The organism is Kitasatospora sp. NPDC093679, from assembly GCF_040683455.1.
GTDB classification, from domain to species: domain Bacteria; phylum Actinomycetota; class Actinomycetes; order Streptomycetales; family Streptomycetaceae; genus Kitasatospora; species Kitasatospora arboriphila.
The window spans coordinates 1-55,069 of record NZ_JBFBDW010000029.1 but is presented as its reverse complement, the minus strand read 5'-3'; the positions used below and the strand labels follow the sequence as shown (position 1 = coordinate 55,069).

The following is a 55,069-nucleotide window of genomic DNA, read 5'->3' as shown; positions in this document are numbered from 1 at the left end:
GCGTTGCGCCGGGTTCTGGCCGAGGCAGGCGGACCGGAACTGCTGGACCTGCTGGCCGAGGGGCTGACCGGGACGGATCTGACCACACTGCTCCTGGAAGTCTTCCGACGCCGCGCCGATCGGCTCACCCCGGCCGAGGTGATGCGGCGTTACCGCACCGACCGGTTCGTCACTCCGTCGCCCGCAGGGTTCGCGCACATACGACGAGCCGAAGACTTCCTGCTCTCGGCGCTGCCGGACGACTTCCAGATGCTCACCTTGGCTCCGCTCGTCCCCCTGGCAGCGCACACGGCGGTCGCGACCGTCGACCCGCGCAAGGTCGTCGCCACCGTTCGTGGCAGCGAGGTCGCAGCCGACCCGACCAATGCCCTGGCCTTGGAGGCAGCCCAGCGGAGATCCCAGGCCCTGGCCGCCGATCCCCGCTCGGCCCTGCTGGTGAGCGCCCGCCGCTGACCCGGGGCGCCCGGACGGTTGGAACGGCGACGAGCGTCAGCCGTGGTGGTGGAGGACCGTGTCCTTGAGGTTCCGGGCCTCGGGCGGCAGCGGCTTCGTCCGCGACAGCCGCACCGCGATGCCGCGGGCGAGGTCGAACGCCGCCACCGGGTCGGCCCGGTCCGCCCAGGGGGCGCCGCCGCACCAGCGTCCGACCAGCCGGAACTGCTCCAGGGCGGCAGCGTGCAGGCCGGCCTTGGCCAGGTGGTCGGCGAGCAGGTGCCGCAGGGCGGGCAGGCGCGGATCGTCCGCCGGGACGGTCGCGAGGGCCTGCGCCACGGCCTTGAGCCGCCGCCTGGCGGCCCTGGTGCGGGGGAGCGCGCGGAGGCCGCTGCGGGTCTCGAGTTCGGAGAGCGCGTGCACGTAGATGCCGGGCAGCGGGCTGCCCGCAGGCGCCTTGTCCACGGCGCGGCGGGCGAAGGCCATCATCTTGCGGTTGCTGCCGTACCACTTGGCGCACCAGTACTGCATGGCCTGCCAGTGCCCCTCGTAGTGGTGCGGGGCGCGTGCGACCAGGCCGTCCCAGAGCGGCCCGAACCGGTCCGGCGTGTACTGGGCGCCGCGGGCGGCCAGCACCATGACCACCCACGGGCCGGGGTCCTCCGGTGCGAGCAGCGCGGCCCGCTGCGCGGCCTCGATCGCGGCGGGCAGCAGCTCCCGGAACTTCGCCATCCGGTCGGCCGGTACCTGGTGCGCGTAGCCGCTGCCGCGGATCGCCCACGCCCGGTCGACCATGCACCGGGCCTCCAGCGTGGCGGCGGCGCAACCGGCCGGGTCGGCGGCCCGCCAGGCGGTCAGCCAGGCGTCGTCCTGCTCGGCGATGTCGGCGAGCAGTTCCAGCCTGGACCAGCGTTCGTCCCAGTCCCCGCCCGCGGCCTCGACGTACGCGGCGGCGGGCTGCCAGTCGCCGGTCCAGGCGGCCTCGCAGATCGAGCGGACGGCCGCGCTGCGGTCCGGAGGCGCCGGCGGGCCGGGCCGGCGCGGGTCGAGCACGGCGTGCGGCACCAGCCCGTAGGCGGCGGGGTCGAAGACGGTGGCGGCCCACGTGGCGGCCCTGGACGTGCGGTGGGGGCCCCGGAGCCAGATGACGAAGTACGTCCCGGCGACGACGAGCAGCAGGAGACTCACGGCGGAGGATCCTTGCAGGTCGCGAGCGGTGCGGGCAATGGGGATGCGGACACGTTCACGAGGCCTTCGCCGGGTCCCGCGGGACGGCGGCGGCCCGACTGCCGGGGGAGCCGGCACACGGGTGGCGGACGCCCCTGGTGACATGGCGGCACACGGTCGCAACGCCCTTCCCCGGCAAGCAGGATGACGCCGGACCGGACCCTCCGTGACGGAGCGCGACGGGCCACGAGCGGGCCACGAGCGGGCCACCAGCGGCAGACCCGGCGCGGTGCCGGGATTGCGGCGCGGACCGGCTGAGCAGGCTCAGATCAGGCCGGCCGGTCGTAGCCGACGGCCACCCGCCGTGCGGCGTGCCCGAACCGGCGCGTCGCACCCGACCCGGAGGACCCCGGTGCCGCTTCCCTCGCAACCCCTGCGCAGTCTCGGCTTCCTGACCATCGGCCTCTTCGACGAGGGCGACCCGGCGGGCGGGCACGAGTCCACCCTGAAACTCGTCGAACTCGGCGAACGGCTGGGATTCGACAGCGCCTGGCTGCGCCACCGGCACCTCCAGTTCGGCATCTCCTCCCCGGTGGCCGTGCTGGCCGCGGCCACGCAGCGGACGCGGCGCATCGAGCTCGGCACCGCGGTCATCCCGCTCGGCTGGGAGAACCCGCTGCGCCTGGCGGAGGACCTCGCGACCGTGGACGTGCTGTCCGGGGGTCGCCTCAACCCGGGTGTCAGCGTGGGCCCGCCGATGCACTTCGAGCGGGTCCGCGAGGCGCTGTACCCGGACACCGCCGGGTCGGAGGACTTCGGGTTCGCCCGGGTGCGGCGCCTGCTCGACCTCGTCGGCGGCAAGCCCGCCAGTGACTTCCGCGGCACCGAGGGCATCGAGGCGTTCTCGGACCGGGTCCAGCCGTACGCGCCCGGTCTGGCCGACCGCATGTGGTACGGCGCCGGCAGTCTGGGGTCGGCCCGGCAGGCCGCCGAGAACGGGATGAACCTGCTGGTCAGCAGCGTGGTGAAGGCAGAGGAGGGCGAGGACTTCGGTGCCGTCCAGCTCTCGCACGTGCGGGCGTTCCGCGAGCGCCACCCCGACGGCGCCCGGGCCCGGGTCTCGCAGGGGCTGGTGGTGATACCCACCGACAGCGCCACCCCCGCGCAGCGGGCGAAGTACCGGGAGTACGCCCGCGCCCGGCTGCCGCGGACCGCCGCCCCGCAGGGACCGGCCCGTCTGCTCTTCGCCCCCGACCTGGTCGGCAGCGCACAGGAGATCGCGGAGCGGCTCCACGCGCATCCGGCCTTCCGCGAGATCGACGAGGTGGCCTTCGCGCTGCCCTTCACCTTCGGGCACGAGGACTACGTGCAGATCCTGACCGACATCGCCACCGTGCTCGGCCCGGCCCTCGGCTGGCGTCCCGCCACGGACTGAGTCCCGCCGCGGACCGACCCGCACGGGTGGCGGCGGCTCAGCCCGTCGGTAGCCGCACGGGCGCGGACGGCGGGCCCTCGCGCCCGGCCCGGTCGACGCAGGTGACGGCGTACCAGGGGCCGGTCGCGGCGGCCGGCGGCCGGTACCGGCGGACGGTGAGGGCCGGCAGCAGGGCCACCAGTCGCGCCGGATCGGCCGGCGGCCGCGCACCCGGGTCGTCGGCGTACCCGTAGACGGCGAACAGGAAAGGGTGCGGGCGGCCGGTGCGCGGAGCCGGGGTGATCTGCAGGTCCTGCCGGTCGGGCGAGGGGTGCACCGCGGGCGCCGCGGGCGGTGCGCTGCCGGCGAGCCGCGGCAGCAGGGGGACGAGGGCGGGTCGGGGCCAGTGGTCGGCCGCGAGCCGGCGGATCGCGCCGATCCGGTCGGTGCGGGCGGTGCGGGCGCTGAAGAAGACGTCGCCGCCGATCGATCCGACGGCCTCGTTGAGCGCGAGGTGGCGGGAGAGCTCCGCCGGGTCCTGCCAGGGCGCAGGCCGGCCCGGGGCTCCGGGCCGGGACGCGGACTGGCCGATCCACAGCTGGGTGTCGGTGTCCGCCACCTGCGCGGCCCACCAGCGCGCGAGGACGGCGTAGTCGGCGATCTCGAAGCCGATGTGCCAGTACAGCTGGGGCGCGATGTAGTCGACCCAGCCCTTGCGGACCCAGCCGCGCGAGTCGCAGTACTGCGCGTCGTAGGCCTGCAGCGCCGTCGTGGCGGAGCCGGCCGGATCGGTGGACCGGTTGCGCCAGACCCCGAACGGGCTGATCCCGTACACGGCGTCCGGCCGGGCCGCCCGCACCCGGTCGCGCAGCTGCCGGACGGTCAGGTCGATGTTGTCGCGCCGCCAGGCGGCCCGGTCGGTGAAGCCGCGGCTCTCGGCGGCGAAGGACCCGTCGTCGGGGAAGCCGCGGCCGCCGGGCGCGGGGTAGGGGTAGAAGTAGTCGTCGATGTGCACTCCGTCGACCTCGTACCGGGTGACGGCGTCCATGACGGCGTCCAGGACGAACTCCCGGACTTCGGCGAGCCCCGGGTCGTAGTACAGCTCGCCGTCGTAGGCGACCGCCCAGCGGGGGTTGCGGCGGGCCGGATGGTCGGCCACCAGCCGGGCCGGATCGGGGTGGATCGCGATCCGGAACGGGTTGAACCAGGCGTGGAAGGGGAGGCCGCGCTCGTGCGCGGCGCGGATCATGAAGTCCAGCGGGTCCCAGCCCGGATCCTGCCCCTGGGTCCCCGTCAGCCACTGCGACCAGGGCTCGAACCGGGACGGCCAGAGCGCGTCGGCGGTCGGGCGGACCTGGACGAACACCGCGTTGAAGCCCGTCGCCACCGCCGAGTCGAGCAGCGCCGTGAAGTCGGCCCGCATCTGTTCGGCGCCGAGCCGCCGCCGGTCCGGCCAGTCGGTGTGGTTGAGGCAGGCGATCCACAGCCCGCGCATCTGCCGCTTCACCGGGTGCGGCGCGACCGCCCCCGGCGGCGTCCCGGGCGGACCCTCCTCGCGGCGCACCGGTACCGGTACCGGTACCGGCGCCGGGGGAGCGGCGGCACCCGTGCAGACCGCCGCCGCCAGCGCGGCCAGGACCTCACGGCGCCGGGGAGGCCGCGGCCCGGCCGTCATCGGGCGCCGACCGGCGGCAGGGGCCGGCCCGCCGTCGCACGGTCCCCGGAGCTGGACACGGTGACGGGGGCCACCGGCCTCCTTGGTGCGGCGGCCGGGGCGCAGCGGTTGCGGTGCACGGGGCTCCTCCTCGGTCGGGAGGACCGTCCCCCGCGCGGGGCCGCCGGGCCGACGGCCGTCCCGGCCCGTCCCCCGAACGGGAGACCGGATGCCGCCGAATGCCGGGCAGTGAGCCTCCGCCGTGCCTCCGGAAGTCGGCGGGGCGGGACCGGCACACCGGAGACGGACGGCCGGTGACGGCGGGACGACCTGGTGCCGGAGGGCTCGGGCACGGAACGGGTCGGCTCACCGTGTCCGATCCGCACCACTCCCGTACCGCCCGCACTCCCGTACCGCCCGCACCCCCGTACCGCCCGTACCGGCACCGCCCGCACCCGCACCGTCCGCGTACCCGTTCCGGCCTGACGCTTTCCGCCCTGACCCGTCATGTCCGGATCCGGCTGCTCGGCGCCGGGCCGGCGCTGCGTTCGGCACGCGGAAGCGGCGGCACGGTCCAGGACCGTGCCGCCGCACCGGAGTTGCGGGGGTCAGGCGACGCTGACCGCGCTCCAGGCCGCCGCGACCGCGTTGTACTCGGCGCTGCCGGAACCGTACAGGTCCTTGGCCGCGTTCAGGGACGCGGTGCGCGCGCCCTTGTAGTCGGTGGTGGACGTCATGTAGACGGTCAGCGCCCGGTACCAGATCTTGGCGACCTTCTGGTTGCCGATGCCGGTGACGGTGGAGCCGTTGCAGGTCGGGCTGTTGTAGGTGATGCCGTTGATCGTCCGGCTGCCGCTGCCCTCACTGGCGAGGAAGAACCAGTGGTTGCCCACGCCCGAGGAGTTGTGCACGTCCAGCTGGCCGACCTTCCTGCTCCAGCAGTCGGCCGAACGGCCGTCCAGCGAGGGCTTGTCGAAGCGACGCAGCCACGGCGGGGTCGACTGGTCGCTGAACAGGTAGTCGGGGGTGTCGATGCCGTTGTTGGCGTACCACTCGACCATGGTGCCGAAGATGTCGCTGGTCGACTCGTTGAGGCCGCCGGACTCACCGCTGTAGCGGAGGTTGGCGGTCGCGCTGGTGACGCCGTGGGTCATCTCGTGGCCCATGGTGTCGAGGTCGACCTGCTCCGGGTCGGTGGTGCCGTCGCCGTCGCCGGTCATCATGCAGAAGCAGGCGTCGGACCACTGGGCGTTGTCCCACTTGGTGCCGACGTGCACGAAGACGGTGGCGCCCTTGCCGTCGTTCTTGATGCCGTTCCGGCCGAAGGTGTTCTTGTAGTAGTCGTACGTCCAGGCGGTGTTGGCGTGGGCGTCGACGGCGGCGGTGGCCCGGTCGGTGGAGAACTTCCGGCCGTCGCCCCAGATGTTGTCGGCGTCGGTGTAGAGCGTGCCGGAGCCGGCGTTCAGGCTGCTCGCGGAGACGTTGCGGGCGTCCTTGGTGATGGTGCCCCGGGTCGGGTCGATCAGCGCGTACAGGCCGTTGGACTGCAGCGTGGTGTCGATCGTGACGGTGCCGGTGTACTCCGAGCGGCCGGTGCCGGAGGCCTCGTGCTCGGAGTCGAACTGCTCGATCTCGGCGCCGGTGACGGCGTCGGTGACGACGACCCGGCCGGAGGGCTGGCCCTGCTTGCCGAGGCCGCTCACCGTGGTCTGCCAGGCGAGCCGGGCGGTGCCGTCGGCGGCCCAGACGACCAGTCTGGGCTGGGAGGTCGCGGACGAGATGCCGGGTGCGGCGGCCAGCGCCTTCGCGGCGGTGGCCTGTGCGGGGACGCTCGGGACGGTGCTCCGGACGGCGGGGCTGTGGCCCTTGGCCCGGGTCGAGTCCTTGAGCCGGCCGCGGGCGTCCTGGTGCACCACCAGGTCGCCGCCGATCACCGGCAGTCCCTGGTAGGTGCGGTCGAAGCGGACGTGCTGGGTGCCGTCGGGGTCGATCAGGACGTCCTTGACCAGGAGGTCCTGCCCGGCGCCGAAGCCGAACAGCTCGGCGTTGCGGGCGACGTTGGCCCTGGCCTTGGCGATCGCGGTGTCGCGGCCGGGGACGGCGGACGCGGTGGAGACCTGGACGCCTGCGGCGACGAGTGCGGCGGTTGCCGCCAGGGCGCCGGCCGTGAGGGTGCGCCGGCGAGAAGAGGAGGTGGGGCCCACTCTGTACTCCAGTCGGTAGTTGCTGGGTGCCGACTGAGAGCGTGGCCGTGAACAGACAAACACTTCTACGAAACAGTATGGAACTTGACCATTCCGTAGCCGAAGATGTGATGAATTCCGATCGAATCCGATCGAAATGAACAGGTGTCAGGACATGCAGAAGGGGCGCGTGGGATGTCCCACGCGCCCCTGTGTCGGGTGGAGCTAGCTCAGCGTCCGCAGCGCCGCGGCGTCGAAGGGCTTCAGCTCGTCGTGACGGCCCTGAAGGACCTTCAGCGCCCAGTCCGGGTCCTGGAGGAGGGCGCGGCCGACGGCGACCATGTCGAACTCGTCGCGCTCCAGGCGGTCCAGCAGGTCGTCGATGCCCTGCACCGGCGAGCCCTCGCCGGCGAAGCCGCGGATGAAGTCGCCGTCCAGGCCGACCGAGCCGACGGTGATGGTGGGCCGGCCGGTGAGCTTCTTCGTCCAGCCCGCCAGGTTGAGGTCCGAGCCCTCGAACTCCGGCAGCCAGTAGCGGCGGGTGGAGGCGTGGAAGGCGTCGACGCCGGCGGCGGCCAGCGGCGCCAGGATCGCCTCCAGCTCGGCCGGGCTCTCGGCGAGCCGGGCGCTGTACGCCTCCTGCTTCCACTGCGAGTAGCGGAAGATCACCGGGAACTCCGCGGAGACGCGCTCGCGCACCGCGGCCACGATCTCGGCGGCGAACGTCGTCCGGGCCACCGGGTCGCCGCCGTAGGCGTCGGTGCGGCGGTTCGTCCCGGCCCACAGGAACTGGTCGAGCAGGTAGCCGTGGGCGCCGTGCAGTTCGACGCCGTCGAAGCCGATCCGCTCGGCCTCGGCGGCGGCCTCCGCGAAGGCGCCGATGACGTCGTCCAGGTCGGTGCGCGTCATCGCCCGGCCGGTGCCCTCGGTGCCGTCGATGCGCAGGCCCGACGGGCCGACGGCGGGGGCGTCGGCGTAGGGCGGCTCGCCCTGCTTGCGGACCATGCCGATGTGCCACAGCTGGGGCACGATCGTGCCGCCCTCGGCGTGCACGGCCTCGGCGACCTTCGCCCACCCGGCGAGCTGCTCCTCGCCGTGGAAGCGCGGCACGCGGTCGCTCTGCCCGGCGGACTCGTGGCCGACGTAGGTGCCCTCGGTGACGATCAGGCCGACACCGGCGGCGGCCCGCCGGGCGTAGTACGACCGGACGTCCTCACCGGGGACGCCGCCCGGGGAGAACATGCGCGTCATGGGGGCCATGGCGATGCGGTTCGGGACGGTCAGCCCGTTCAGCGCGACGGGACGGGAGAGCAGGTCGGCCGCGCGGGTGGCGGACGATGCGGTGGCGGTCATGGGTGAGTTCCTCGCAGGCACCGGACGACGACGTATGTACGTGCATGTACTGGTGTCTGCCAACCGACGCCACCGCGAGCGCATTCCTCCCGGCCGCCGGGCGCCGGGTGATCCCGGTCACAGGCCCGGCGGTCGTGCCCCGGGGCGGCCGCGCCCGAGCCGCGCTCCGGCCGCGCCCGGGTGGTGCTTCGGATCGCGCCTCAGGCCGCGCAGAGTCCGCGCGGGAGTTCGACGACCTCGGCGCCGGTGCTGTGCAGGAACCCGGCCACCGAGCGGGCCGTGGGCTCGTCCAGGGAGAAGGCCCACGGGCCGGGGACGAGCACGGTGTCCACGTCGCCGGCGGCGGCCAGGGCGAGCAGGCTGCGCAGGCCGTCCCGGGCGAGGCAGGACGAGCCGACCGTGTCGATCAGGACCCGCGGGCAGGCGAGACCGAGCGAGGAGGCGTGGTCCTGGAGGGCGTGCAGCTGGGTGAGCATCTCCCAGCGGTCGTACGGATAGCAGCGCAGGTAGATCGCCGCACGGCTGCGGGCGGGGCTGAGGGTCATCGTCGTCCCTTCGGCAATGGGCTGCCCGCCCTCCGGGCTGCGCGCCGTGTCCCGGGAGGGTCCGGGGGCCGGTGCGGATCCGCGCGGTGGCGGGTGCGGCCGTGTACTGCCGAAGGGGGCGCGGGGGTGGTGCGCGTCGCCCCGCGGGAGGTGGGTCACCGCGGCCGAGATGTCCATCGTGACCCACTGTGTCGGCATTTGTCTAGACCTACTCGGCGGTGTATCCGGGTTCCGGCCCCGCCGCGGGCGCCGGAACCCGTCCAGACCTGCGCGGGTGTCCGCCCGGCGCGGGGCCGGCCCGGCCCGGCGTTCCGGGCCGACGGCGCTACGCAGCGTGTCGCACCGCGGCCTCCTCGCGGCACCGCGCGGCCTCCGGCGGTAGCGTGCCGGGGCGGGCGGCTGCGCCCGCCGGGCCGTACCGACAACGGGGAGACCGGAATGGCGATCCAGCGCATGGACAACGTCCTCGTCGTGGTCGAGGACCTCGACGCCGTGGTGTCGTTCTTCGTCGAACCCGGCATGGAGCTGGAGGGGCGGGGGCCGGTCGAGGGGCGCCGGGTCGAGCGGATCATCGGGCTGGAGGGCGTGCGGCAGGACGTCGCGATGCTGCGGACCCCGGACGGCCACGGCCGGGTGGAGCCGGCGAAGTTCCACGCCCCGGCGGCGGTCCGCGGCGCGGCCGAGGACGCGCCGACGAACACGCTCGGCATCCGCCGCATCATGTTCGCCGTCGACGACGTCGAGGACACCGTGGCCCGTCTGCGCGCCCGGGGCGCCGAACCGGTCGGCGAAGTCGTGCAGTACGAGGACGTCCACCGGCTCTGCTACGTCCGCGGGCCCGAGGGCATCGTGGTCGGACTGGCCGAACAGGTGGGCTGACCCGCCCGCCGCCCCGGTCAGGCGGCGGCCGTCCGGCGCCGGGCCAGCCGGGGGCGCAGGCCGACCAGCAGTGCGGCGACGGCGGCCCAGAGCGCGAGCGTGACCACCGGTCCGGTCAGGTGGGCGCCGCCGAAGTAGCTCAGGTCGCTGATCGCGCGGACGGCGGCGCCCGGCGGCAGCAGTGCCGAGACGGCGCGGGCCGCGGCGGGCAGCAGGTCGGCGCCGATGGTGGCCCCGCTGGTGGCGTTGCCGACGGTGAGCAGCACCAGGGTCGCCACCGGGAGGCCGACCGGGCCGAGGTAGGTGCCGAGCAGCTTGGTGGTGAAGGCCGCCGCCGCGGCCAGCAGGGAGAGCGTGAACACCAGCGGCAGGACGGGGGCGGGCACCGCGCCGAGGACCGGGCCCGCGATGACCGCACCGACCGTGCCGATCGCCGCGGAGGTGCCGAGCAGCAGCCAGTACCGGTGGCGCAGCCGGAGCTGTCCGGCCAGGCCGAGCGCGTTCGAGCCCAGCACGAATCCGGCCAGCGTCACGCCGAAGGCCATGTAGAACCCGGCGACCCCGCGGGCGTCGAAGTGCGCGAGCGGGACGACGTCCACCGTGTCGACCCGGTCGCCCGCACCGTGGGCGTACGCCTCCACGAGTCGCGTCACGGCGGTCGTGGTGGACGCCCCGGCGGCGCCCGCGGTCTGCAGGGCGAGCCGGCCGGGCCCGTCGGCGGAGAGTGCGGCGACCACGTCGCCGTGCTCCACCGCGTGGCGCGCGGCCGCGTCGGCGGCGGCGGGGTGCACCTCGACGCCGTCGCCGAGCGCCCGGCCCACCCGGTCCGGCAGGCCCGGTCCGGAGACGGCGATCGGGACGCGGTGCGGCTGGGGGTCGCGCTGCAGACCGACGTAGGAGGTGATGAAGGCGGCGGCGACGATCAGCGCGATCACGACGGGCTGGAGCCAGGCCCGCAGCGGGGGGCGTCGGGGTGCGGGCGCGGGGGCGGTGTCCATGGCGGGGCTTCCTGGTGGGGCGTCGGTGCGCGGTGCCGGCGGCGGGCCGGGCGGTGCACCATCGATGAATACGAGCATATGCTCCTATTGGGGGAACGGCAAGCGGCCCCGTCGTACGTGCGAGCACATGCTCCTATCCTGGAGGGGAGGCTTGGAGGAGACCATGACACCTGCGCCGGCGAACACCGTCCCCGCGTGCAACAATCTCGCCCTCCGCAAGGCGGCGCGGTACCTCGGGGCCACCTACGACAAGGCCCTCGCCGAGGCCGGCCTGCGGGCCACCCAGTTCAGCATCCTCCAGGTGCTGAACGCGCACGGCGAGACCACGATCACCGGCCTCGCCGAGACCATCGCCATGGACCGGACCACCCTGGCCTCGAACCTCAAACCGCTCGCGCGGGAGGGCCTGGTGACGGTCGAGGCCTCGCCGACCGACCGCCGGGCGCGGATCGCCGCGATCACCGACGACGGCCGGGCCCGGCTCGCCACCGCGGTGCCGCTCTGGCAGGAGGTGCAGGCGAAGTTCGAGGCGGCCTTCGGCGCGGGCGAGGCCGCCGCGCTGCGCACCTCGCTGGACGCCGTCCTCGGCACCGGCTTCGAGCCCTGGGCCGAGTAGCGGACGGCGTCCGCGGGTGTGCGCCCGTGGCGGGGCTTCAGGGCCGGAGAACCGCGCAGGTCGTCGTGCCGTGGGCGTAGACCTTCCCGTCGTGGGTGCCGACCACCCGCGCCTCGGCGGTGGCGGTGGTCCGTCCGACGTGGACGGCGCGCCCCTCGCAGCGCAGCGCCGGGGTGTCGGGCAGCACCGGCCGGACCAGGTGCACGCCCAGCTGGACGGTGGTGTACGCCGTCCCGGCGGGCAGCCGGGTCATCACCGCCGAACCGAGCGCCGAGTCCAGCAGCGTCGCCAGGAAGCCGCCGTGGACCGTCCCCATCGGGTTGAGCAGGTGGTCGCCCGGGTCGCCCTCGAACACGGCGAGGCCCTCGTCGACCTCGGTGAGCCGGAAGCCCAGGGTGCTCATGATCGAGGCGGCCGGCAGCCTGCCGTCGAGGGCGGCCCGGAGGATCTCCAGCCCGGTCATGCCGAGGAGCTCGGGGGTCGCGGCGGGGCGCGGGCGCCAGCTGTGGGTGCGGACGCGGTCGGCCGCGGTGGGTGCGTTGGGTGCGGTGGGCATGTCGTACGTGGTCATGGCTCGACCCTAGGAGCGCCGGAGCCGGCCCGGGAGTGTCGGAACCGGCAGCTCGCGCCCCGAATCCGGCACTCCCTGGCCGCCCCGGCCGGGCCGGTTAGGGTGTCCCGGTGAAAGCAGCCGTGCTCGTCCTGGACGGGGCCTTCGACTCCGGGCTCTCCGGCATCCTCGACGTCCTCCACTCCGCCAACGCCTTGCGCGGACACCTCGACGGGGCACCACCGCCGAGGTTCGACATCCGGACGGTCGGCGTGCGGCGGCGGGTGCGGACCGGGCTCGGCCACCGCGTCGACACCGAGAGCGCCACCGAGGCGGAGGACGCCGACATCCTCGTCGTGCCGGCCCTCATGGAACGCCGGCCGGAGGCGCTCCTCGACCTCGTCGCCTCGCCCGGCCAGCGAGCCGCCCGCCGCGTCCTGGCCGAGGCCAGGGAGCGGCGGACCCCGCTCGCCACCTCCTGCACCGGCACCTTCCTGCTCGCGGAGTCCGGAGTGCTCGACGGCCTGCGGGCGACGACCAGCTGGTGGCTGGCTCCGGTGTTCCGGGAGCGCTACCGCAGGGTGACGGTCGACGAGAGCCGGATGGTCACCACCAGCGACGGAGTCACCACGGCCGGTGCCGCCTTCGGCCACCTCGACCTGGCGCTGGCCGTCGTGCGGACGCACAGCCCCGCACTCGCCGACCTGGTGCGCCGCTACCTCGTGGTCGACGACCGGGCCTCGCAGGCCGTTTACACCATCCCCTCCGAGCTGGCCCGGCACGACCCGCTGGTCTCGGCCTTCGAGCAGTGGGTCCGGGCCCGGATCGGCGAGCCGCTCTCGATCGCCGAAGCCGCCCGCGCCCTGGGCGTCAGCGAACGCACCCTCCAGCGGACGGTGACCCGCACCGTGGGCCGCTCGCCGATCCGGCTGGTGCAGGACCTCCGGGTGGAGCAGGCCGAGCACCTGCTGCGCACCACCTCCCTGCCGCTCGCGGCGGTCGCCCGGCGGGTCGGCTACGAGGGGCCCGGCCCGCTGCGCGCCCTGCTGCGCGACCGCCGCGGCGTCGGAGCCCGGAGCCTGCGGGTCTGACGGGCGCCCACCGCGCCGCCGGCCGTCAGGCGGACTCGGTGGGCAGGCCGGCCGCCACCCAGTCCTGGATGCCCTCGCGGTACTTGCGGACGTCGGTGTAGCCGAGTGCGGTGAGCCGGTCCGCGACCTGCCCGCTGTTCGGGCAGGCCTCGTTGGAGCAGTAGGTGACGACGGCGGCGCCGAGGTCGGGGAGCAGGCCCGGGGCGAGCGCGTCCACCTCGGCGCGCACCAGCGGGACGGCGCCGGGCAGGTGCTGCGCGGCGTAGTACTCGCCGCCGAGCGTGTCGAGGACGGTGACGGTGCCGGCCTCGATCGCGGCCGCCAGTTCGTCCCGGGTGATGAGCGCGGTCATGTCGTACCTCCACGGGGAGTCGGATTCGGACTATAGTCCGGTTATGGCTTCCGACATTAACGGACCGCAGTCCGTTTCTGCAATCCCCCCGCACCCCGGCGACGCGCCCGTCGCCCGCCCGGTGGACCTCGAACTGCTCCGCACCCCGCCGCCGGTCGAGCGCGCCGACGCCGCCCGCAACCGGGCCGCCGTCCTGCAGGCCGCCGCCCGGCTGTTCGCCGAGCACGGCGCGGAAGCCGTCTCCATGGACCAGGTCGCCGCCGCGGCGGGCGTCGGCAAGGGCACGCTCTTCCGCCGCTTCGGCGACCGGTCCGGACTCGCCGCGGCCCTGCTCGACGCCCGCGAGCGCGACCTCCAGGAGGCGATCCTGCGCGGGCCCGCCCCGCTCGGCCCGGGCCCCGGCGACGGCCCCGACCCGGACCCGGCCGACCGGCTCACCGCCTTCACCGACGCCTACCTCGACCACCTGCTGGCCCACCTCGACCTGGTGCGGATGTCCGAGACCGCCGCCCGCGGCGCCCGCTACCGCATCGGCGCCTACCGCTTCTGGCACCGCCACGCCGCGATCCTGCTCGCCGGACGCTCCGAGGACCCGGACCACGACGCCCACGCGCTGCTCGCCCCGCTCGCGGCCGAGCACGTCGCCGCACTGCTGCCCGAACTCGGCGAGCAGCGGATCCGGGCCGGCGCCCGACGGCTCGCCGCCCGGCTGGCCACGCCCCGGCGCGCCTGACCGCCCGGCTGTCGTGGCTTCCCCATGTGGTTGCCCCGGGCTCCCACTGCCGTGGCCGCCGGGGGAGACGACAATGGAACGAGGTCCGGCCGGGCGACCCGGCGCCGTCGTCCGCCGTCGTCACGACCGTCGTCGTCACGACTGGGGGACACCCTCATGGGACAGGCAGCCATCAGCGTCGTCGGCCTCAGCAAGCGGTTCGGTGCGGTGACCGCGCTGGACGGGGTGGACTTCGACGTCCCGGCCGGCAGCATCTTCGGCCTGCTCGGACCGAACGGCGCGGGCAAGACCACCGCCATCCGGATCCTCACCACCATCCTGCGGCCTAGCGGCGGCCGGGCCGTCGTCCTCGGACACGACGTCGTCCGCGAGGCCGCCACCGTCCGCCGGCTGATCGGCCTGGCCGGCCAGTACGCGGCCGTCGACCCCAACCTCACCGGACGCGAGAACCTGCGGCTGATCGGCCGACTCACCCAGCTGCCCCGCGCCCGGGTCCGCCCGCGGGCCGCCGAACTCCTCGACCGGTTCGACCTCGCCGACGTCGGCGACCGCCCCGTGCGCACCTACTCCGGCGGACTGCGCCGCCGCCTCGACATCGCCGCCGCCCTCGTCCCCGAACCGCCCGTGCTCTTCCTCGACGAACCGACCACCGGCCTCGACCCGCACAGCCGCACCGCCCTGTGGGACCTGATCCGCGAACTCGTCCGCGACGGCACCACCGTCCTGCTCACCACCCAGTACCTGGAGGAGGCCGACCGCCTCGCCGGCCGGGTCGTGGTCGTCAACGAGGGCCGGATCATCGCCGACGACACCCCCGCCGCCCTCAAGACCCGACTCGGCAACACCGTCATCGAACTCGGCATGGGCGACGAGACCCGCGCCGCGCAGGCCGCCACCGTCCTCACCGACCGCCTCGGCGAACCGCCCGAACGCGAGGGCGTGCTGCTCCGGCTGGGCTCCCGCGACGGATCCCGGCTGCTGCTCGACGTCCTGCACTCCCTCGACGGCAACCGGCTCGTCCCGCAGACCGTCACCGTCCGCGAGTCCAGCCTCGACGACGTCTTCCTCGCACTGACCGGCCACCGGACCCGGGCCGCCCGGCCCACCGAGGACGGCGCCGACGGCCAGGCGACCACCGGAGGCACCCCGTGACCGCGACCGCCGCCACCACCGCCACCGGCACCGGCCGGCTCGGCACCCGGATCACCGCACCCGTGCGGGACGGCCTCGCGGTGGCCTGGCGCAACCTCGTCGCGCTGCGCCGCGTCCCGCGGCTGCTCGTCTTCTCGACCATCCAGCCGCTGGTCTTCGTCCTGATGTTCCGCTACGTCTTCGGCGGCGTGGTGGCCCCCGCCCTGCCGCCCGGCGTCGGCTACGTCGACTTCCTGATCCCCGGCATCTTCGTGCAGACCGCCGTCTTCGGCTCGATGAACACCGCGATCGGCCTGGCCACCGACATGCAGACCGGCCTCATGGAACGCTTCCGCTCGCTGCCGATGGCCAGATCGGCCGTGCTCTCCGGCCGCACCACGGCCGACCTCGCACGGAACGTGTTCGTGGTGGCGCTGATGACCGCCGTCGGCTTCGCCCTCGGCTTCCGGATCCACGCCGGGGTGGCGGCCTTCCTCGGCGGCGTCCTGCTGGTGCTGGCCTTCGGCTTCGCCATGTCGTGGATCTTCGCGGTGGTCGGCATGGCCGTCGGCGACCCGGAAACCGCGCAGGCCGCCGCCTTCCCGGTGCTCGCACCCCTGGTCTTCGCCTCGTCCGCGTTCGTCCCCGTCAGCACCATGCCCGGCTGGCTGCAGGCCTTCGCCGAGCACCAGCCGGTCTCCAAGACCGCGGAGGCGGTCCGCGTCCTCGTCCTCGGCGGCCCGGCGGGCACCGCCGTCTGGGAGGCCCTCGCCTGGGACGCGGGCATCGTCGCCGTCTTCGCCCCCCTCGGCGTCTGGCTCTACCGGCGGGCCGTCTGACCGGCCGCCGGCCGGGGCCCCGCGAGGGGGGCGGGCGCCCCGGACCGGGTCAGCCCCGCGGCAGCGCGCGCGGCTCGTCGACGACGGCGCGGGCCAGCACGGCCGTCTCGGCGATCACGTCGCCGGCCTTGCCCCGGGGGCCGTTGCGCAGCAGGACCTGGCGCTCGCCGAGGAACTCGCTGGTGCTCCGGTCGAAGATCCACTCCTGCCGGACGCCGTCCGCCGAGGTGAGCCCCACCCCGACGCCGTGCCGGCCGACGGCGTCCACCGAGTCCTGGACCAGCTCCACGCCGGGGATCCTCGCCGCGGCCCGGTAGAGCGCGGCGGTCACCGCGGGCGGGGCGATCTGCTCCCCGAGCAGGTCGCCGATGGTGCCGAAGGGCCGCTGGTCCGTCCACTTCCGGTCGTGCGGCTCGGAGTTGAGCAGCTGGAACATCTCGTCCGGGTCGGTCGGCAGCCCCGCGAGGAACCGGTAGGTCGGCGCATGCAGGTTGGGGGTGGTGTTGGTGTCCAGCGGCAGGGTGCCGTCCGGGTTGGGCCGGCCGGTGTCCGTCGACTTCATGTCGGCCGCGTTGACCAGCGTGCGGTCCAGCAGCAGACCGGGCTTGCGGCCGTCCACCGAGAGCCAGACCTGCCGCTCGTGGAGCGTGCCCGGGACCGGCCCGTCGGGCGTGTAGTCCGGGAACCTGACCAGCGACTTCACGAAGACGAACTGGCCGTCCCTCACCTCCGGGGCCGGCTTGCTCGCCGCCACCGCGGCGATCCGGTCGAGCAACTGGACGCCGGCCGCCGGAGCCGCCGGAGCCGCCGGAGCCGCCGACGCCGGGGCGCCGGAGGACGGGGCGGGCGGGGCGGGCGCCGCCGTGGTCCCCGCCGTGTCGTCGCCGCCGCCGAGCACCAGGGCCAGCGACAGCGACAGCGCGCCCGCCAGGGCGGGCAGGGCGATCCGGGCGAGCCGACGCCGCGGCCGTGCGGGCCCGACGTACTCCGTGCCGATCTCGTTCATCAGATGATTCCTCAACAGCTGGCGGCGGTCGGCGGGAAGCGCCGGTCCGTCGTGCTCCGGGATGCCGTTCATGCGCCCTTCCCCTCCACCGACCGGACCGCAGGGACGCGGTCACCCCGTACCTGTCCGCTGCGCCCGGACGGTTCCGCACCTCTTCGCACCGCCGCCAACTCCTCCTCGGCCAGGCCGCGCAGCCGGGTCCGCGCCCGGGACAGCCGGGACCGGACGGTGCCGACCGGCACCCCGAGCGCCTCGGCCGCCGCCGCGTAGTCGAGGCCCGACCAGACGCAGAGCGCGAACACCTCCCGCTCACCGCGGCGCAGCCCGGCCAGCGCCCGCCGGGTCGCCGCCAGCCGGGCGTCGTCGTCGAGCCGGCCCACCAGCTCGTCGGTGAAGTCCGGCACCGCCTCCCGCTCCGGCAGCCGCGCCATCGCCGCCCGGTGCCGGCGGGCGGCCCGGGCGGTGTTGCGCAGCACGTTGGCGGCGATGCCGAACAGCCACGGCCGTACGCTGCCGCCGTCCTCCAGCAGCTTGCCGCGCAGCCGCCAGGCCTCCAGGAAGGTCAGCGAGACGACGTCCTCGGCGGCGGCCCAGTCCCCGAGCGTCCGCAGGGCGTAGCCGTAGAGGGCGTCGGCATGGTCATCGAAGATCTCCCCGAAGGCGCTCTGGTGCCCGGCGCGCAGCCGGGACCGCAGTGACAGTTCCACACCCCTACCTGTCCGCTTGTCCGGTGCGGTTCCCCGTCGATCTCCGGCCGCCCCGCAAAGCCCTTCCCGACGCCCGGCGTGCCCGGTCGAGCGGCGGCGGTCAGGGCGCGGCCCGCTCCTCCGGCACGACCGCGAAGGCCTCGATCTCGACCAGGAAGTCGGGCCGGGCGAGTGCCGCGACCTGCACCGCGGAACTGGCGGGCGCGTGCTCCGGGTCGAGCACCTCGTCCCAGACCGTGCGGACCGCCGGCAGGTCGGCGATGTCGGCGAGGAAGAACGTCAGCTTGACCACGTCCCGCCAGCCCGCGCCGACGGCGTCGAGGCAGCGCTCCAGGTTGGTGAAGACCTGCCGTACCTGGGCGAGCGGATCGCCCGCGCCGACCAGCTCGCCCTTCTCGTCCAGCGCCACCTGCCCGGCCACCGAGACGAACCGCCCCCGCCCGCTCACCACATGGCTGTACCGGCCGCTCGGCGCGACCCCGGCCGGCTCCATGATCCGGGTGATCTCCGACATGACGTCACTCCCTCCGACGGCCGGGCACCCTGCGCGGCCGTGCACGATCCGTCATCCTCGCGGCCGGGCCCGACCGGCCGACACCGAATATCGCACCGGGTGCGGACCTGCAGCCGGGATCGGGCCGACCCGACGTGCCCGTGTGGGCGGTGAGTCGCCCTACTGCTGGACCTGTCCCCGAGGCCGGGCGCCGGCAGGTGGTGTGGCCGTCGGGGTGGGGCGACGGGTGGTTCCGAGGGCCCGTGCAGCGGTGGTGGCGACCGTGCCGCCGGGGCTCGTCCTGGTGTGGTCGTGGGACGCGAGGCGCTGGAGCACCGGGAGGGCCCGGGCGTCGCCGGTGGCGCCGAGGGCGCGGCAGGCGAGCGCGCGGAGGTCCGGGTCGGGGGCCGTGGCGAGGGTGACGAGGTCGTCCAGTACGGCGGGGCCGAGCGCCGCGACGGCGGAGGCCAGGTGTCCGGCCCTGGGGTCCGGACGTTCCGTCATGGCCCGCCAGAGCACGGCGCGGGCCGGTTCGCCGCCGATCCGGCCGAGCGCCCCGGCGGCGGTGATACGCACCCGCCGCACCTCGTCGTCCAGCCGTGCCGCCAGGCCCGGCACGGCCGCCGGGGCGGCGAGCAGGCCGAGTGCCCGACAGGCGCCCTCGCGGACCGCCCCGTCGGCATGGCCGAGCAGGGCCGTGATCGACGGAACGGCCCGTGCGAGGCCGAGCTCCGCGCAGGCCAGTGCCGACCGCCGCACGCCGCGGTGGCGGGTGTCGGCGACGGCACGCAGCAGGCCCGGTTCGAGGGCCCCGTCGCCGAACAGGGCGATCCGGCCGAGGGCCCTGTCCCAGACCGCGGGGTCGTGCACCCGGTGGTCGGTCGCGACGGCGTGCAGCGCCGCCAGCGCCTGGGCGTCGCCGAGTTCGGCCCACTCCAGCAGGGCGTCGACCGCCCGCAGCCGGGTCGGGCGGTCTCCGCGCAGGTCCGCGGCGTGCGCGGAGACCAGGGAGTCCGGGCCGTCCGGAGGGTGGCCGAGGGCGGTGCGCAGGGTCCCGGCGAGCCGGGGTTCGCGTTCGGCGAGGCACAGGGCCAGCGGGCCTATCCGCTCGCCGGAGTCGGCGTCGTACATGCCGTTCCCGCGCAGATCGGCGGCGACCTTGGCGACCGTCCGGAAGAGCAGGTGGGCGGCGCCGTCGACGGGCAGGGCGTCCAGTTCGCCCGCCATCGCGGCCGTCACGGCGGTGACCGGTAGGCCGGTCGCGCGGAGCACGCCCTCGGCCCAGGCCGCCGGGTCGTCCTGTCGCCGGTACAGCTGACGTCCCCACAGGTTGCGGAGGGCGGCGGCGCGGGAGTCGGTCATCGGGTGATCGTGGCAGAACGGGCCGGTGCCGCCAAGGAGTTTTCGGCGGCCGGAGGGCGGTCGGACGGATCTCTTCCGGTTCGCCTGCAACCTGATGGGTGGTCAGGAGCGTTGTCCATGCAGGGACGGTCGAACGGGTGACCGGTCCGCGGGCGCGGCCGCCGAGGCCGGCCCGCTCGTACCGCAGCCGGCCGCCCCGGCTGCCCCCCGAGGAACGAGGACGAGGATGAGAACCTCACGCGGCCTGGCCGGCCTGCTCGCGGTCGGCGTGGCCGGCGCCGTCACCGTGGCGCTGCTGCCGGGCTCCGACGGCGACCGGGAGTCCGCGGGCGCCGTCCCGGCCGCCGCGGCGGGCAGCGCGACGGCCACGGCGGCGCCGACCCGGACGCCCGTGCCGTCGCCCTCGCCGACCTGGGACGGCGTCGTCCGGTCGATCGGCGACGGCTCCACCTCCGACACCGGGCCGCAGCCGAACCGGCCGCCGGCCGAGAAGCTCAAACCCGGTGAGAAACCGCCGCAGTTCGTGGTCTTCTCCTGGGACGGCGCGCTGGAGAACGAGGACCACCTGTTCTCGCACTTCCGCAAGGTCGCGCAGGAGAACGACGCCCACATGACGTTCTTCCTCAGCGGCATCTACCTGGTGCCCAACTCCAAGCGGTCGCTGTACCACCCGCCGCAGCACGCGGTCGGCAAGGCGGACATCTCCTTCCCCACCGACACCCACCTGCGGGCGACGCTCGAACAGGTGCGGCAGGCCTGGGTCGACGGGAACGAGATCGGCACGCACTTCAACGGCCACTTCTGCGGCCCCAAGGGCGGCGGCGACTGGAGCGTCGCGGAGTGGCAGAGCGAGCTGGACCAGGCCCGCTCCTTCGTCACCGACTGGAAGACCAACACCGGGATGAAGGACGTCCCGGCGCTGCCGTTCGACTACACCCGGGAGCTGGTCGGCGGCCGCGCCCCCTGCCTGGAGGGCCAGAAGAACCTGCTCGCCGCGGAGAAGGCCTCCGGGTTCCGGTACGACGCCAGCTCGCCGGGCGAGTTCCAGGTCTGGCCGGCCAAGAAGGACGGCATCTGGAACTTCCCGCTGCAGATGGTCCCCTACCCGGGCAAGCCCACCCAGGTCCTGTCGATGGACTTCAACTTCCTCGCCAACCAGTCCGGGGAGAGCACCAACGGAGATCCGAAGAAGTACCAGGCCTGGGAGCGGGAGACCCGCGACGGCTACCTCAACGGCTTCGAGCGGGTCTACAACGGCAGCCGCGCACCGCTGTTCATCGGCAACCACTTCGAGACCTGGAACGGCGGCATCTACATGCAGGCCATCGAGGACGTGGTGAAGGGCGTCTGCAAGCGCGAGGGCGTGCGCTGCGTCTCCTTCAAGGAACTCGCCGACTGGCTCGACGCGCAGGACCCGAAGGTGCTGGAGCGGCTGCGCGGCCTCGACCCGGCCCAGCCCGCCGACTGGTCCGCCCTGGTCAAGTAGCCGCCCCTCCGGGACCGGGCGCCGCCCGGTCCCGGAGGGCGGACGGCCTACCGGCCGGTCCGGGCGGTGACCTGTTGCGCGTAGGCCGTCCAGATCCGGGTCGGGTAGGTGGAGACCGGGTCGGTGGTGGGCGAGCCGCCGAGGCCGTCCAGCGGGAGGAGCTGCATGCTCGTCGCGTCCATCCGGAACACCGTGACGGCGGTGGCGACCTGCCCCTGGTAGCCGACGAACCAGCCGGCGGTGCGGTCCTCGGTCGTCCCGGTCTTGCCCGCCGTCCCGGGGCCCGCCGCGGCGGCCTCACGGGCGCTGCCGGAGCGGACGGCGTCCCGCAGCGACTCGTCGACCCGGTCCGCGACCTGCTCCGGCAGCGCCCGGAAGGGGGCCGGCCGGATCAGCACGACCGGCGTGCCGTTGCGGGTCACCGACACCACCGAGTACGGGTCGGTGTGCATCCCGCCGGCCGCGAACGTGCCGTACGCCGAGGCCGTCCGGATCGCGCTGGGACGGGAGTTGCCCACCGAGAAGGACGGCACCAGGTCGCCGAGGGTGTCCGGGAGCAGTCCGAGCCCGGCCGCGGTCGTACGGACCCGGTCCAGGCCGACGTCCATGCCGAGCTGCATCATCGGGCCGTTCACCGACTGCGCGACCGCGTCGCGCAGGCTGATGCTGCCCCAGTTCTTGTGGCCGTCGTTGGCGGTCTTCGCCATCTTGCCGTCCCGCCCCCAGTACGGGCCCTCCGGCGTCATCACCGGGATCCCGTCGCCGCCGTCGTAGCGGGTGGCCGGGGCGACCGGGCTCCGGCCGCCCTCCCGGCCCTTGCGGACGCCCTGGTCGAGGGCGGCCGCGTAGACGATCGGGGTGAAGGCCGTGCCGACCGGGACGTTGGAGGTGTTGGCGTTGTCGAAGCCCTGCTTCAGGTAGTCGGGCCCGCCGTACAGGGCGAGGATCCGCCCGTCCGCGGAGACCGAGGCGGCGCCGATCCGTGCGTGCCGGTCGGCCTCACGGGCCGGGTCCAGCCGGGGGCCGGCGCTCTGCACGGCGGCGGTGAGATCGGCCGTGCGCTGCCGGTCGAAGGTGGTGCGGATCTGGTAGCCGCCCAGGTCGAGCAGGGCGGGCGTGATCGCCGAATGGGAGACCAGGTAGCTCTCGGCCAGGTCCACCAGGTACCCGGTCTGGCCGCCGAGGCCCCGGGCGACCGGCGGTGCCAGCGGTCGGGGGAAGTCGGTGTAGCGGGCGCGTTCGGCGGCCGGGAGCTTCCCGGTCTCCACCATCCGGTCCAGGACCCACGACCACCGCTCGACCGCCCGCTGGTAGTTGTCCTTGCTCAGCGACGGGTCGTACAGCGAGGCGCCCTTGAGCAGCGAGGCGAGGAAGGCCGCCTCGCTCGGGTTCAGCGCCGACACGTCCTTGCCGTAGTACGCGGCGGCGGCCCGCTGGATGCCGTAGCTGCCCCGGCCGAACCAGCTGGTGTTGAGGTAGCCGGCGAGGATCTCGTCCTTGCTCAGCCGCTGGTCCAGCTTGACCGCGATCACGATCTCGCTGGCCTTGCGCGAGAGGTCGCGCTCCTGGGTCAGGTAGATGTTCTTGACGTACTGCTGGGTGATCGTCGAGCCGCCCTGGGTGTCGCCGCCGGTCACCATCGTCCAGACGGCCCGGGTGATGCCGGTGGGGGAGACGCCCGCGTCCGAGTAGAAGGTCGCGTTCTCCGCCGCGAGCACCGCCGAGCGGACGGACTCCGGCACCTTCTCCAGCGGCACCTCCTGCCGGTTCACCCAGCCGGTGCGGGCCATCTCGGTGCCGTCCGACCAGTAGAAGACGTTGTTCTGCTGGGTGGCGAAGGAGTTGAGGTCGTCCGGGACGTGCGTGGTCGCGAACAGCCAGACGACCGTGCCGACCAGCGCCGCCACCCCGGTCAGCAGGACGGCCAGCAGCTGCCGCCAGGACGGCAGCCACCGCCGCAGGCCCCGCAGCCCGGGCCGCGGGTAGGCCGGCCGCATCCGCCGGAGCACCCGGCGGACCCGTCCCGTCCGCGCTCCGGCCCGCCGCCGGCGCCTCCCCGATCCTGCAGTACCGCTCCGGCGCCGTCCTGGGACACGCACACTCAGCTCCGATCCGTCGACGACAACGTCACCCCCCGCCCTATAGACGCGCGATGCACCCCGTCCCGGCCTTGTGATCTTCGCCATGCCGCACTGCGGGGGTGTCGACTTGACGGATGCTCAGCCGCCGTGGTCCGCCGCCCGCACCACGTGGAAGCCGTGCATCCCGACGCGCCGGCCGTCCACCACCGGCTCGACGTCCTCGCCCGCGTCGATGCAGCCCTCGGCCCGGAAGCCGAAGAACTCCGGCAGCGCCCGCTCGCCTGGCACGAGCGGACGGAACGGCAACGGGTACGGTGCCCCGCCGTCGAGCGGCGGGCCGGGCTCCCCCGGGTGCCGGCCCTGGGGGTGGTGTCGGTGGTGGACGGGAGAGCCCGGGCGGACACCGGGCCGAGGGAGAGGGACGCCGTGACGGAACTGCCGGAGATCGCCGGACGTGAGGACTCCGCCGCACTGATCGTCAGGACCGACCACACCGACCCGGCTGCGTGGCGTGCGGTGGTGGCCGCGGCGAGCCGGGCCGGGGCCTGCACGGCGAGTACGAGGCCGAGGTCCACCTGGTCGACGACCCGGTGTGGGCCGGGGCGACGCCGGAGGCGGTCCGCGCCGCGGCGGGCCGGGACACCGACCTCGGGGTGGTGTTCCTCGCCGACCGGACCACGATGGAGTCGGCCCGCCTCGCCCTGCTCGCCCTCGACACCGGCGACGAGGAGGATCCCGCCGACGACCCGCCGGCCCGTGGGTTCCGCGCGTCCCCGGCCGCCGTGCACGAGGTGCACGTCAACCTGATGATCGCGAACCTCGACTTCGCGGACTTCACCGAGGCGGCGACGGAGGACCCGGAGGGCATCCTCGAACACCTCTGACCTCCGGCGGCACCGGGCGGGAAATTCGCACCCATCCGCACCACCGGCCGAGCCGAATACCGGTTGTGAGCAACGACCATGACCCCCGGACAGACCGCCGCAGGGCGAGGCTCGGACGGGCGTGCGCCGCCGGTGCGGTGGGCCTGGTGGCCGCCGGGCCGGCACTGGCGGCGGGCGAACTCACCGCGGCGTTCACCGGCCCCGGCGGCTCCCCGGTCCTCGCCGTCGGCTCGGCCGCGATCGACCTCGCCCCGACCTGGCTCAAGGAGTACGCGATCCGCTCCTTCGGCACCCACGACAAGGCCGCCCTGCTCGCCGGCATCTACACGGTGGCGGCCCTGCTCGCCGTCCTCTCCGGGCTGGTCTCCCGGCGGCGCCCCGGCCTCGGCACGGCCGTCGTCGCCCTGTTCGGCGCCCTCGGCGTCTGGGCGGCCGCCTCGCGCCCCACCGCCCGGGCCGCGGACGCGCTGCCCTCCGTCGCCGCGGGCCTCGCCGACGCCACCGCCCTCTGGTTCCTCTCCCGTTCGCTGCGCAACGCCACCGCGAGCGCCCCGGCCCGGCCCGCCGACCCACCGGGCTCCCCGGACCCCGCCACGACCGGCCCCCGCCGGCGGACCGTCCTGGTCGCCACCGGCGCCACGGCCGGCGTGGCCGCCCTCGGCGCCGCCGGGGGTCGCCACCTCGCCGACAGCCGCAACGACGTCGGCGCCGCCCGCGCCGCCGTCCGACTGCCAGCACCCGCCGTCCCCGCCCGGCCCCTGCCCGCCGGCGTCCATCCGGCCGTGCCCGGCCTCACCGCCTTCGTCACGCCGACCGCTGACCTCTACCGCGTCGACACCGCCCTCACCCTGCCCGCGATCGACCCGCGGGACTGGTCGCTGCGGATCCACGGCCTGGTCGACCACCCCGTCGTCCTCGGCTTCGACGATCTGCTGCGCCAGCCACTGGAAGAGCTCGACCTCACGCTGACCTGCGTCTCCAACGAGGTCGGCGGCCGGTACGCGGGCACCGCCCGGTGGCTCGGCGCGCCGCTGCCCGCGCTGCTGCGCCGGGCCGGGATCCGGCCCGGGGCCGACCAGTTGGTCGGGCGTTCCCGGGACGGCATGACGATCGGCACGCCGCTGGAGTCGGTCCTGGACGGCCGCCGGGCGCTGTTGGCCGTGGCGGTGAACGGGGAGGCGCTGCCGGTCGCGCACGGCTTCCCCTGTCGGTCCCTGGTGCCGGGCTTCTACGGCTACACCTCCGCCACCAAGTGGCTGGTCGAGCTGGAGGTCACCCGCTTCGCCGCCTTCGACCCGTACTGGGTGCGGCGGGGCTGGGACCGCACCGGTGAGGTGCGGACCGCCTCACGGATCGAGGTGCCCGCGCCGTTCGCCCGCGTCCCGGCCGGCGACGTCGACCTCGCAGGGACGGCCTGGGCCACCCACCGCGGCGTCGCCGCCGTGGAGGTCCGCGTCGACGGCGGGCCGTGGCAGCAGGCCGGGCTCGCCGCCGACGGCGGCCCGGACCTGTGGCGCCAGTGGTCGCACAGCTGGCGCGGCGCCACCCCCGGAACCCACCGCATCGAGGTCCGCGCCACCGACGCGGCCGGCCGGACCCAGCCCGAAACCCGCACGCCCCCGTTCCCGTCCGGTTCGACGGGTTGGCACAGCACGGTCGTCACCGTCGTCTGAGAACCCAGGAGGATCCCGTGTCCCGTCTCTCCCGCTCCAAGTCCTTCGCCGTCCTGCTCGCCGCCGGCGCCCTCGCCCTCGGCCCGGTCGCCTGCAGCAGCAGCGGCACCGACTCCTACGGCGGTGCGGACGCCCCCGCCACCGCCATGCAGACCCCGGCGGGCCAGTCCCCGGCCGGACAGGCCCCGGCCGCGGAGGCCGCGCCGGCGGCCGGGCAGCCGTTCGGTGCCGGGTGTGCTGCCGTGCCGTCCCAGGGCGCCGGATCGTTCGCCGGGATGGCCCAGGACCCGGTCGCCACCGCCGCGTCCAACAATCCGGCACTGTCCACCCTGGTGGCGGCCGTGACCAAGGCCGGGCTGGTCGACACGCTCAACTCGGCGCAGAACGTCACCGTGTTCGCGCCCACCAACGACGCGTTCGCGAAGATCCCGAAGGCGACGCTGGACGCCGTCCTCGCCGACAAGGCCAAGCTCACCAAGATCCTCACCTACCACGTGGTGCCGGAGCGCCTCGCCCCCGCCGCCCTGCCCGGCGAGCACAAGACCCTGGAGGGCGGCGCCGTCACGGTCACCGGCTCCGGCGAGGACTTCACCGTCAACGGCAACGCCAAGGTCGTCTGCGGCAACGTCCGGACGGCCAACGCCACGGTCTACATCGTCGACACCGTCCTGATGCCGGCCTCCTGACCGGCGGCGCGTCCGATCGGCGGCCCGTGCGTCAGCGGCCGGCCGCCGATCGGGCCCGCCCCTCAGCGGGGCGGAGCGAACGGGGCGAAGCCGTGCGGCGCGGTGGGGAAGGCGTCCGTGAGGACGTCGGAACGGATCCGGCCGGTGAGGGCGGCGACGAGGAAGCCGGCGAACGGCAGGTCGTAGTGCTCCCACCGGGCTTCGCGGGCCGCGTTCACCATGACCGTCCATGCGTCGGGGTGCCGGCCGGGGCGGACGAGCCAGTACAGGAACTCGCCGTTGTCCGTCGACGCCCAGGGGATCAACCGGGCGCCCGGCTCGCGGAGTTCGGCGGGCGGCTCCTCCGAGCTCCCCCAGAGATACTCGAAGGCCTCGGCCCGTTCCTCGGCCGCGTCGACGAGGTCGTGGTACGGGTTGGGGGAGTCAGGCTCCAGGACGTACAGGTAGCCGTCGACGTGCCCGCCGCCGACGCGTTCGACGAACTCTCGGTAGTCACCGGGGAGTCCGGACCCCAGCGCGGCCTCGACCGCCGTCCAGGCCTTGGCGCGGCTGCGGTGGGGCCCGGGGAGCAGCCGGACGAGCTGCTCGACCGCACCGCGCGCGACGGCGTCCCCTGTCGTGTCGTTCACCGCGTGGCGGCCGGTTCGGTGGCGGACCCGGCGGCGAGCAGCGTCCGGGCCAGGGCGCGGAGTTCTTCGTCGGGGTGGCCCGTGGCGGAGAGTCCGGAGTCGGTGAGCAGGCGGAGCGGGGAGAAGGCGAGACCGCGGAGGGTCGGGCGGAGCTCCTCGGGGGTGCGGCCGACGGCGGCGAGGGCGCGCAGGGCCGCCAGGCCGACGGGGCTGGGGCCGGCCAGGCCCGCGAAGACGGGGACGGCGCGGTCCGGGGAGCCGGTGATCCGGTGGTGGGCCTCGGCGGCCGCGAGCCGCGTCCAGTCGCCGCCGTCCAGCAGCCGTTCGACGACCGGCAGCAGCGGAGCGGCGGCGGCGCCCAGTGACTGCAGGTGGGCCAGGTACCAGGAGGTCTGACCGCCGCCCGAGAGCAGTCGCTCGAAGGTGCGCAGCGCCGGGCCGGCCTCGCCGGTGAGCCGGTGGTGGGCGGCGGCCGCCGCGCCGCTCAACGCGGAGTCGGTGCTCAGCGCGGCCTCCTGCAGCAGGTCGGTGACCTCCTCGGTCCGCTCGCCGAGGAGCCCGAGCAGACGCGCGGCGACGATCGCGGCGCGGCCCGTCCGCAGGCAGTCGGTGAGTTCGGGCCGGGCCTGCCGGGCGGCCGGGCCGAACCGCTCCAGGGCGCCGACGAGGGCGATGGCCGCGTTGCCGTCGGCGCCGGCGGCCAGCGCGCGGCGGATCGCGGGCACCAGCCGGTCGGCGGCGTCGGGGAAGGACCGGGCCGCCGCCGAGAGCAGCGTGCTGCCGGGGCGGCCCGGCACCGGGTCCGTTGCCCGGTCCGGCCCGTGGTCCGGCGCCCGGTCCGGCGCCTCGTCCAGCAGCAGGTCCAGCGCCCGCGGGTCGCGGGCGTGCACCAGCGCGAGGAGGGCCGCCCCGGCGCTCGGGTCGTCGGCGACCGCGTACCGGTGCAGGGTGTCGCGGAGTTCGGCGCCCGGCTCCGGCAGGTGCCTGATCCAGTCGGCGAGGACGTGGAGCCGGGCGCTGCGGGTCTGCGGGTCCGGCTGGTGGGGCAGGGCGGCGAGCAGCAGGTCCACCACCTCGGGCTCGCGGTCGCGCCAGGCCTCGGCGACGTCCCGGGCCAGCCAGGAGCCGCACGAGCCGAGGTCGCCGGCGGCGATCCAGCGGGCGGCCACGGCGAGGGCGGCGTCCGCGTCCCGGACGAGCAGCGCGGCCAGGCGGTCGCCGCGGACGGTGCCGTCGGCCCACGGGAGGTCGTCCTCCCGCAGGCCGGGTTCGGCGCCGTCCGTGGCGACCACCGCCACGAGCTCGGGCCGGTACGGCGGCCCGGACCGCTCGGCCTCCAGGACGGCGACCGCCAGCCTGACCTCCCGCAGCGGGTGGTCGAGCGCCCCCGTCTCCCGGCCGAACAGGGCCAGCACGGTCGCCGCGTCCGCCCGGACCGCCGGCACCGGATCGGCCGCGTACAGGCCCTCGACCAGCGTCGGAGCGGCGGAACCGGCGGGGAGCAGGTCGGCCACGGCCGCGACCACCCGGAGCGCGGCCCGCCGGACGGACGGCTCGGCGTCCCCCAGGCAGGGCAGCAGGTCCGGCAGGACGCGGCAGAGCTCGGTGCAGACGGCGGCCACCTCGGTGCCGAGCCGGGGCGGCGAGCCGACGGCCGCCGGGTCGTGGTCGGCCATCACGGCGAGCAGCATCAGCAGGTCGGTGCGGTGGCCCGGGGCGTACCGGACGGCGTGCGCCAGGAAGGGGACGGCCGGGCCGGAGGCCTCGTAGACCGTGCCCTGGTGGTGGATGCTCCCGAAGAGTTCGTGGACCGCCTCGGAGGCGGCCTCCTCGTCGTCCCCGTAGAGCGCGCGGATCAGCTCGGGCACGTCCTCGGCGGGACCGTAGGCGTGGTCGAGGGCGTCCCACTGGACGCCGTCCAGCTCGTCCGGAGATCTCATGGTGCGCGTTCCCGTGGTGCTCGGTCGATCAGGTGCCGCCGACCCTACCCACCGCCGCCGACAGCGGGGCGGGGGGCGCCGTGGGACGGTACCGCACCCGGTGGCCGCGTGCGGCGGGTGCCGGCCCGCGTGCGAGTGGATCTTGGGCTGATACGGTGTCACGCGCCGTTCGCCAGGGGGACATGCCGGTGCGGGAGCCGGTCGTCGCGGCGACGGCACGTCCACGTTCCACGGGGGAAGGTCCATCACCATGTCCGCATCCGCACGCGTCCTTCGCGCCTGCCTCGCCACCGCTGCCGCCGCAGCCCTGCTGACCGCCTGCGGCTCCGACGGGGGCAGCGGCTCCGCGGGGTCCGCGTCGTCCACCACGGCGTCCGCCGCGCCCGCCACCACGGCGACGTCCGCCGGTACCTCCGCCGCCCCGCAGGCCGCGGGGACGCCGAGCACCGGTGCCTCCGCGGGCAAGGAGCCGTGCGGGCCGGCGGCCGGTGCCAAGTGGGTGTACGTCGAGGGCATCCAGACCGAGACCACCGGCCTCCTGCTCAACGGCAGCGCCCCCAAGGTCACCTGCCACGACGGTGCCACCGCGCCGACCGTCGAGCGGCAGCCGGACGCCCCCACCGACACCTACCCCCTGGCGTCCACCGCCAAGGTGCTGCTCCAGACCCCCGGCAAGCAGCCGGCACCCGCCGCGACCGCCGACGACCTCGCCAAGCTCTTCAAGGCCCACGGCGAGGGCAAGAACGCCTCCGGCGCGTTCGGCTGGCAGGGCAACGTCTTCACCGTCCGCACCGACGCCCACAACACCGTCGTCTTCATCGCACAGGGTCTGAGCGTCAACCCGTAAGCGGGCTCCGGACCGCCGCCCCTCCTCCGACGACCGGGGCGAGGGGCCGGCGGCGCACCCGCCCCGGCGCCGGCCGGAGCCCCGGAGCCGAATTGACCCTCCCCCTGCGTCAGGCCCCAGGCTGAGGTCGACGAAAGGACACGGGGATGAACCACTCCGTCGGACAGGTCGCGGCGTTCGCCGGGGTGACCGTCCGCACACTGCACCACTACGACCGGGCGGGACTGCTCTCGCCGAGCGGCCGCAGCGACGCCGGCTACCGCCTCTACGACGACGCCGACCTCGCCCGGCTCCAACAGATCCTCTTCTACCGGGAACTCGGGATCCCGCTCGACGGGATCGCCGCGATCCTCGCCGACCCGGACGCCAACGCCCTGCAGCACCTCCTGGACAGGCAGCGCCGGCTGGGCGAGGAGATCGCCAGGCTCCAGCGGCTCGCCGAGGTCGCGGAACAGGCGATCGCCGTCCAGCGGACCGGCGTCGCGATGACCCCGCAGGAACGCTTCGAGGTGTTCGGCGAGATCGCCTTCGACCTCAGCTACGCCACCGAGGCCCAGCAGAAGTGGGCGCACTCCGAGGGACAGCGCGAGTCCATGGCGCGCGCCGCCGCCCACAGCAAGGAGGACTGGCGCCGGCTCATGGCCGAAGCCGCCGCCTGGCGGACCGAACTGCTCGCCGCCTTCGACGACGGCGAACCGAGCGACGGCGAGCGGGCCGGCGACCTCGCCGAGGAGCACCGCCTGCACATCGCCCGCTGGTTCACCACCTGCCCACCCGAGATGCACCGCCGGATCGCCGACGACTTCGCCGCCGACCCGCGCGCCTTCGCCCTGGTCGTCCCGCCCTCCCAGCAGCGGCCGGGCCTCGCCGGGTACCTGCACGCCGCCGTCCACGCCAACGCCGACCGCCGCACCGCCGCCCGCTCCGACTCCGGCCGCTCCGACTCCGGCAGCTCCGACTCCGGCAGCTCCGACTCCGGGGGGACCCGATGAGGATCCTGATCGCCGCCGCCGGATCACGCGGTGACATCGCGCCCTACACCGGCCTCGGCGCCGAACTGCGCCGCGCCGGGTACGAGGTCGCCCTCGCCGCCGCCGACCCCTTCGCACCCCTCGTCCGCGCCGCCGGACTGGAGTTCCGCAGCCTGCCCGCCGACACCAAGGCGCGCCCCGGCACCGGCACTGCCCCGGACCGACGCGAACTGATGCGCACCGCCGCCGCGTTCGTCACCGAACTCGGCCAGGGCTTCGCCGAGGCCGTGGACGGCGGTGCGGACCTGCTCCTGCTGTCCGCCACCACGGCACCGCTCGGCTGGCACCTCGCCGAGGCCACCGGCATCCCGAGCCTCGGCGTGCACCTCCAACCCACCGCCCCCACCGGCGACTTCCCGCCGACCGTCCCCGGCGTCCGACCGCTCGGCCGCTTCGGCAACCGCATGACCGGACACCTCGCGCTCCGCGTCGCCGACCGCCTCTACGACCCCGCCGTCACGCAGCTGCGGCGCCGCCTCGGGCTGCCGCCGTGCTCCGCCGCCGCGATGCGCCGCCGGCAGGAGCGGGCGAACCGGCCCGTCCTGTACGGCTTCAGCACCGCCCTGGTGCGCCGCCCCGCCGACTGGCGCCCCGGTCTCGAGATCGCGGGAACCTGGTGGCCCCATGTCGACGCCGACGACCGACTGCCGCCAGAGGTAGAGGACTTCCTGCGGTCCGGCCCGCCGCCCGTGCTCGTCGGCTTCGGCAGCATGGCGTCCGGCGAGGGGGAGCGGCTGAGCGACCTCGCCGTCCGGGCGCTGCGCCGCGCCGGGCTGCGCGGCATCCTCCAGGCCGGCGCCGCCGGACTCGCGGCCGAGGGCGACGACGTGCTGACCGTCGGGGACCTCCCGCACGCCCTGCTGTTCCCGCGGCTGGCCGCGGTGGTCCACCACGCCGGGGCCGGCACCTCGGCCGCCGCACTGCGGGCCGGCGTGCCCGCGGTCACCGTGCCGGTCACCGCCGACCAGCCGTTCTGGGCCGGACGGCTGGCCGCGATCGGCGCCGCCGCCGACCCGATCCCCTTCCGGTCCCTCACGGCCGAAGCCCTGGCCGAGTCACTGCGCCGGGTCGTGCACCGGCCGGCGTACGCCCGGGCCGCCGCGGGGGCCGCCGAGCACATGGCGGGCGAGGACGGTGCGGGCCGCGTCCTGCTGGCCGTCCGGCAGCTGACGGACGGCTGACCGGAGCCGCGGTGGCGGGCGCTCCTCGGTGGCGGCCGTTCCCCGGTGGACGGACAATCCATCGTGGTCCTGGAGACACCGGAGGCGGCATGACAGACCCGCAGACCATCCTCGAACACGCCCGCCACGGCGCCGCACCGGCGAACTGGCGGGTCTTCACCAAGAAGCGGGGAAAGCTGTCCGGCCTGCTGCACGGGTCCTCGCGCGACCCCGACCCGCTGCTGGTGATCACTCCCGAGGGCGCCGTCGAGTACCGCGACGACCGGACGCCGCCGGACGTCGTGGGCTTCGCCGACCTCGACGGGGTGGAACTGAAGGTCCGCGGGCAGAGCTTCTCCGACAGCAGCACGGTGAGCATCGCCGTCTGGCTGGACCTCCGCTACCGCGGCGGAGGCAAGGCGAAGTGGCGGCCCACGGCCTTCGGCGACGACCTGCAGGCGATCCAGGGATTCCTGGAGGCCTACGGCGCCCACAAGGCCCTGCGCGGCGGCTGACACGACCGCACGGCCGGAGGCGCGCGCCAGGAGGCGTCCCGTGCGCCTCCGAGGACACGCGCTAGGGTTCCGGCCCGTGGATGCCGCTGATCTCGAGAGCCGGGCCCTGACCTTCTCCGGGTGGATTCCGCCGGAGCCGGTCTCGCTGCTGGTGGAGCGCGGCCGGCTCGACGACGAGTGGCCCTTCTGACGCACGCCGTCCCGCGGGGAGGTCCTGACGGCACGGCCGCCCGGGAGTCGCGGCAGTGCGATACTCGCGGACGAACGATCAGCAGCCGCCGTGGCCGGGCCGGCCGGCCCGCCGTCGACAGTGGAGCCATGGACCGTACCGCAACACCCCCAGCACCGGCCCGCCGCATCCGCAGGGCCGTCCTCGCCGGCCCAGCGGTCCTCGGTGCCGCGGTCGTGGCCTTCCTCGCGCAGCGGCCGCTCCACCACCACCGTGACGGGTGGCACGCCTGGCTCGGCACGATCAACGGCGTGGTGTTCCTCACCACGGCCGGACTGCCGCTGGCCGCGCTGGCCGTGTGGGCGCTGGCACGCCGCCGGAGTGCCACCGGCACCTCGCCGGGGTGGGCGCGGCGCAGCGCGCTGGCCGAGGTCGGCATCGCCTACGGGACGCTGCCGTGGGTGTGGATGATCATGCTGCCGGGCGCCGGGGCCGGCACCGCTCCCCGCCGGGTGAGCCTGGTGCCCCTGCGGGACCTGATCGAGGTCCTCGCCGGCAGCCCGGTCACGGCGACCGTCCAGGTCGTCGGCAACCTGCTGGTGTTCGCGGCGCTCGGCTACTTCGCCCCGATGCGGTTCGCGGCACTCGCGTCCGTGCCGCGGATCCTGGCGCTGGGGGCGGGCTGCTCCGTTCTGGTCGAGACGGCGCAGTACGTGCTGTGGCTGGACCGGGTGTCCTCCGTGGACGACGTCCTGCTGAACGCCGCCGGCGCCGGGCTGGCCGCCCTCGCCTCCCGCCGCCGGTGGCGTGCCGCCGACCCGGCACCGTCGGACCGGCCCCGACCGGCCCCGCTACCGGCACGCTGAACCACCCGGCACACCGCGCGGCTCGGTACCCTCAGACGCCCGACCGTAAGAGAGGACCCCGGCCCTCTCCCTTCGTCCCGTCAGAAGCGGCGGCGCCACCATCGTCCGGTCGACCTGAGGGTGACCACCAGCAGCAGGACGAAGACGAGGCTGCGCCACAGGTCGCCGGAGTCGCCCGACCGGCCGGTGTAGGCGAGGGCGCCGTAGAGGAACGCGGCGCCGTCGATGCCGAGCAGGATCAGCAGCATCCGGGTGTCGGGCGCGAGGGCCGCGAGGCCGCCGGCCGGATAGGCGGGGGCGCGGCGGCCGGGGTAGCCCGGGCTGCGGGAGGGCTTGAGGCGGGTCTCGCGCACCGCGGCCAGGAGGGCCCGCTGCGCCGCCCTGCGGTCCAGCCCGACGAGCGACACCGGTTCGAGGTTGCCGAGCAGCGCGCCGCCGTGGCCGGGGACGACCTCGACCGGGACGATGCGGCGGCGTTCGCCCGCAGGGTCGGTGCGCAGGAACGCGGACCACTGGGCGCGGGAGTCGGCGGACAGCCGGTAGTCCGGCGACAGGACGGCGATCAGGCGCTCGGCGTTCCCGAGGTCGCTGTCCTCGGCCAGCACCCGGTTGGTGCCGGGCAGTGCGTGGTCCCAGGCGCGGAGGCGGACGCTGTACCCGGCCGATTCGAGCTGCCAGCCGATCCATTCGGCCCAGGACAGGTCGTCCTCGGCGTACGAGACGAAGAAGTCGATCACGGTGTACCGGTCCGTTCCCCGCCGCGCGGCCGGCGGATGATGTGAGGTCAGGAGCGGCCGGGGAAGGGCGGATCCGGGTTCCGGGTGGCGCGCGGGTCCTGCAGGCCGTCGAGCAGCCGCCGGCGGGCGGTGGCCTCGTCCACGTCGTGGAGCGGGATGTGGATGCGCGGCCCGAGCAGCCCGTCCAGCTCGAAGTCCTCGACGAGGAGCGGGACGAGGAGCCGGCGCCGGCCGTCCGGGTCCAGGCGGAAGACCGCCGACCACTCCGCCGCGGTGAATCCGGAGCGCATGTACGCCTGGCTGAGCAGCAGGACGAGGCGCTGCGAGCCGGCCAGCGCGCGTTCCATGGCGAGGACGAAGTTGTCGCCGACGGCGAAGTCCAGGAACTGGACCACGACCGTGTGGCCGGCGTCCTCCAGCACCTTGGCCGTCCACTCGGCCCAGGCGCTGTCCGCCCGGGTGTAGCTGATGAAGAAGTCGGCCTTCGGCGGTACTCCGGTCGTCATCCGCGCTCTCCTCTCGTCCAGGTGCACACATCGGGTCGGTGCGGCTCGGTGCGGGTCGCCGGGGCCGCGCCGGTCAGCGGGTCAGCGGGTCAGCGGGTCTGCAGGTCGGTGTCGAGGACGACGGCCCTGTCGTTGCCGAGCATCCCCAGCCCGTAGGCGGGTACGGCGCCGATCGCGCCGGAGCCGAAGACGAGCGAGGCGTCCTGCACCTCGGACCGCACCGAGCCGTCCTCGGCGTTCAGCAGCACCACGCCGCGCGGCCCGTTGACCCCGACCAGGCCGGACCGCACCACGGCGGGCTTCGTCTCCTCGACCGGGATGCTCCAGACCGGCGCCGTCATGTCGGTGACGCGGTAGAGCGCCAGCCGCTTCCCGCCGTCGGTGGTGGCGAGGATCCTGCCACCGCCCTGGACGACGTCGGCGAGCCCCTTCGGCACGGGTCCCCGGGCGACGACCTTCCCCGTCCGCACGTCGTAGGCGAAGACCGCCCGGTCGGTGCTGTGGAGGATCCTGACCGGGCCGTCCGGGTACTCCTGCGGGTTCGGGAGCGGCGGCACGTCGACGGACCACCGCTGCCGACCGGTGACCAGCGAGAAGCCCTTGACGGTCATGCCGCTCGCCGGATCCACGTCGGGCTGCTCCAGCCGGACGCCGTACGGGGAGTACTCGGTGCCGCTGCGGGACGCCTCGCCGTGCCACAGCTCCTTGCCGGTGTCGCCGTCGAGGAGCGTGCTGCCGTGCAGCGAGACGAGGACGGTGTGCGGGTGCCCGTCCTCCTCGTCGGTGCCCTCGACGGCCTCCGCGCGGCCGGCCGAGTCGTCGTCGCGCCGCTCCGCGGGCACCCAGTCCTCGACGGGACTCCTCCAGAGCGAGCGGCCCGTCCGGGCCTCCAGGCACTCGACGAAGAAGTGGTTCTCCGCCTTGGTGAGCGCGCCGGCGGGAGTCACGGCCCGGGAGACGACGTAGACGTGGTTGCCGGCGGGGATCCGCGCGGTGCCCTGCGGGTCGTCCCGGGTGAAGGCCAGGGTGCCGTGGACGACGTCCACGACCGTCGTCCGGACGGGGTCGTCGGTCCAACACCCCGTCATCATGAGGCCGCCGGCCAGGAACTGCGTACTGATGACGGGGACGCCGCCGGTGCCGGGGCAGGGTGCCAGCGAGGTGAGGCGGTCCAGCGGCAGGACCGTCCCCGGCGCGGCGCCGGCGGACGCCGTCGTGGCACTCGCACCGGCACCGGCGGACGGAGCCGCGGCGGCACCGCTCGACGGTGCCGCCGCGGAGGCGAGGTCGCCGGAGCCGGACGGTGGCGATCCGCCGGAGGAGCAGGCGGCCGACAGCAGCAGCGCCAGCGGCAGGACGAGCAGCCGGCCGACGGCCCGGCTGCCGGGACGGCCTCCTGCGGCAGCCCGGCCGCCGCGTGCTTCGGATCGCACCATGCACCTCGCCTGTGTCCGTCGCCGGGCTGCCGCCGTCGCGGCGGTCGGCTCCCCGGGCTCGTGGGGCCGCACGCCGGAAGGGATCCGGGCACCGTGCGCGCGGCCGCGGTCTTTCCACGGGCTGCGCCGGGGGCGGCCGATCGGGACAGATCCTGCCACCGGTCCGGAGCACGGCAGGCGGGGATTTCGGACCGTACCGGTGCCCGCGGCCCGCCGTTCCCGAGGTCCCGGTGGTGCGCGCCCGGCGGCGGACCCGCCCCGACCCCGCCGCCCGGCGGACCGACGACCACGAACGGAACGGGCCCCCGGCGGCCGCACGCCGGGCGCGCGGCTCCCGACCGGACCGTGCAGCGGCGCACGGCGCGGCAGGGGAGCGCGCGGGCAGCGCAGAGGAGCGCGGTACCGGCGGGTGGGGGCCGGCCGGCGCCGTGCGGGGCCCGCAGCCGGATGCCGCGCCGTCTCCGTGCACCCGTTCGGAGGCGGCGACTTGGCCAGTTGCGCATCTGTTCACTTCTGCGTGTGGCAGCGCCCGGTGCCCCCGGGCCGATACGGTCCCCGGAGCGCGTCGCGGAGGCCGCCGACACCCACGAGCCCTCGTGCCCGGTCACAGGCCGGGCCTGTGACCTGCGTTGCTACAGTCGAACCAGTACGCGAACCCACGACACGGACGGTGACCCCCCATGCATGCCGGCGCCTCGCAGCAACCCTCCGTCGCCACGGTGCCGCTCTACCAGATCAAGGCGGAGTTCTTCAAAACCCTCGGCCACCCCGTGCGGATCCGGGTCCTCGAACTGCTCAGCCAGCGCGAGCACGCCGTCGCCGAACTCCTCACCGACGTCGGCGTGGAGGCCTCCAACCTCTCCCAGCAGCTCGCCGTGCTCCGCCGCGCCGGGGTGGTCACCTCCCGCCGCGACGGCGCCACCGTGATCTACCGGATCGCCAGCCCCGAGGTCGCCGAACTGCTCGCCGTCGCCCGGTCGATCCTGACCGACGTGATCACCGGCCGGGCGGAGCTGCTCGGCGACCTCCGCCCGGGCCCGCTCGGCTGACCGACCGTCGTCCGGGCCGTCCGGGGCGTCCGGGGCGGCGTCACACCTCCCGGCCGGTGCCGCGGGCGACGTCCGCGACCAGCCGGGCCGTGGCCGGGGCGGCGATCCCGTGGGCGGCGGCGGCCCGCAGCACGGCGCCGCCGATCGCGTCGAGTTCGAGCGGCCGGCCGGCCTCCGCGTCGCGCTGCATCGAGGACTTCATCGCGTGCGGCGAGCGGTCGAAGAAGGCGAGCACGTCCTCGGCCGTCACCGCGGTGCCCGCGGCCCGGGCGACACCGGTGATCTCCTCGACCACGGCGACGAGTTCCGGGCGCAGGTCGCTGCGGACCGTTCCGGCGTCCGCCCGGTACCGGGTGGTCAGCAGGGCGAACGGTGCCAGGAAGGCGAGCTTCTCCCACAGCATCGAGGTCTCGTCGGACCGCAGGGTCGCGCCCAGGCCCGCCCCGCGCAGGGCCTCGGCCAAGCCGTCCGCCGGTCCGGCGAGTTGGACGTCGGCGAACGGGCTGCCGTGGCGGATGCGCCCCGGAGCGGTGCGGGTCGCCTCGACCCTGATCGTGCCGGCGACCACCCGCGCCGCGGGGTGGCGTCCGCGCAGCACGGCGAGGTGGTCGAGTCCGTTGAGCAGCGGGACCACGGCGGCGCCGCCGAGGACCCCGGCCGGGACCCGGTCGAGCGCCGACTCCAAGGCGGTCTGCTTGACCGTCACGAAGAGGGCGTCCACCGGCTGCCGCAGCAGCGTGTCGGCCTCGACCGCGACGGTGAACTCCCCGAACCGGGCGCTCTCGACGTGCAGACCGTCCCTGCGCAGGACGGCCGCGGTGGACTCGCCGGCCAGGCAGACGACGCGGTGTCCGGCACGGGCGAGCAGCGCGCCGATCAAGCCTCCGACGCCGCCCGGTCCGAGGACGGCCACGGTCAGGGGGGTGGTGGTCACATGTGCTCCTGTGGTCTGCGGGTCCGGTGCGACCGAGTGCCGCGAAGTGCCCCACGGATCACCGCACTTCACGGCCGGCGCCGATGCGGCTCTCCGGGCGGGCGAATTGCGGCTCTCCGCGCGGGCGAATACGGGACCGTGCGGGTCGACACCCGCCGCCGCACCCGCCCGTCCGGATCGGGTGGAGACGGCGGCGGGTTGCCGCCCTGGGCCCTGCAGCGATGATCAAGCATGGCGAAAACCCAAGTCAATCCTCGGATTCGCTGCCACGAACCCAAGCGATACCTTGGGTCGCCGTGACACTCGACGACCTCCGCGTCTTCACCGCCGTCTGCCGGACGGGCTCGCTGAGCGCCGCCGCCCGGGACCTCTCCTGCACCCAGTCCGCCGTCAGCCAGCACGTGAAGCGGCTTGAGCGCGAGCTGGGCCTGAGCCTGCTCGAACGGCACACCCGCGGCGTACTGCCGACCGCGTACGGGCGCATGCTCGACGCGGCCGTCACCGAGGGACTGGGGTGCATCGACCACACCCTGCGGCGGCTGGAGGACGCGGCCCGCGCCGGTGTCGGCGCGGTTCGGGTCACCACGGGCGCCACCACCGTGCGGCACTTCATGGCCGCCGCCGTGGTCGACTTCCGGCGGCACTTCCCGCGGGCCAGCCTCGAGTTCCAGACCGAGACCGCCAGCCGCGGCTGCTTCGACGCCCTGGCCGCAGGCAGCGTCGACCTCGCCTGGATCACCCTCGGGCCCGCCGCCCGCGCCGTCGAGCAGCGCCCGGTGGTCGAACTCCCGTGGTCCCTCGCGGTCTCCGCCGCCGACCCGCTCGCCACGAGGACCGAGGTCTCGCCGGCCGACCTGCAGGACGCGCGGCTCATCGGACTCCCCGAGAACTCGACCGCGCGGCGCCAACTCGGCGCGTGGCTGGCCGAGTCCGGGATCCGGCCGGTCTTCGACACCAGCGTCACCGACTGGGACACCGCGATCCTCCTCGCCGAACTGGGCCTCGGCCACGCCGTCGTCCCGACCCTGCCCGCCTGGAGCGGCCCCGGCCACCCCGACCTGCGGCTGATCCCCGTCCCCGGACTGCCGGCCCTCACCGCGGGCTGGGCCGTCCGCCGCTGGGACGCCCTCTCACCGCTGGCGCTCGCCTTCGCCGAGACCGTCGAGCGGCACTGCGGCACCGCAACCCTCCCGCGACACCCGGCCGACCGGCTCACCCCGCCGGAACCCGGGCGCCGGTAGGCCGCTCCGGCCGGCTCCTTCCGCCCATGGCACACCGACCGGTGGCCTGTCCGGGATTCGCCGTACTCCGGCACGGGTTCGCCCGGGCCGTGCATGATCGGGCCATGGAGAGACCTGGGGGGACGTGGTGGGAACACCGCCGCGACCGCGAACTGGCCGCGCTCGTCGACGAGCTCGCGCTGTGGGGCCACGAGGACCTGGACGACCCGGGCGCCGGGGAGCTGGCCGCACTGATCCACCGGAGCGCCCGCGAGGCGGCCGGGCCGCACCCGGCCGACGCCGTGCCCGGCACGGCCGCACACCTGGAACTCGCCGCCGCCGCGGCTCGGGAGGCGGACGCCTTCCGCGGCTCGTTCCTGCCCCAGGTCGTCCGGAACCTCACCCGAGCCCGCAACCACCTCCGACACGCCCGCGCCACCCGCCCGGCGGACCAGCGGGGGTGACCCTCGGCGCCCCCGCCCGACCGTCCTGCCGTCCGGCCGCCACGGAAATCCGGGCACCGTGGAAGACCGGGCGCCACGGAAAACCGGGGGACACCCCCACGGTCGGTGCAGCAGGATGACGCGGTGACTCCCGCCCTGCTCGGCCTCGCCGCGAACCCGGCCCTTCCGCCCGCCCTGGTCGACCGACTGATCGCCGCAGCGGACGAGGAGCTTGCCCAGGAGCTGGCGCTGCGGCCGGACCTGAGCCGTACCCAGGTCCGCAGGCTCGCGGCTCGGTCCGAGGCGGCCGCCGTCGGGCTCGCCCGCGAGGGCCGGCTGCAACCGGCGGACACCGATCCGGTCGTGCAGCCGCTCGCCGCACTCGCCCTGCTCGACGAAGGAGCCGGACCGCCCCGATGGGCCCGCCACTTCGCCTCGCACCCGCGGGCGGAGCACCGGGAGAAGCTCGCTGCCTGCCCGGACCTCCCACCGGACGTGGCCCGCACCCTCGCGGACGACCCGGACCCCGCAGTCGTCGCCGAACTCGGCTCATGGGCCCCGGCGCACCTGGCCGCCGAACTCGCACGGCATCCGCACGCGCGGGTACGCCGGGCGGTCGCAGGCAACCGGTCGACCCCGCCCGACCTGCTGGCCGCGCTGCTCACCGGTGAAGGACTCCCGCCGGCCCGCTCCTGCCGGGTCTGCGACCAGGAGGACGTGCCCTTCGTCCACACCGCCGACTGCCCCCGCCGGGACTGTGCGCTGCTGCCCGGCGACGAATGCGACGGATCCCACCGGTCCGCCGTGCACGAGATCCAGTGGCAGGCACTGCACAACCCGGCCACCCCGGCAGCGGCGGCGGCCGCCTTCGCCGACCACCCCTCCGTGCTGCTGCGCAGCCTCGTCGCCGCCCGCGGAGGCCTGCCGCAGCAGACCTGCGCCCGGCTGGCCGGGGACCCGGTGCCGATGGTCCGTGCGGAACTCGCCCGGAACCCCGCGACCGGCGAGGCCCTGATCCGGCGGCTCGCCGAGGACCGCGTCCACGACGTCCGGCGGTCCCTCGCCCACCACCCGCACCTGCCGCTGGACGTCCTGGCCCGGCTCGCCCGCTCGACCCGGCTCGGTCCGGTGCTGCTCCCACGCGTCGCCGCGGCCACCCCCGCGGAGACCGCCGGTCTCGCCGCGGCGGCCGACCCGACGCTGCGGATGCTGGTCGCCCTGCGCCGCGACCTGCCGGACGCGGTCCGCGACGCGCTCGCGTGCGATCCCGACGCCAAGGTGCTGAAGGCGATCGCCCCGCACCCGGGCCTCACCGAGGCGCAACTGCTCGCCATGATCGGCCGTCACGGTCCCCGGGTGGCTGGGCAGGTCGCCGCCAACCCCGGTGCGACCGCGGCCGTCCTGGAGGCGCTGACCCGCCCGCCGGCCGCGGTCCGGAAGGCCCTGCGCGAGATCGCCCGGCACCCGAATTCACCGGTCCCCGCACTCCTCGCCTGTCTGGACGACCCCCGGGCCCGTCCCGTCGCCGCCGCACGTCCGGAACTCCCCGCCGGAGTCGTCGTCGGACTGCTGGCCGACGAGGACCCGGAGGTCGCGGCGGCAGCCGCCGCCAACCCCGCCCTGCCTGCCGACGCGATGAGGGCGCTGCTGCCCTGAGGCGCGTGGCGGGAGGCGGGCTCGGACGCGTGGCAGTGCGGTCCGGTCGCGTTCGGGCCGGGGGAGTCCGACGGTGCCGGGTGGCTGTTCGGGCTGCTGGTGGACGGCAGCGCCGAGGCCGTCCGCCGTGACGCCGAGGACCACTACGGCCGCGCCGTCGACCCGCAGGCCGTCGCCGCGGTGCTGGCGGGCGTCCCGCTGGACCGCCGGACGGTCGGTGCGCTCGACCCGGCCGCGGACTTCGCGGCCGTGGCCGAGCGGGCCCGCCGGACGGGCCACGCGGTGGCGGACGGCTGACCGTGGACCTCAGTCCCGGCCGGGGATACCGGGGCGCTGCCGGTCCTCCTCGGGTGTGCTCGGGCGCTCGCCGGGCTCGCAGTGGTAGCAGCGGTAGGTCCGCTCGTCCTTCCGGTACCACTGGTGGTCGCCGCAGTCCTTGGCGCCCTTGGGGAACATCCAGATGAGGGCGGCGGGCAGTGCGGCCCTGGCGTCGGTTCGCCACCGGTAGCGGCCGGTGCTGCTCAGAAGAACCACCCCGGGGTCTCGCGGTAGGCGGGCATCGGGTAGTCGCAGACGGAGCCGGCCGAGCGGTACTCGGCCGCCGTCCGGGCGGCGATCCCCGCGCCGGCGTGGTCGAGCGCGTCGGAGCCGACGACCGCGGTCAGCGCGATCGCCGCGTAGACCAGCGGTGCCGCGATCCGGCTCGGGGTGTCGATGACGAGGTGCATCACACCGATCGCGCACACCAGGCCGGCTCCGATCATCACCGAGACGACCACCCAGAAGACGGCGCCGAGCGAGGCCGGGATCCTGCACAGCAGGTACTCGTGCGGCGGCTCCACCCAGGTCCGCTCGTAGACGGCGGCGGCGACGAGGAGCACGCCGCCCATCGGGAGCAGCGCCCAGCGCCGGGAGACGGGTCGGGTCCGCTCGGTGGTGACGTGCAATGCGCTGTGCCTTCCGGTTCGGCGGGGCCGGAGGGAGCCCGCGCCGTTGATCCGGGAGAGCGTAGCGGACGGCGGTGAAGCGGCCGCGACCAGTGCCGATGCGCCGTCACCGGGTGCTGCCGGGCACGGCCGCGGGCGGGTGACGGGTCGTACCGGGGGCCGGGAGGCGAGGAGTCGGTACGGTCCACGCGGACGATCAACGGTGGACGGACGGGGGAGGGATGACGGCGGGACGTCGCAGACGGAGCACCTGGGGGCTCAGGGGCTTGGCGCTGACGGCGCTGCCGGCGTACCTGCCGGGGGTTCAGGCCTCGCACTCGGGCGGGCCGGTGGAGGCCGAGCGCCGGTTCGACCGCCCGGTGCTGCTGGTCGGGGCGGCGGTGGTGCTGACGGTGGCCCCGGTGGTGGTCGGGTTCGAGTTCCGCACCCGGTGGTCGCGGATCGGCTGCGCGGCCGCCCCGGTGGGGCTCGTCCTCGTCGGCACACCGGTCGTGTTCCTGGCGGTCACCCTCGGCGGGGACGGGAGGCCGGTCGACCGGAACGCCCACCCGGGCCACCCGGACCGGGTGCTGGCCGTGACCGACATCGCCTTCTCGATCGACCCGACCTACCGCGTGGAGCTCCTGACCGGCAGTGGCCGGTCCGCGCGCCACCGGGAGCCGGGGGTGTGGGACGAGCGCCACGGGCGCGGCTCCTTCACGTCGGCCGAGTGGTCGGGGCCGGACCGGATCACGGTGACCACGGAGAAGGAGGTCGCGGTCTTCACCCCGGACCCGGCCACCGGCCGGCCGGGCGAACCGGACGTCGTGCGCCGGTAGGGGCGTCGTCAAAGGTCGTGGGTGCCCCCCCCAGCCGCCCCCGGCGCCCCTGAACCGACCGTCCGAGCGCCCTTCGACGACACGTCCGAGACCGGCTCGGGCAGGATGGCCCGGTGAACCTCGACGTCGTGCTCGCCGGTGACCACGTCCGCCTTCCGGGGCCCGTCCTGGGTGCCGCCTCCGGCGGGGAGCGCATCGTCCCCGCGACGGCCGTGCGGGACGCCGATCCGCAGGCCGACCCGCCGGAGATCCGGACCGTCCTGGGCGAGACCATCTTCGTCCCGGCCGGCCGGCGGGCCGCACTGGAATCGTTCTGCACCGCCAACGGGATTCCCCGGCGGTCCAGGCCCGACGTGTGGGGCGACCTCCTCGAACCGTTCCTCGACACCGAGTTCACCCCCGGGCGCCGGGCCGCCACGCGGGCCCGGTTGCGTCTGGTCGGTCTCGGTGACGAGGAGGTGGCCGCGATCAGGGCGAGGGTCGCCCCGCTGATGCGCGCCTACAACGCCGTCCACCAGGACTGGCACCACCTCGGCCTCGCCGACCTCCTGGACGCCGCCACCGCCGCCCGGATCCCTGAGCACCGGCCGGTCGGGTCCACCGGCGCGGACGCGTTCCGCACCTGGGCCATGGAGATCGCGGACCTCGGCTTCCCCGGCCCGGGGCATTGAGCCCGACAGGCTCTGCATCCTCCTCTCCGCGGCCGGCCGAACCCCGCCGGTCGAGCCGTCGCTGCTCCGCGGCCGCGCCTTCCCGGCGGCCCCGGCCACCTCGACGCTGTTCTTCGCCACCATGAAACGGCCCCATGATCACCGTGGTGCTGCACCCGGAACTCGGCCTGCGCCGCGGCCCGCTCGGCACGGCGCTCGTCGCGGGCGTCCACCTGGCCGGCGACGGCGCGGGGCGGTCCGCGGCCCTCGGTGCGCAGTACGCCCCGGGGACGGCGGGTGCGCTGCTGGCCGCGACCACGGTCGCCGCCCGGCTGATGACCGCAGGCGGTCGTGCGGACGCGGCGGAGGGACCCCGCTGATGGCGTGCCGACGGTGACCGCCGGCACCCGTGCCGTGCGGCGGCCGGAGGGGACCGTACGGGTTTTGCCGCCGCCACAGCGGTTAGCCGCCCTCAGAGGGGTGCACCGCTCCTCGCCCGAGCCAGAGGAGGAGCCGGCCGATGAAGGTCTCCGACTACGTACTGCAACGCCTCCGGGAATGGGAGGTGGAGTACGTCTTCGCCTACCCCGGCGACGGAATCAACGGGATCCTCGCCGCCTGGGGCCGGGCCGAGGACCGGCCGCGGTTCGTCCAGGCCCGGCACGAGGAGATGGCCGCCTTCGAGGCCGTCGGCTACGCGAAGTTCTCCGGCCGGACGGGCGTGTGCGCGGCCACCTCCGGCCCCGGCGCCATCCACCTGCTGAACGGCCTGTACGACGCCCGGCTCGACCACGTGCCCGTGGTGGCGATCGTCGGCCAGACCGACCGCAGCGCGATGGGCGGTTCCTACCAGCAGGAGGTCGACCTGCTGAGCCTCTACAAGGACGTGGCCTCCGAGTTCTGCGAGATGGTCACCGTTCCCGAGCAGCTGCCGAACGTGCTCGACCGGGCGATGCGGGTGGCCGCGGCGCGGCGCACCGTCACCGCCGTGATCATCCCGGCCGACGTGCAGGAGCTGGACTGGGAACCGCCCGCGCACGCCTTCAAGCAGGTGCCCTCCAGCCTCGGTCTCGGCCGCTGGGCGCCGATCCCCGCCGAGGAGGACCTCGCCCGGGCGGCGGAGATCCTCAACGCCGGCGAGAAGGTCGCGATGCTGGTGGGGCAGGGCGCCCGGCACGCCCGCGCCGAGGTCGAGGAGACCGCCGAACTGCTCGGCGCCGGCGTCGCCAAGGCCCTGCTCGGCAAGGACGTGCTGCCGGACACCCTGGTGTACGTCACCGGCTCGATCGGCCTGCTCGGCACCCGCCCGTCCTACGAGCTGATGCGGGACTGCGACACCCTGCTGGTGGTCGGCTCCAGCTTCCCGTACACCCAGTTCCTGCCGGAGTTCGACCAGGCCAGGGCGGTGCAGATCGAACTCGACCCGTCGATGGTCGGCCTGCGCTACCCCTTCGAGGCCAACCTGGTCGGCGACGCCGCCGAGACGCTGCGCCGGCTGATCCCCATGCTGGAGCGCAAGGAGGACCGCAGCTGGCGCAAGACCGTCGAGGAGAACACCGCCCGCTGGTGGGAGGTGATGCAGCGCCGGGCCGAGGTGTCCGCCGACCCGCTCAACCCGGAGCACGTGGTGCACGCCCTCGACGCCCTGCTGCCCGAGGACGCGATCGTCGCCGCCGACTCTGGCTCCGCCGCCAACTGGTACGCCCGGCACCTGCGGATGCGCGGCACCATGCGCGGCTCGCTCTCCGGCACCCTCGCCACCATGGGCCCCGGTGTGCCGTACGCGATCGGCGCGAAGTTCGCCCATCCCGACCGGCCGGCGATCGCGATCGTCGGCGACGGCGCCATGCAGATGAACGGCCTCGCCGAGCTGATCACCGCCGCCAAGTACTACCAGGAGTGGTCGGACCCGCGGCTGGTCGTCGCCGTCCTCAACAACCACGACCTCAACCAGGTCACCTGGGAGATGCGCGCCATGCAGGGCGCCCCCCAGTTCGAGGCCTCGCAGAGCATCCCGGACGTCCGCTACGCCGACATCGCGGTGCTGCTCGGCCTGCACGGCGTGCGCGTCGAGCAGCCCGAGGACGTGGAACCGGTGTGGCGTCAGGCCCTCGCCGCCGACCGGCCGTTCGTCATCGACTTCCGCACCGACCCCGCCGTCCCGCCGATCCCGCCGCACGCCAGCTGGGACCAGATCACGTCCGCCGCCTCCGCCGTACTGCACGGCGACAGCGACCGCGCGGCCGTGGTGAAGCAGGGCGTCAAGGCCAAGATCCAGGAGTTCCTGCCCGGCCGGGGGAAGGGGTGAATCCGGTGCGCACCCGCCGAACGGACCCGCCGTCCGCCCTGGCGCGGCTGGTGGCGAACGTGCGGCACGGCCGCTTCGAACGGTCGCTGTCGCTGCTGACCTCCGCGGGCGCGCTGATCACCGCTGCGGAGATCTACCTGGAGCACGACCGGGCCGGCTTCGGCAACCGGATGATGTGGTGGCCCGTGGCGCTGGGGCCGCTCGGCGCCGCGGCCGGCATCGCCGGCTTCCGCAGCGAACGCGCCGCGCACACCGTGCTGCCGGTGGTCTCCGCGGCCGTCGTCGCCAACGGGCTGCAGGGCACCTGGCTGCACGTCCGCGGCATCGCGCAGAAGCCCGGCGGCTGGTCGATGGCCCGCTTCAACATCGAGACCGGGCCGCCGCCGCTCGCCCCGCTGCTGGTCACCATGGTCGGCGGCATGGGCCTGCTCGCCTCCGTGCTGCGCCGGGAGACCGCCGTGCCCCACCGGAAGAGGTGAGCCGTGGGAAGACAGCACCTGCCGACCGGCCGCCGCGTCCCGTCGGGGGAGAGCGGCCGCCGCTTCCCGGACTTCGACGTCCTCGACCAGGTCCCCGACTGGGACCCGGCCACCGCCGCCACCGTCGTCGGCCGCCTCGCCCGCCAGCCGGACCTGCGGTTCTTCACCCCCGCCGAGGAGGCCGCCGCCGGCGCCCTGTTCGACCGGCTGCTCGCCCAGGACGGCCCGCCCGGCGCCCCGAAGGTGCCCGTGCTGCAGATGGTCGACGCCCGGCTCGCCGAGGCGCAGACCGACGGCTGGCGCTACACCGACATGCCCGAGGACGGCGACGCCTGGCGGGCCACCCTCGCCGCCCTCGACGAGGACGCCGCGGAGCGGCACGGCGCCGCCTCCTTCGCCGACCTCGACACCGGGCAGCAGAAGGAGCTGGTCCAGGCCGTCCAGGACCTGCACGGCAAACCCTGGCACGGCCTGCCCGCCCAGCACGTGTGGAGCCTGTGGACCCGCTACGCCTGCACCGCCTTCTACGCCCACCCCTGGGCCTGGAACGAGATCGGCTTCCCCGGCCCGGCCTACCCGCGCGGCTACCAGCGCCTCGGCATCGGCCTGCGCGAGCCCTTCGAGGCGGCGGACGCGGACCCCGTCGACCCGACGGACCCCCGTGACGGAAGGAGCACCGGATGAGCGGCGCCGTACGCAGCCGGCTCCGCGAGGCCGCCGGCACCCTGCGCCTCACCGCCTCCTCGCAGAAGGCGGTCCGCGAACGCAACGCCTCCGCCTGGCTGCTGCCCGAGGACGGCGCCCGCTTCGACCACCGGCTGGTCGAGCACATGCGGCGCTTCGACGACACCGAGGAGGTCGACCTCGTGGTGGTCGGCTGCGGCGCGGGCGGCGCCACCCTCACCCAGCGGATGGCGCACGCCGGCTGGTCCGTGGTCTGCCTGGAGGCCGGGCCGTTCTGGGACCCGGACACCCACTGGGTCAGCGACGAGGCCGGCTCCCACCATCTGTACTGGACCGAACCGCGGGTCATCTCCGGCACCGACCCCGTCCCGATGGGCTCCAACAACTCCGGCCGCGGCGTGGGCGGTTCGACCGTGCACTTCGCCGGTTTCGTGCCGCGCTTCCACCCCTCCGACTTCTCCACCCGCACCGACGACGGCGTCGGCGCCGACTGGCCGATCCGCTACGAGGAGCTGCGGCCCTCCTACGAACGGATCGAGCAGGAGCTGCCGGTCGCCGGCCAGTACTGGCCCTGGGGCGACCCGCACCCCTACCCGCACGCCCCGCACCCGGTCGGCGGCAACGGCGAGGTCCTGCTGCGCGGCGCCGACGCCCTCGGGCTGAACGCCCGGGTCGGCCCGGTCGCCATCACCAACGGCCGCTTCGGCAACCGCCCGCACTGCATCTACCGCGGCTTCTGCCTGCAGGGCTGCAAGGTCAACGCCAAGGCCTCCACCCTGATCACCCACGTGCCCGACGCGCTCGCGCACGGCGCCGAGATCCGCACCGAGGCGATGGCCGTCGCCGTCGAGACCGACCCGCAGGGCCGCCGCGCGATCGGCGTGCGCTACCTGCGCAACGGCCGCGAACACCTGCAGCGGGCCCGCACGGTGGCGGTGGCCGGCTACTCGGTCGAGACCCCCCGGCTGCTGCTCAACTCCGCCAACCGCCGCTTCCCCGACGGCCTGTGCAACGACCACGACCAGGTCGGCCGCTACCTGATGGTCCAGGGCGCCCCGCAGACCGCCGGACGCTTCACCGAGGAGATCCGCTCGTACAAGGCACCCCCGCCGGAGGTCTCCTGCGAGGACTTCTACGAGACCGACCCCGCCGCCGACTTCAAGCGCGGCTACGCGATCCAGACCATCTCGCCCCTGCCGATCACCTGGGCCGAGCACGTCGCCGCCCAGGGCCACTGGGGGCACGACCTGCGCCGCTACATGCAGGACTACATCCACTGGGGCACCCTCGGCGCGCTCTGCGAACTGCTGCCGCTGCCCGGCAACCGGGTCACCCTCTCCGGGGAGAAGGACCGCCACGGCCTGCCGGTCGCCGACTTCGCCTACAGCCAGTGCGACAACGACCGGGCCGTCATCAGGGCCGCCCGCGCCACCATGGAGCGGATCCTGGAGGCGGCCGGCGCCACCGAGGTCATCACCATCGAGCGCTACGCCCACCTGGTCGGCGGCTGCCGGATGGCCGCCCGTCCCGAGGACGGCGTCGTCGACGGCGACCTGCGCAGCTTCGCCGTCCCCAACCTGATGATCACCGACGGCAGCGTGCTGCCCACCCAGGGCTCCGCCAACCCGGCGCTGACCATCATGGCGCTGGTCGACCGCGCCGCGCAGCGGCTGGCCGCCGGTGCGCGCGGCGGCCCGGCGGAGCGGAGCCGGCCGTGAACGGCGTCGGGCCGGCGCTGGACGGCCTCGACGTCCAGGTGCTGGAGATCCCGACCGACGGCCCCGAGGCCGACGGCACCTTCGCCTGGGACAGCACCACCATGGTCCTCGTGACGGCCCGGGCGGGGGAGGCCACCGGCCTCGGCTGGACGTACGGCGCCCCCGCCACCGCGCAGGCCGTCACCGGGCTGCTCGCCCCCGCCGTCACCGGCCGCCCGGCGCTGGACGTGCCCGCCGCCAACGAGGCGATGGCCCGGGCCGTCCGCAACGCCGGCCGCCCCGGCCTGGTCGCGGGCGCCGTCTCCGCCGTCGACATCGCCCTGTGGGACCTCAAGGCCCGGCTGCTCGACCTCCCGCTGGTGCGCCTGCTCGGCGCCGCCCGCGACGAGGTGCCCGTCTACGGCAGCGGCGGCTTCACCACCTACTCCGACCACCGGCTCGCCGAACAGCTCACCGGCTGGTCCCGGCAGGGCCTCACCCGATTCAAGATCAAGATCGGGGAGGGGTGGGGCGGCGACGAGCAACGTGACCTGCGGCGCACCGAACGGGCCCGCACCCTGATCGGCGAGGACGCCGAACTGTACGTCGACGCCAACGGCGCCTACACCCGCAAACAGGCCGTCCGGATCGGCCGCACCCTCGCCGGACTCGGCGTCACCTGGTACGAGGAGCCCGTCTCCTCCGACGACCTCACCGGCCTCGCCCTCGTCCGTGACACCGTCACCGCCGACGTCGCCGCCGGCGAGTACGGCTACGACCTGCCGTACTTCGCCCGGATGGCGCCGACCGTCGACTGCCTGCAGGCCGACGCCACCCGCTGCGGCGGCCTCACCGTCTGGCTGCGCGCGGCCGCCCTCGCCGAGGCGCACGGCCTCCAGCTCTCCGGGCACTGCGCCCCGCACGTGCACGCCCACGCCGCCGCCGCGATCCCCAACCTCCGCCACCTGGAGTGGTTCCACGACCACGTCCGGATCGAGCACCTCCTCTTCGACGGCGCCCTCGACCCCGCCGGCGGCAGCATCCACCCCGGCGACGACGGCGCCCCCGGCCTCGGACTGACCCTCAGACCGCAGGAGGCCGAACGCTTCCGCACCCGCTGAACCCCGCAGAGAGGACCCATGGCCCCGAGCGGCAACGCCCCCGCCCCGCACGCCCTGCGCGACTACGCCCTGCTCGCCGACGGCGAACGCGGCGCCCTCGTCGGCCCGCGCGGCGACATCGTCTGGATGTGCGCACCCCGCTGGGACGGCGACGCCGTCCTCACCGCCCTGATCGGCGGCACCGGCCACTACACCGTCACCCCCGCCGAACCCTTCGTCTGGGGCGGCTACTACGAGGGCGGCGGCCTGATCTGGCGCAGCCGCTGGACGACCACCACCGGCATCGTCGAATGCCGCGAGGCCCTCGCCCACCCCGGCGACCCGCACCGCGCCGTGCTGCTGCGCCGGATCCTCGCCGTCGACGGGGACGCCCGCGTCGACGTCCACCTGGAGCCGGCGGCCGGCTTCGGCGCCCACCCGCTGCACGGCCTGCGCCGCGACGACGCCGGCCGCTGGACGGCCCGGACGGGCGAGCTCCACCTGCGCTGGACCGGCGCCCCCGGTGCCCGGCCCGCCGGCCCGGACGGCACCGCCCTCACCACCGCGGTACGCCTGGACGCCGGCGCCCACCACGACCTGGTGCTGGAGGTCTCCGACCGGCCGCTGCCGCCGCCGGACCCGGCCGACGTGCTCTGGCGCGGCACCGAGGAGTCCTGGGCCGACTGCGTCCCCGACCTGCCGCACGTCCTCGGCCGCCGCGACGCCCGGCACGCCGTCGCCGTGCTGCGCGGCCTCACCGGCAACGGCGGAGGCACCGTCGCCGCCGCCACCACCAGCCTCCCCGAACGGGCCGAACAGGGCCGCAACTACGACTACCGGTACGTCTGGATCCGCGACCAGTGCTACATCGGCCAGGCCGCCGCGGCCGCAGGAACGCATCCGCTGCTCGACGGCTCCGTCCGCTTCGTCACCGCCCGGCTGCTGGCCGACGGGCCGGCCCTCGCCCCCGCCTACACCCCCGCCGGGACGGCCGTCCCCGACCAGCGCACCCTCGACCTGCCCGGCTACCCCGGCGGCTCCGACGTCGTCGGCAACCACGTCAACCGGCAGTTCCAGCTGGACGCCTTCGGTGAGAGCCTGCTGCTGTTCGCCGCCGCCGCCCGGCAGGGCCGCCTCGACACCGACGGCCGGCGGGCCGCCCTGGTCGCCGCCGAGGCCGTCGAGGCGCGCCACGGCGAGCCGGACGCCGGAATCTGGGAACTCCACACCGACCGCTGGGCGCACAGCCGGCTGATCTGCGCGGCCGGACTGCGCGCCGTCGCCGCGGCCCCGGGCACCGACAGCGGCCGCGCCGCCCGCTGGGAGGCGCTCGCGGACCGGATCACCGCCGACACCGCCGCCGACAGCCTGCACCCCACCGGCCGCTGGCAGCGCACCCCCACCGATCCCGCGGTGGACGCCGCGCTGCTGCTGCCCGCCGTCCGCGGCGCCCTGCCCGCCGACGACCCGCGCACCACGGCCACCCTGCGGGCCGTCCGCGCCGACCTCGTCCAGGACCACTACCTCTACCGGTTCCGCCACGACCGCCGCCCGCTGGAGGACGCCGAGGGCGCCTTCCTGCTGTGCGGCTTCGTGCTGGCCCTCGCCGAGCACCAACAGGGCGACGCGGTGGAGGCCGTGCGCTGGTTCGAACGCAACCGCGCCGCCTGCGGGCCCGCCGGGCTGTACGCCGAGGAGTTCGACGTCGCCCAGCGCCAGCTGCGCGGCAACCTGCCGCAGGCCTTCGTCCACGCGCTGCTGCTGGAGGCCTCCGTCCGTCTCGCACAACCCGTCTGACGGCGCATCATTCACCGGATCCGCACATCCCGACCGTGTGGACGCCCGACCGGCGGGCAGACGCGGGGCCCACCACGGTGCGCTGCGCCGGCCCGGCGAAGGGACTTGCCACAGATGGAAGGCGTCACCGCCCGCATGCCCATGCGGCTGATCACCGGGGCCGACTCGGTCCACGACCTGAACGTCGACTGCCACTACCGCACCGACGACCCCTACGCCGTCCACCTGGACTTCCACGGCTTCGACCCCGAGGCCACCTGGGTCGTCTCCCGCGACCTGCTGCTCGACGGGCTCCGCGGCCCGGCCGGCGACGGCGACGTCCGCGTCGAACCCTGCTGCGACACCGACGTGTTCATCGCGCTGGGCCGGCACGCCGACGTGGCCCTGCTGCACACCCCGGTGGGCCACCTGACCCGCTTCCTCGCCGTCACCACCGAACTGGTGCCGGTCGGATCCGAGGCCGCCCGGATCGACTGGGACGGCTGCATCACCGCGCTGCTCTCCGCCTGAGTCCGCGGGGACGGCGGACGAGGTGTCCCCGGCGCCGCCCCGGGTAGCCGCCGCACGGAAGGGGGACCGCCACAGAGAGGACCGGCACACCATGACCGAGTACGGCTACTTCCTGTCGTGCGAGGAGTTCACGCCCGCCGAACTGATCGACCAGGCCCGACGAGCCCAGCGGGCCGGATTCACCCGGCTGGCCATCTCCGACCACTTCCACCCGTGGAACGACGCCCAGGGCAACAGCCCGTTCGTCTGGTCGATGATCGGCGCACTGTCGCAGGCCGTGGACCTGCCGGTCACCACCCTGGTGACCTGCCCGACCGTCCGGCTGCACCCGGCCGTCACCGCGCAGGCCGCGGCCACCTCCAGCGTGCTGCTGGGCGGGCGGTTCGCCCTGGGCGTCGGCACCGGCGAGGCGCTGAACGAGCACGTCCTCGGCGACCGCTGGCCGTCCTTCGACGACCGGGCGGCCATGCTGGAGGAGGCCGTCGAGGTGATGCGGGCGCTCTTCACCGGCCGCCAGGTCAGCCACCGCGGCCGCCACTACACGGTCGACAACGCCCGGCTCTACACCGCGCCGGACGGCCCGCTGCCGATCCACGTCTCGGGCTTCGGCCCGAACGCCGCCGAACTGGCCGGCCGGATCGGCGACGGCTTCGTCACCATGACCCCCGACGCCGACCTGGTCGACGCCTTCCGCGCGGGCGGCGGCACGGGCAAACCGGTCCTCGGCGGCGTGAAGGTCTGCTGGAGCAGCAACCGCGAGAAGGCCGTCGACACCGTCCACCGGCTCTGGCCCACCGAACTGCTGCCCGGTGAACTCGCCCAGCTGCTGCCCACCCCCGCGCACTTCGAGCAGGCCGGTGAGCTCGTCACCCGCGACATGATCGACGAGGCGGTGACCTGCGGCGACGACGCCCAGCAGCACATCGACACGGTGCGCGCCTACGCCCGCGCAGGCTTCGACGAGGTGTACGTCGGCCAGATCGGCCCCGACCAGGAGGTCTTCTTCGACGCCTACCGCGAACTCGTGCTGCCCGCCCTGCGCTCCTGACCGCAGCCCGCGGCCACCCCCGTTTGTCCCGCCGCCGACCGGGGAGCCGCACGGTATGACAGAGCACCGACCCGCCCCACGGACCGTGGTGATCACCGGCGCGAGCGGAGGCATCGGCCGCGCCTGCGCGGCCGCCTTCGCCGCCCGCGGCGACCGGCTCGCGCTGATCGCCCGCGGCCGCGCAGGCCTCGACGGGGCCGTGCACCAGGCCGAACGGGCCGGCGCCGCGAAGGCGATCGCGATCGAGGCCGACGTCGCCGACCCCGACGCCGTCGAGGCCGCCGCCCGGCGCGCCGAGGAGGAGCTCGGACCGATCGACGTCTGGGTCAACGACGCCTTCTCCTCCGTCTTCGCCCCCTTCACCGAGATCACCCCCGAGGAGTTCCGCCGCGTCACCGAGGTCTCCTACCTCGGCTACGTCTACGCCACCGGCGCCGCACTGCGCCGGATGCTGCCCCGCGGCCGCGGCACCGTCGTCCAGGTCGGCTCCGCGATCGCCTACCGCGGCATCCCGCTGCAGACCGCCTACAGCGGCGCCAAGCACGCCATCCAGGGCTGGCACGAGGCACTGCGCTGCGAACTCCTCGCCTCCGGCACCGCCGTGCGGACCACCATGGTGCAGATGCCCGCGGTCAACACCCCGCAGTTCGACTGGGTGCGCTCCCGGCTGCCCCGACGGGCGCAGCCCGTACCCCCGATCTACCAGCCCGAGATCGCCGCCCGCGCGGTGCTGTACGCCGCCGACCACCCCGCCCGCCGCGAGTACTGGGTCGGCGCCAGCACCGTCGCCACCCTGATCGCCAACGCCGTGGCACCCGGCCTGCTGGACCGCTACCTCGCCCGGACGGGCTTCGACTCCCAGCAGACCGACGAACCGCGGCCCGCCGACGGGCCGGACAACCTGTTCGAGCCCGCCGACCGCGACACGGACTTCGGCGCGCACGGCCGCTTCGACCGGAAGGCCCGCGCCCGCAGCCGCCAGCAGCAGGCCGCGCACGCCCTCGGCAACCTCGGCGCAGCCGCCGCCCGCACCGCCGGACGGGTGATCCCCGGCCTGCGGCCGGCGCCGCCCGTCCCGCGCACCGCCACGGAAGCAGGGCCCGGCGCATGACGGCCGCGACCCGGCCGCGGCGCGCCTCCGCCCGCCGTACGACAGGAGTGACCACCATGGGATCCGTCCCGACGCCCCCCGACCCGGACGTCACCCCCGTGCCGCCCGACCCGCCCCCGCCGCCCGGCTCGCCGACCCCGCCGCCCGAGCCGCCCCGCCCGGGCACGTCCCCCGAGGAGCCGGACACCGAACCCGATCCGGACGAGCCCGTCGAGCCGCCGGACTGACCGCCGCCCAGGCCGCCGCCCGGAGAGCCGACCCACGGAGGACCCCATCGACGGAAGGACGCCGCGGGTGGTCGCGGGCGCGGCCGAGATCGCCGGGTGGTGGGGCGCGCTCACGGGCCTGACGGTGCTGCTGATCAGCACCGTGTCGCCGGTCGAACTGCTGGTCGCCGCCGCCGCCGCACTCGGCGCGGCCTGCGCCGCCCGCGCCATGCGCCGCGCCGCGGGCCTCCGGTGGCGCGG

The 55,069-nt window shown here is 75.2% G+C and carries 57 protein-coding genes (1 of these 57 cut by a window edge); 35 read left to right on the top strand and 22 right to left on the bottom strand.

What is annotated here, in order from left to right:
- Positions 1–453, top strand: the 3' portion of a protein-coding gene (locus tag AB0O09_RS23295) for a hypothetical protein (RefSeq protein WP_363544041.1). 30 nt of this gene lie to the left of the window's left edge; only the last 453 of its 483 coding nucleotides appear in the window; its start codon lies off the left edge, out of view; it ends in the stop codon at positions 451–453.
- A 36-nt stretch (positions 454–489) separates the two neighbouring features.
- Here the strand turns inward: AB0O09_RS23295 and AB0O09_RS23290 are convergent, their stop codons facing one another.
- Entirely contained in the window at positions 490–1,620 is a 1,131-nt protein-coding gene (locus AB0O09_RS23290) for a hypothetical protein (protein WP_363544039.1), read from the bottom strand.
- Between the two features lie 391 nt (positions 1,621–2,011).
- On the opposite strand from AB0O09_RS23290, the gene AB0O09_RS23285 reads away from it, so the two are divergent.
- Positions 2,012–3,034 (top strand): LLM class flavin-dependent oxidoreductase, encoded by a 1,023-nt coding sequence (locus AB0O09_RS23285; protein WP_363544036.1) that lies wholly within the window; start codon positions 2,012–2,014, stop codon positions 3,032–3,034.
- A 37-nt stretch (positions 3,035–3,071) separates the two neighbouring features.
- Here the strand turns inward: AB0O09_RS23285 and AB0O09_RS23280 are convergent, their stop codons facing one another.
- The 4 genes from AB0O09_RS23280 to AB0O09_RS23265 all read right to left on the bottom strand — a co-directional run bounded on the left by AB0O09_RS23280 (position 3,072) and on the right by AB0O09_RS23265 (position 8,748).
- Entirely contained in the window at positions 3,072–4,508 is a 1,437-nt protein-coding gene (locus AB0O09_RS23280) for a family 10 glycosylhydrolase (protein ID WP_363544033.1), read from the bottom strand.
- Between the two features lie 767 nt (positions 4,509–5,275).
- On the bottom strand, positions 5,276–6,871 hold the full coding sequence (locus AB0O09_RS23275; RefSeq protein ID WP_363544030.1) for a M4 family metallopeptidase: 1,596 nt from the start codon (positions 6,869–6,871) through the stop codon (positions 5,276–5,278).
- A 204-nt stretch (positions 6,872–7,075) separates the two neighbouring features.
- Positions 7,076–8,203 (bottom strand): NADH:flavin oxidoreductase, encoded by a 1,128-nt coding sequence (locus AB0O09_RS23270; protein ID WP_363544028.1) that lies wholly within the window; start codon positions 8,201–8,203, stop codon positions 7,076–7,078.
- Positions 8,204–8,403: 200 nt separating this feature from the next.
- Positions 8,404–8,748, bottom strand: a complete 345-nt coding sequence (locus AB0O09_RS23265; protein ID WP_363544026.1) for a hypothetical protein — start codon at positions 8,746–8,748, stop codon at positions 8,404–8,406.
- A 438-nt stretch (positions 8,749–9,186) separates the two neighbouring features.
- Here AB0O09_RS23265 and AB0O09_RS23260 point away from each other — a divergent pair, with 438 nt between their 5' ends.
- The gene (locus AB0O09_RS23260) at positions 9,187–9,627 is read left to right on the top strand and encodes a VOC family protein (protein ID WP_363544023.1); all 441 of its coding nucleotides are present in this window, start codon (positions 9,187–9,189) and stop codon (positions 9,625–9,627) included.
- Positions 9,628–9,644: 17 nt separating this feature from the next.
- Here AB0O09_RS23260 and AB0O09_RS23255 read toward each other — a convergent pair whose 3' ends face one another.
- Positions 9,645–10,625 (bottom strand): hypothetical protein, encoded by a 981-nt coding sequence (locus tag AB0O09_RS23255; protein WP_363544020.1) that lies wholly within the window; start codon positions 10,623–10,625, stop codon positions 9,645–9,647.
- Positions 10,626–10,788: 163 nt separating this feature from the next.
- Here AB0O09_RS23255 and AB0O09_RS23250 point away from each other — a divergent pair, with 163 nt between their 5' ends.
- A complete protein-coding gene (locus AB0O09_RS23250) occupies positions 10,789–11,241 on the top strand; it encodes a MarR family winged helix-turn-helix transcriptional regulator (protein WP_363544017.1) in 453 nt (150 codons plus the stop codon).
- Positions 11,242–11,278: 37 nt separating this feature from the next.
- Here AB0O09_RS23250 and AB0O09_RS23245 read toward each other — a convergent pair whose 3' ends face one another.
- Positions 11,279–11,812, bottom strand: a complete 534-nt coding sequence (locus tag AB0O09_RS23245) for a PaaI family thioesterase (RefSeq protein WP_363544016.1) — start codon at positions 11,810–11,812, stop codon at positions 11,279–11,281.
- A 110-nt stretch (positions 11,813–11,922) separates the two neighbouring features.
- Between AB0O09_RS23245 and AB0O09_RS23240 the strand changes: the two genes are divergently transcribed.
- Positions 11,923–12,882: a helix-turn-helix domain-containing protein gene (locus tag AB0O09_RS23240; protein ID WP_363544013.1), complete on the top strand. Its 960-nt coding sequence runs from the start codon at positions 11,923–11,925 to the stop codon at positions 12,880–12,882.
- A 25-nt stretch (positions 12,883–12,907) separates the two neighbouring features.
- Here the strand turns inward: AB0O09_RS23240 and AB0O09_RS23235 are convergent, their stop codons facing one another.
- The gene (locus AB0O09_RS23235; protein WP_359989288.1) at positions 12,908–13,234 is read right to left on the bottom strand and encodes a rhodanese-like domain-containing protein; all 327 of its coding nucleotides are present in this window, start codon (positions 13,232–13,234) and stop codon (positions 12,908–12,910) included.
- 43 nt (positions 13,235–13,277) lie between these two features.
- Here AB0O09_RS23235 and AB0O09_RS23230 point away from each other — a divergent pair, with 43 nt between their 5' ends.
- The 3 genes from AB0O09_RS23230 (at position 13,278) to AB0O09_RS23220 (ending at position 15,937) form a co-directional block, all read left to right on the top strand.
- Positions 13,278–13,967 (top strand): helix-turn-helix domain-containing protein, encoded by a 690-nt coding sequence (locus AB0O09_RS23230; RefSeq protein WP_363544010.1) that lies wholly within the window; start codon positions 13,278–13,280, stop codon positions 13,965–13,967.
- A 156-nt stretch (positions 13,968–14,123) separates the two neighbouring features.
- A complete protein-coding gene (locus AB0O09_RS23225; protein WP_363544008.1) occupies positions 14,124–15,119 on the top strand; it encodes an ATP-binding cassette domain-containing protein in 996 nt (331 codons plus the stop codon).
- Positions 15,116–15,937: an ABC transporter permease gene (locus AB0O09_RS23220; protein WP_363544006.1), complete on the top strand. Its 822-nt coding sequence runs from the start codon at positions 15,116–15,118 to the stop codon at positions 15,935–15,937. The genes AB0O09_RS23225 and AB0O09_RS23220 overlap by 4 nt, the downstream gene beginning before the upstream one ends.
- A 49-nt stretch (positions 15,938–15,986) precedes the next feature.
- On the opposite strand, the gene AB0O09_RS23215 is transcribed toward AB0O09_RS23220, so the two are convergent.
- The 4 genes from AB0O09_RS23215 to AB0O09_RS23200 all read right to left on the bottom strand — a co-directional run bounded on the left by AB0O09_RS23215 (position 15,987) and on the right by AB0O09_RS23200 (position 19,505).
- Positions 15,987–17,015: a CU044_5270 family protein gene (locus AB0O09_RS23215; protein WP_363544004.1), complete on the bottom strand. Its 1,029-nt coding sequence runs from the start codon at positions 17,013–17,015 to the stop codon at positions 15,987–15,989.
- Positions 17,012–17,650, bottom strand: coding sequence for an RNA polymerase sigma factor (locus AB0O09_RS23210; RefSeq protein WP_344625752.1), 639 nt, complete (start codon positions 17,648–17,650; stop codon positions 17,012–17,014). Before AB0O09_RS23210 ends, AB0O09_RS23215 begins: the two co-directional genes overlap by 4 nt.
- A 100-nt stretch (positions 17,651–17,750) precedes the next feature.
- Complete coding sequence (locus tag AB0O09_RS23205) at positions 17,751–18,164, bottom strand: RidA family protein (protein WP_363544002.1); 414 nt, start codon at positions 18,162–18,164, stop codon at positions 17,751–17,753.
- Between the two features lie 159 nt (positions 18,165–18,323).
- A complete protein-coding gene (locus AB0O09_RS23200; RefSeq protein ID WP_363544000.1) occupies positions 18,324–19,505 on the bottom strand; it encodes a HEAT repeat domain-containing protein in 1,182 nt (393 codons plus the stop codon).
- Between the two features lie 226 nt (positions 19,506–19,731).
- Here AB0O09_RS23200 and AB0O09_RS23195 point away from each other — a divergent pair, with 226 nt between their 5' ends.
- On the top strand, positions 19,732–20,991 hold the full coding sequence (locus AB0O09_RS23195; protein ID WP_363543999.1) for a hypothetical protein: 1,260 nt from the start codon (positions 19,732–19,734) through the stop codon (positions 20,989–20,991).
- A 47-nt stretch (positions 20,992–21,038) separates the two neighbouring features.
- Here AB0O09_RS23195 and AB0O09_RS23190 read toward each other — a convergent pair whose 3' ends face one another.
- Positions 21,039–22,988, bottom strand: coding sequence for a transglycosylase domain-containing protein (locus AB0O09_RS23190; protein ID WP_363543996.1), 1,950 nt, complete (start codon positions 22,986–22,988; stop codon positions 21,039–21,041).
- Positions 22,989–23,210: 222 nt separating this feature from the next.
- Complete coding sequence (locus AB0O09_RS23185) at positions 23,211–23,360, bottom strand: hypothetical protein (protein ID WP_363543993.1); 150 nt, start codon at positions 23,358–23,360, stop codon at positions 23,211–23,213.
- 218 nt (positions 23,361–23,578) lie between these two features.
- On the opposite strand from AB0O09_RS23185, the gene AB0O09_RS23180 reads away from it, so the two are divergent.
- The 3 genes from AB0O09_RS23180 to AB0O09_RS23170 all read left to right on the top strand — a co-directional run bounded on the left by AB0O09_RS23180 (position 23,579) and on the right by AB0O09_RS23170 (position 26,315).
- Complete coding sequence (locus AB0O09_RS23180) at positions 23,579–23,956, top strand: hypothetical protein (RefSeq protein ID WP_363543991.1); 378 nt, start codon at positions 23,579–23,581, stop codon at positions 23,954–23,956.
- Positions 23,957–24,021: 65 nt separating this feature from the next.
- Positions 24,022–25,629 carry a molybdopterin-dependent oxidoreductase gene (locus tag AB0O09_RS23175; RefSeq protein ID WP_363543989.1) on the top strand — a complete coding sequence of 536 codons (1,608 nt, stop codon included), beginning with the start codon at positions 24,022–24,024 and terminating at the stop codon, positions 25,627–25,629.
- Between the two features lie 17 nt (positions 25,630–25,646).
- Entirely contained in the window at positions 25,647–26,315 is a 669-nt protein-coding gene (locus AB0O09_RS23170) for a fasciclin domain-containing protein (protein WP_363543986.1), read from the top strand.
- Positions 26,316–26,377: 62 nt separating this feature from the next.
- On the opposite strand, the gene AB0O09_RS23165 is transcribed toward AB0O09_RS23170, so the two are convergent.
- Positions 26,378–26,944, bottom strand: a complete 567-nt coding sequence (locus tag AB0O09_RS23165) for an SMI1/KNR4 family protein (RefSeq protein ID WP_363543984.1) — start codon at positions 26,942–26,944, stop codon at positions 26,378–26,380.
- Positions 26,941–28,884 carry a hypothetical protein gene (locus AB0O09_RS23160; RefSeq protein WP_363543983.1) on the bottom strand — a complete coding sequence of 648 codons (1,944 nt, stop codon included), beginning with the start codon at positions 28,882–28,884 and terminating at the stop codon, positions 26,941–26,943. The genes AB0O09_RS23165 and AB0O09_RS23160 overlap by 4 nt, the downstream gene beginning before the upstream one ends.
- A gap of 250 nt (positions 28,885–29,134) precedes the next feature.
- On the opposite strand from AB0O09_RS23160, the gene AB0O09_RS23155 reads away from it, so the two are divergent.
- From AB0O09_RS23155 to AB0O09_RS23135, 5 genes are all read left to right on the top strand, one after another.
- Positions 29,135–29,731: a hypothetical protein gene (locus AB0O09_RS23155; protein WP_363543982.1), complete on the top strand. Its 597-nt coding sequence runs from the start codon at positions 29,135–29,137 to the stop codon at positions 29,729–29,731.
- A gap of 146 nt (positions 29,732–29,877) precedes the next feature.
- Positions 29,878–30,723 (top strand): MerR family transcriptional regulator, encoded by an 846-nt coding sequence (locus tag AB0O09_RS23150; protein WP_363543979.1) that lies wholly within the window; start codon positions 29,878–29,880, stop codon positions 30,721–30,723.
- Positions 30,720–31,943: a glycosyltransferase gene (locus AB0O09_RS23145; RefSeq protein WP_363543976.1), complete on the top strand. Its 1,224-nt coding sequence runs from the start codon at positions 30,720–30,722 to the stop codon at positions 31,941–31,943. Before AB0O09_RS23150 ends, AB0O09_RS23145 begins: the two co-directional genes overlap by 4 nt.
- An 89-nt stretch (positions 31,944–32,032) precedes the next feature.
- On the top strand, positions 32,033–32,437 hold the full coding sequence (locus AB0O09_RS23140; protein WP_363543974.1) for a hypothetical protein: 405 nt from the start codon (positions 32,033–32,035) through the stop codon (positions 32,435–32,437).
- A 318-nt stretch (positions 32,438–32,755) separates the two neighbouring features.
- Complete coding sequence (locus tag AB0O09_RS23135) at positions 32,756–33,472, top strand: VanZ family protein (RefSeq protein ID WP_363543973.1); 717 nt, start codon at positions 32,756–32,758, stop codon at positions 33,470–33,472.
- A gap of 80 nt (positions 33,473–33,552) precedes the next feature.
- On the opposite strand, the gene AB0O09_RS23130 is transcribed toward AB0O09_RS23135, so the two are convergent.
- The 3 genes from AB0O09_RS23130 to AB0O09_RS23120 form a co-directional block, all read right to left on the bottom strand.
- A complete protein-coding gene (locus AB0O09_RS23130; protein ID WP_363543971.1) occupies positions 33,553–34,209 on the bottom strand; it encodes a toll/interleukin-1 receptor domain-containing protein in 657 nt (218 codons plus the stop codon).
- 47 nt (positions 34,210–34,256) lie between these two features.
- On the bottom strand, positions 34,257–34,715 hold the full coding sequence (locus AB0O09_RS23125; protein WP_363543969.1) for a toll/interleukin-1 receptor domain-containing protein: 459 nt from the start codon (positions 34,713–34,715) through the stop codon (positions 34,257–34,259).
- An 89-nt stretch (positions 34,716–34,804) separates the two neighbouring features.
- The gene (locus AB0O09_RS23120; protein WP_363543968.1) at positions 34,805–36,151 is read right to left on the bottom strand and encodes a PQQ-binding-like beta-propeller repeat protein; all 1,347 of its coding nucleotides are present in this window, start codon (positions 36,149–36,151) and stop codon (positions 34,805–34,807) included.
- A 680-nt stretch (positions 36,152–36,831) separates the two neighbouring features.
- Here AB0O09_RS23120 and AB0O09_RS23115 point away from each other — a divergent pair.
- Complete coding sequence (locus tag AB0O09_RS23115; protein WP_363543967.1) at positions 36,832–37,200, top strand: metalloregulator ArsR/SmtB family transcription factor; 369 nt, start codon at positions 36,832–36,834, stop codon at positions 37,198–37,200.
- A gap of 40 nt (positions 37,201–37,240) precedes the next feature.
- Here AB0O09_RS23115 and AB0O09_RS23110 read toward each other — a convergent pair whose 3' ends face one another.
- Positions 37,241–38,134 (bottom strand): 2-dehydropantoate 2-reductase, encoded by an 894-nt coding sequence (locus tag AB0O09_RS23110; RefSeq protein ID WP_363543964.1) that lies wholly within the window; start codon positions 38,132–38,134, stop codon positions 37,241–37,243.
- Positions 38,135–38,430: 296 nt separating this feature from the next.
- On the opposite strand from AB0O09_RS23110, the gene AB0O09_RS23105 reads away from it, so the two are divergent.
- From AB0O09_RS23105 to AB0O09_RS23090, 4 genes are all read left to right on the top strand, one after another.
- Positions 38,431–39,375: a LysR family transcriptional regulator gene (locus AB0O09_RS23105; RefSeq protein ID WP_363543963.1), complete on the top strand. Its 945-nt coding sequence runs from the start codon at positions 38,431–38,433 to the stop codon at positions 39,373–39,375.
- A gap of 104 nt (positions 39,376–39,479) precedes the next feature.
- A complete protein-coding gene (locus AB0O09_RS23100) occupies positions 39,480–39,818 on the top strand; it encodes a hypothetical protein (protein ID WP_363543960.1) in 339 nt (112 codons plus the stop codon).
- Positions 39,819–39,941: 123 nt separating this feature from the next.
- Positions 39,942–41,453 carry a hypothetical protein gene (locus tag AB0O09_RS23095; RefSeq protein ID WP_363543957.1) on the top strand — a complete coding sequence of 504 codons (1,512 nt, stop codon included), beginning with the start codon at positions 39,942–39,944 and terminating at the stop codon, positions 41,451–41,453.
- Between the two features lie 99 nt (positions 41,454–41,552).
- Positions 41,553–41,750, top strand: coding sequence for a hypothetical protein (locus AB0O09_RS23090; RefSeq protein WP_363543955.1), 198 nt, complete (start codon positions 41,553–41,555; stop codon positions 41,748–41,750).
- Positions 41,751–41,759: 9 nt separating this feature from the next.
- On the opposite strand, the gene AB0O09_RS23085 is transcribed toward AB0O09_RS23090, so the two are convergent.
- Positions 41,760–41,987 (bottom strand): hypothetical protein, encoded by a 228-nt coding sequence (locus AB0O09_RS23085; RefSeq protein WP_363543953.1) that lies wholly within the window; start codon positions 41,985–41,987, stop codon positions 41,760–41,762.
- Complete coding sequence (locus AB0O09_RS23080) at positions 41,975–42,400, bottom strand: hypothetical protein (RefSeq protein ID WP_363543950.1); 426 nt, start codon at positions 42,398–42,400, stop codon at positions 41,975–41,977. The genes AB0O09_RS23085 and AB0O09_RS23080 overlap by 13 nt, the downstream gene beginning before the upstream one ends.
- A gap of 266 nt (positions 42,401–42,666) precedes the next feature.
- On the opposite strand from AB0O09_RS23080, the gene AB0O09_RS23075 reads away from it, so the two are divergent.
- The 13 genes from AB0O09_RS23075 to AB0O09_RS23015 all read left to right on the top strand — a co-directional run bounded on the left by AB0O09_RS23075 (position 42,667) and on the right by AB0O09_RS23015 (position 54,829).
- Positions 42,667–43,218: a hypothetical protein gene (locus AB0O09_RS23075; protein WP_363543949.1), complete on the top strand. Its 552-nt coding sequence runs from the start codon at positions 42,667–42,669 to the stop codon at positions 43,216–43,218.
- A 113-nt stretch (positions 43,219–43,331) separates the two neighbouring features.
- Positions 43,332–43,889 carry a hypothetical protein gene (locus tag AB0O09_RS23070; RefSeq protein WP_363543947.1) on the top strand — a complete coding sequence of 186 codons (558 nt, stop codon included), beginning with the start codon at positions 43,332–43,334 and terminating at the stop codon, positions 43,887–43,889.
- A gap of 134 nt (positions 43,890–44,023) precedes the next feature.
- Positions 44,024–44,248, top strand: coding sequence for a hypothetical protein (locus AB0O09_RS23065; RefSeq protein ID WP_363543946.1), 225 nt, complete (start codon positions 44,024–44,026; stop codon positions 44,246–44,248).
- A gap of 140 nt (positions 44,249–44,388) precedes the next feature.
- On the top strand, positions 44,389–46,176 hold the full coding sequence (locus AB0O09_RS23060; protein WP_363543943.1) for a thiamine pyrophosphate-requiring protein: 1,788 nt from the start codon (positions 44,389–44,391) through the stop codon (positions 46,174–46,176).
- 5 nt (positions 46,177–46,181) lie between these two features.
- The gene (locus AB0O09_RS23055; RefSeq protein WP_363543940.1) at positions 46,182–46,655 is read left to right on the top strand and encodes a hypothetical protein; all 474 of its coding nucleotides are present in this window, start codon (positions 46,182–46,184) and stop codon (positions 46,653–46,655) included.
- A gap of 3 nt (positions 46,656–46,658) precedes the next feature.
- Complete coding sequence (locus AB0O09_RS23050; protein ID WP_363543938.1) at positions 46,659–47,339, top strand: gluconate 2-dehydrogenase subunit 3 family protein; 681 nt, start codon at positions 46,659–46,661, stop codon at positions 47,337–47,339.
- A complete protein-coding gene (locus tag AB0O09_RS23045; RefSeq protein ID WP_363543935.1) occupies positions 47,336–49,057 on the top strand; it encodes a GMC family oxidoreductase in 1,722 nt (573 codons plus the stop codon). The genes AB0O09_RS23050 and AB0O09_RS23045 overlap by 4 nt, the downstream gene beginning before the upstream one ends.
- A complete protein-coding gene (locus AB0O09_RS23040; RefSeq protein ID WP_363543932.1) occupies positions 49,054–50,157 on the top strand; it encodes an enolase C-terminal domain-like protein in 1,104 nt (367 codons plus the stop codon). The genes AB0O09_RS23045 and AB0O09_RS23040 overlap by 4 nt, the downstream gene beginning before the upstream one ends.
- Positions 50,158–50,175: 18 nt before the next feature.
- Entirely contained in the window at positions 50,176–51,933 is a 1,758-nt protein-coding gene (locus AB0O09_RS23035; protein ID WP_363543929.1) for a glycoside hydrolase family 15 protein, read from the top strand.
- A 114-nt stretch (positions 51,934–52,047) separates the two neighbouring features.
- The gene (locus tag AB0O09_RS23030) at positions 52,048–52,443 is read left to right on the top strand and encodes an SsgA family sporulation/cell division regulator (protein WP_363543927.1); all 396 of its coding nucleotides are present in this window, start codon (positions 52,048–52,050) and stop codon (positions 52,441–52,443) included.
- A 91-nt stretch (positions 52,444–52,534) separates the two neighbouring features.
- On the top strand, positions 52,535–53,491 hold the full coding sequence (locus tag AB0O09_RS23025) for a TIGR03557 family F420-dependent LLM class oxidoreductase (RefSeq protein ID WP_363543925.1): 957 nt from the start codon (positions 52,535–52,537) through the stop codon (positions 53,489–53,491).
- A 55-nt stretch (positions 53,492–53,546) separates the two neighbouring features.
- Complete coding sequence (locus AB0O09_RS23020; RefSeq protein WP_363543924.1) at positions 53,547–54,602, top strand: SDR family oxidoreductase; 1,056 nt, start codon at positions 53,547–53,549, stop codon at positions 54,600–54,602.
- Positions 54,603–54,658: 56 nt separating this feature from the next.
- Complete coding sequence (locus tag AB0O09_RS23015) at positions 54,659–54,829, top strand: hypothetical protein (protein WP_363543923.1); 171 nt, start codon at positions 54,659–54,661, stop codon at positions 54,827–54,829.
- Positions 54,830–55,069: the final 240 nt, after the last annotated feature.

Bases quoted from the DNA above. Each gene is read 5' to 3' on its own strand.
- AB0O09_RS23280 (WP_363544033.1), bottom strand. From the start codon at position 4,508: ATGCGCGGGCTGTGGATCGCCTGCCTCAACCACACCGACTGGCCGGAC.
- AB0O09_RS23270 (WP_363544028.1), bottom strand. From the start codon at position 8,203: ATGACCGCCACCGCATCGTCCGCCACCCGCGCGGCCGACCTGCTCTCC.
- AB0O09_RS23265 (WP_363544026.1), bottom strand. From the start codon at position 8,748: ATGACCCTCAGCCCCGCCCGCAGCCGTGCGGCGATCTACCTGCGCTGC.
- AB0O09_RS23260 (WP_363544023.1), top strand. From the start codon at position 9,187: ATGGCGATCCAGCGCATGGACAACGTCCTCGTCGTGGTCGAGGACCTC.
- AB0O09_RS23255 (WP_363544020.1), bottom strand. From the start codon at position 10,625: ATGGACACCGCCCCCGCGCCCGCACCCCGACGCCCCCCGCTGCGGGCC.
- AB0O09_RS23250 (WP_363544017.1), top strand. From the start codon at position 10,789: ATGACACCTGCGCCGGCGAACACCGTCCCCGCGTGCAACAATCTCGCC.
- AB0O09_RS23245 (WP_363544016.1), bottom strand. From the start codon at position 11,812: ATGACCACGTACGACATGCCCACCGCACCCAACGCACCCACCGCGGCC.
- AB0O09_RS23235 (WP_359989288.1), bottom strand. From the start codon at position 13,234: ATGACCGCGCTCATCACCCGGGACGAACTGGCGGCCGCGATCGAGGCC.
- AB0O09_RS23230 (WP_363544010.1), top strand. From the start codon at position 13,278: ATGGCTTCCGACATTAACGGACCGCAGTCCGTTTCTGCAATCCCCCCG.
- AB0O09_RS23225 (WP_363544008.1), top strand. From the start codon at position 14,124: ATGGGACAGGCAGCCATCAGCGTCGTCGGCCTCAGCAAGCGGTTCGGT.
- AB0O09_RS23215 (WP_363544004.1), bottom strand. From the start codon at position 17,015: ATGAACGGCATCCCGGAGCACGACGGACCGGCGCTTCCCGCCGACCGC.
- AB0O09_RS23205 (WP_363544002.1), bottom strand. From the start codon at position 18,164: ATGTCGGAGATCACCCGGATCATGGAGCCGGCCGGGGTCGCGCCGAGC.
- AB0O09_RS23200 (WP_363544000.1), bottom strand. From the start codon at position 19,505: ATGACCGACTCCCGCGCCGCCGCCCTCCGCAACCTGTGGGGACGTCAG.
- AB0O09_RS23195 (WP_363543999.1), top strand. From the start codon at position 19,732: ATGAGAACCTCACGCGGCCTGGCCGGCCTGCTCGCGGTCGGCGTGGCC.
- AB0O09_RS23190 (WP_363543996.1), bottom strand. From the start codon at position 22,988: ATGCGGCCGGCCTACCCGCGGCCCGGGCTGCGGGGCCTGCGGCGGTGG.
- AB0O09_RS23160 (WP_363543983.1), bottom strand. From the start codon at position 28,884: ATGAGATCTCCGGACGAGCTGGACGGCGTCCAGTGGGACGCCCTCGAC.
- AB0O09_RS23155 (WP_363543982.1), top strand. From the start codon at position 29,135: ATGTCCGCATCCGCACGCGTCCTTCGCGCCTGCCTCGCCACCGCTGCC.
- AB0O09_RS23150 (WP_363543979.1), top strand. From the start codon at position 29,878: ATGAACCACTCCGTCGGACAGGTCGCGGCGTTCGCCGGGGTGACCGTC.
- AB0O09_RS23145 (WP_363543976.1), top strand. From the start codon at position 30,720: ATGAGGATCCTGATCGCCGCCGCCGGATCACGCGGTGACATCGCGCCC.
- AB0O09_RS23140 (WP_363543974.1), top strand. From the start codon at position 32,033: ATGACAGACCCGCAGACCATCCTCGAACACGCCCGCCACGGCGCCGCA.
- AB0O09_RS23135 (WP_363543973.1), top strand. From the start codon at position 32,756: ATGGACCGTACCGCAACACCCCCAGCACCGGCCCGCCGCATCCGCAGG.
- AB0O09_RS23125 (WP_363543969.1), bottom strand. From the start codon at position 34,715: ATGACGACCGGAGTACCGCCGAAGGCCGACTTCTTCATCAGCTACACC.
- AB0O09_RS23120 (WP_363543968.1), bottom strand. From the start codon at position 36,151: ATGGTGCGATCCGAAGCACGCGGCGGCCGGGCTGCCGCAGGAGGCCGT.
- AB0O09_RS23115 (WP_363543967.1), top strand. From the start codon at position 36,832: ATGCATGCCGGCGCCTCGCAGCAACCCTCCGTCGCCACGGTGCCGCTC.
- AB0O09_RS23100 (WP_363543960.1), top strand. From the start codon at position 39,480: ATGGAGAGACCTGGGGGGACGTGGTGGGAACACCGCCGCGACCGCGAA.
- AB0O09_RS23065 (WP_363543946.1), top strand. From the start codon at position 44,024: ATGATCACCGTGGTGCTGCACCCGGAACTCGGCCTGCGCCGCGGCCCG.
- AB0O09_RS23060 (WP_363543943.1), top strand. From the start codon at position 44,389: ATGAAGGTCTCCGACTACGTACTGCAACGCCTCCGGGAATGGGAGGTG.
- AB0O09_RS23045 (WP_363543935.1), top strand. From the start codon at position 47,336: ATGAGCGGCGCCGTACGCAGCCGGCTCCGCGAGGCCGCCGGCACCCTG.
- AB0O09_RS23035 (WP_363543929.1), top strand. From the start codon at position 50,176: ATGGCCCCGAGCGGCAACGCCCCCGCCCCGCACGCCCTGCGCGACTAC.
- AB0O09_RS23030 (WP_363543927.1), top strand. From the start codon at position 52,048: ATGGAAGGCGTCACCGCCCGCATGCCCATGCGGCTGATCACCGGGGCC.
- AB0O09_RS23025 (WP_363543925.1), top strand. From the start codon at position 52,535: ATGACCGAGTACGGCTACTTCCTGTCGTGCGAGGAGTTCACGCCCGCC.
- AB0O09_RS23020 (WP_363543924.1), top strand. From the start codon at position 53,547: ATGACAGAGCACCGACCCGCCCCACGGACCGTGGTGATCACCGGCGCG.
- AB0O09_RS23015 (WP_363543923.1), top strand. From the start codon at position 54,659: ATGGGATCCGTCCCGACGCCCCCCGACCCGGACGTCACCCCCGTGCCG.